This window comes from Rickettsia slovaca 13-B (assembly GCF_000237845.1).
Classification (GTDB): domain Bacteria; phylum Pseudomonadota; class Alphaproteobacteria; order Rickettsiales; family Rickettsiaceae; genus Rickettsia; species Rickettsia rickettsii.
Map to the genome: position 1 here is coordinate 895,001 of NC_016639.1, position 57,044 is coordinate 952,044.

The following is a 57,044-nucleotide window of genomic DNA, read 5'->3' on the forward strand; positions in this document are numbered from 1 at the left end:
TTCTAAATTTTCTTTAAGAACTGCATCCTCTAGTAAAATACTACATTTCCAAACGCTTAGCCTTTAAATCCAATTCTTTTAAATCAAATTTTATATCGATTATTGCTCCCTCTGCTTCTCTGTTTGCTATATCTAGAATGCCGCAATGTTCTTCGACTATTCTTTTAACTATAGCAAGCCCTACTCCCATACCTTTACTGCTGGTCGTAACATAGCTTTCGGTAGCTTTGCCTATTAGCTCAGGCGGGAATCCTTTACCGTTATCCGTTACAATAACGCTAATAAAATCATCTTTAACATCTATAGTAACTTCTATTTTCCCGGATTCTCGTCCTTCTATTGACTCTTCTGCGTTTTTCAATAAATTGATCATAACTTGATTTATTTGGGTAGCATCACACATAAAATCAAATTGTTCTACGTTAGACTCAAATTTATACAAAATATTATCATTAAGTAATTTACGTGCTTCAACAATATGTTTAACTAAATAAACTAAGTCACTCTTCGTAAATTTAGGAGCAGGAAGACGTGCAAAAAGAACAAATTCGGATACTATATTTTTAATATCGTTAGTATGGCGAATAATCATTTTTAAATAATTTTCAAATTCTACCCTTTCCTTAATTTCAGGGCTAAATTTCTTCAGCAATCTTTCAGAAGCAAGTAAAATAGGAGTTAACGGATTCTTGATTTCATGGGCTACTTTTTTTGCAACATCCGACCAAGCCATAGCCCTCTGTGCTATAACTAAATCACGCTGCTGGCGAGAAAGCTGCTTAATCATTCTATTAAATGCCACATAAAGCGTGCCTATTTCGTCTTTATCTACTTCATTTTCAGGCACTTGTACCGTTAAATCGCCGTCTTTAACGTTATCGGTTGCAGTAACTAATTTTTTAATAGGTTTTACTATTTTAGCAGTAAATATAACCCCGAAACTTATAGCTACAAAAAGAAGTAATAAGGCAATAAAGATAAACATTATAGAGAACTTAATCTGTATATTATCTATTTCATTTTTAAGGCTATTATACTCGGCAGCTGCTCCGTTAGTTGCATCTACATGGTCGATAATTTTATTATCTACTAATCTACCAACTAATAAATACACATCATTATACTCTTTTAATTTAATCAGCATTCTTATTTTGGTTGGATCGGATTTTACTTCCACCAGTTCACCTAAATCCGCTTTTTTTATTAAATGTGCAGGGATAGTTGCAAATGATAATGAAAAACTTAAATAACTATTAGCTACTATAGTATTAGTAGATTTGTTTAAAACTATAGCCTCATCAAGCGAACGCATCTCTGCTTCAGTATTAAGTGTTTTAGTAAATAAAGCGGGATTGTGAATTAAATCGTAATACATATCGCTTAAATCTTCAGCAACGGCTAAAGCCGTTTCTTTTAGCTGTAATTTATGCTCGGCAATATAAGATTCTGCAACTATCACGGATTGATCAAGAACCGTAGAAATCTTCTTATCAAACCAAGCTTGAACACTAAGATTAAAAAAATAAACAGAAAATACCGAAACAATTATAGTTGGAATAGCTGCAACTAAACTAAAGGCAATTACAATACGATTTTGTAATTTAGAACTATCGTTATTATTATTTTTAGTAAAAAATTTTTGAGTTAGTAAAACACCTAAAATTAAAAAAATTGCTAAATCAACTAATAAAAATCCAATAATCGTACTAAAATTCTTTGATTCTAAAGATATCACATAAAAAGTAGCACAAGCAAAAATAATAGCTGCTGTTGCTAAAGTAAAAATTAGTACTCTACTAGAAAAATAAGAATGTAAATTTTGTTTAAGATAACTAAGCATAGATACTGTTTATATGACTATAACAGTTCTTTATAACATAAAAAAAAAGCTAATTGAAAATATTTCAAGTTTTAAGTGCCTTATTGTCATTTCTGCAAAAGCGGGGTGTTGTTGCATTGATTGTTTTTATGTCATTTTCCCGCGGAAGCGGGAATCCAGTCAAACATATAAAAACTTGTTTTTTATTATATTTATTTCATCAAATACATAAAATTTTGTATGGCTATTTTTTGGATTCCTGCTTGCGCAGGAATGACATCTTGAACGTTCGTACAACACATGGTCAAGCAACTAGATGACAATAAAAAAAGCTAGAAATATTAATATTTCTAGCTTTATTATTTAGTATGAAAATTGTTTGAAATTTTATTCATCAAACATTTTTTTACGAGCAAATTTTCTCTGTCTTCTTGCTGCTTCTTGTACTTTACGAACACGCTTCGCTGAAGGTGTTTCATAATAACGCTGTTCTTTCATCTTACGAAAATAAAGCTCTCTTTGTAGCTTTTTCTTAAAATTCTTAAGCGTATTATCACAATTACCGGCGTGAACATTTACTAGTATCACTAAAATTACTCTCCTTAAAAGATATTGTGGTTTATTGAACTATACACTATAATTCAGTTATATGTCAAGGTTAAAAATATGAGCATTCAAGAAGAACACCATATCAAAAAAATAAGCTTCGTGCAATCTTTATTAGAATTATTACCGTTTAATGAATGGAATAATAAACTACTCGAAGAAGCAGAAGAAAAATGCGGTTTCGCAAAAGGCTATAGCTTAATAGTTTTTCCAGAAGGTTTATCCGAAATAGTAGGATTCTTGGAAGAGTATTTAGATAATATTATGCTAGAAAGCTTAAAGATAATAGCAGAACCATCAAAAATAAGAGAAAAAATATCTTTGGCCGTAAAGACTAGGGTCAAAACTGTACTTCCTATTATTCATAGTAAGAATGCCGCTTATTTTGCATTAAACCCAATACAAGGAACTGAAGTTGCATTCTGTAGTTGTGATGCTATTTGGCGTTATGCCGGTGATAAATCTCTTGATTTTAACTATTATACCAAAAGAAGCTTATTGCTCTCGGTTTATGTTTCATCTATTCTTTTTTATATCCAAGACGAATCGGAAAATTATATTGAAACCGATAAATTGATTGAGACTGCCGTAGAAAATATAGTAAAAACTTTCTCACAGATGAAAAAATTACTCGCCCCTTCAAAGATCCCCATAGTTAGAATGTTTACGTAGATATGCTTAATGGGTAATATTAACTCCATATCAAATATAAAAATGCTATTGAAACTTATAAATAAAGTTAATAATGAATTACATTTAATCACTTGTCATAAGACTGTAAAAGAAGCTCAAGCATTGTTTAAACAACATGGTTCTAAATCAGAATCATTTGTTGATGAATTTTTAAAACAGAAATATCCAGAAGCGAATAAAGAAAATTCTAAATTTTAACTTGTAACCCAATAATGTCTTCTCATAACAATAATTCTTGATTCTTCTTCCTTGATGGCTTTACTTGCGGAAGAAAAAGGACAGGAAAAAATTATCCGATATATACAGCAGACAAAGCTTGGGCTAGCTTACAATTAAGTTGCAATATTGTTTTGATTCGCTAATTCACATAATATGAAAACTCAATTTAAAAAAGAATGTTCTAATAAAGAACATGATAGAACATTAGTTAATAATCAAGTTATCCCTATAAGTTATTTCGGTGAAAATTCAAAAACACTAAAGATACTTTTCTCTGAATAATTTAGATCTTCAAGAGAAGATAAATGATGACAAATATTATTCTTATAAAACAGAAAAGAAATATGTAAAGAATTTAATATTTAAAATCTGTGATTTGCTAGCTCTTATGAAAACTATTAATTTAGAGCAAAAACAAAAGCTCCTACTAAATTTAAGTAATAAAGTAGAAAGTGATGCTAAAGCACAGGGCCTTAGCGATTTAACAAAACATACTAGAGTTGAAGTAATGTTTAAATATTTAAATGAAGAGTGGCAGTATTTAGGATACGAAGCACAAATATTATCCGGCTTATGAAGCTGAAACGATAGGTAGTAACTAATAGTGAAATGAATTGAGTTAGACAAAATTTCTATATCATCTTTTAATCTGTAATACACCTTATTACTGTCTTAAATACCTTAAAAATTCTTGTATTATGACCTCTCTTGCATATAATGAAGATATTTTTAAAAATAATTTCTAAAATAATGACAAATACTAAATATTATCCTGAAGTTAGCTCGAATGCTGATTTTGCAGGCTTAGAGCGAGAGATACTAAAATTTTGGCAAGACAATAATATATTCCAAAAATCTATTGATGATAGGAACGGAGAGTCAGAATTTATTTTTTATGACGGCCCGCCTTTTGCAAACGGTTTGCCGCATTACGGTCATTTGCTTACCGGCTTTATTAAAGACGTATATGCTAGATACCAAACCATAAAAGGTAAGAAAGTCGAGCGTCACTTTGGTTGGGACTGTCACGGTCTTCCTGCTGAAATGCAATCAGAGAAAGAACTTGGCATTTCAGGACGTCTTGCAATAGCTAATTTTGGTATAGAGAAGTTTAATGCACATTGCAGAGCTTCGGTAATGAAATATGCTAATGATTGGGAAGAATATGTAACTCGTCAAGCAAGATGGGTGGATTTTAAAAATTCTTATAAAACGATGGATAAGAATTTTATGGAATCCGTACTTTGGGCATTTAAGGAGTTATATAATAAGGGGTTATTGTATGAATCTATGCGGGTAATGCCTTATTCTTGGGCATGCGAAACACCGCTTTCTAATTTTGAAACAAGACTTGATAATTCTTATCGTGAGCGAGCCGATAAAGCTGTAACGGTGAGTTTTGTACTATCTCATCCCGTGGCTACGACCATAGGATCTTTTAAAGAATACCGTATACTCGCTTGGACGACAACACCTTGGACATTGCCGTCAAATTTAGCCTTAGCAGTCGGTAGTGATATAGATTATGCATTAGTCCCTAAAAATGATGTTTGTTATATAATAGCTGCCTATTCCGTCTCTAAATATGCTAAAGAATTAGGACTTAGCGGTGAAGAAAATTTTGAGATAATTAAAGGCTCAGCACTTCAAGGATTGAACTATAAATCTTTATTCGACTATTTCGAGAATCATCCAAACAGCTTCAAGATATTTGCAGGCGATTTCGTGGTTGAGGGTGACGGCACGGGAGTCGTACATATGGCTCCAGGCTTTGGTGAAGATGACCAAATACTTTGTGAATCGAAAGGTATTGAGCTTGTTTGTCCTGTTGATAATAGCGGTAAATTCACTAAAGAAATTCCTGATTTAGAGGGCTTACAAGTATTTGATGCAAATGACAAAATAATAATCAAACTGAAAGAGCAAGGAAATTGGCTAAAAACCGAGCAGTATATTCATAATTATCCTCATTGCTGGCGAACAGATACGCCTCTTATATATAAGGCTGTTCCGTCATGGTACGTAAAGGTTACGCAATTTAAAGATAGAATGGTAGAGTTAAATCAGCAAATTAACTGGATACCTTTCCATGTTAAAGATAATTTATTTGGTAAGTGGCTTGAAAATGCCCGTGATTGGTCGATAAGCCGTAATAGATTCTGGGGAACGCCGCTGCCTGTATGGAAGTCCGATGATCCAAAATATCCACGCATAGATGTTTACGGCTCTATAGAGGAATTAGAGAAAGATTTTGGTGTTAAAGTTACTGATTTACATCGTCCGTTTATCGATGAACTGACAAGACCAAATCCCGACGATCCAACCGGTAAATCAACAATGCGTAGAATAGAAGACGTATTTGATTGCTGGTTTGAAAGCGGTTCAATGCCATATGGGCAAGCCCATTACCCTTTTGAAAATAAAGAGTGGTTTGAGGATCATTTTCCGGCTGATTTTATAGTTGAGTATTCAGCTCAAACACGCGGATGGTTTTATACTTTAATGGTGCTATCTACCGCTTTATTTGATCGCCCACCGTTTTTAAATTGTATATGCCACGGCGTAATTTTAGACTCTACAGGTCAAAAACTTTCAAAGCGTCTTAATAACTACGCCGATCCGCTGGAGCTATTTGATAAATACGGCTCTGACGCTTTAAGAGTTACGATGTTATCTTCAAACGTTGTTAAAGGTCAGGAGCTATTAATTGATAAAGACGGCAAAATGGTATTTGATACGCTTCGTCTATTTATCAAACCTATATGGAATGCTTACCATTTCTTTACGATGTATGCTAATGCCGATTCGCTTAAAGGCAAGCTTAATTTTAGCTCTAAAAACGTACTTGATGTTTATATATTATCTAAGCTTAAAATAGCCGTACAAAAAATTGAAGAGAGCTTAGATAATTTCGATACGCAAACAGCTTATCATGTAGTTTCAGAATTTTTTGAAGTTTTGAATAACTGGTATATAAGACGAAGCCGAGCTAGATTTTGGAAAAGCGAAAAAGATACAGATAAGCAAAATGCTTATAATACTCTATATTCATGTTTAGACACCATGGCTATTGCGATGTCGGCACTAGTGCCTATGATTTCGGAAGCGATATATAAGGGATTACGTCATTGTGAGGAGCGTAACGACACGGCACTCTCAGGAAAATCAAACGTCATTGCGAGGAAAGACACAAGTCTTGACAAAGCAATTTCAGGAGTATCTCATAAGATTGCCACGGCACTTTCAGTGCCTCGCAATGACGCGATTAGCGTACATCTCTGCAACTACCCTACTCTCTCAGACTTTGAAATAAATCACGAGCTGGTTGCTACTATGGATAACGTGCTTGATATTTGCAGTAATAGCCTATTTATCCGAAGCACTGAAAATATCAGGGTAAGGCAGCCACTTGCTAGCATAGCTATTATCAGTAAACATAATAACAACCTCAAAGATTTTGAAGATTTAATTAAAGATGAAATTAATGTTAAGGCGGTAATTTATCGTGACGATCTAGAAAATTACGCAAGCAAAAAACTATCGATTAATTTCCCAATGCTTGGTAAACGTTTGCCGCATAAAATGAAAGAGATTATAGCCGCTTCTAAAAAAGGTGAGTGGAAAGCTATCGCAGGCGGTTTAGCTATATGCGGTGAAACCTTAAATAGTGACGAATATAAGCTAGTTTTAGAGCCGTATTCACATATCAAAGGAGCAGCAAGTTTTGAGAATAATAGTAGCTTGTTAATACTTGATTTAGAGCTAACACCTGAGTTAATAGAAGAAGGATACGCAAGAGACATTGTACGCTTTATACAACAGGCTCGAAAAGATGCCGATTTCTCTATCACTGACAGGATTTTAATTGAGATAATAAGCGAGTTTAATTTATCTAAGATAATTGATAATTATGGAGACTTTATTAAAGAACAAACTTTAGGCGAGTTTGCTAAAAATTTCACGCCTGATTATGTAAGTAAAGTAGAATTAGAGAACCATCAAATACAACTTAAAGTTAAGAAATCGTAAATTATTTTACTATCAATTAAGATGTTGATAATTTACTTAGATTAATCTATAGTACGCACGCTATAAATTAATTTAAGGTAAATTATCATGCACAACTCCTCCACAGCTCCAGGGGGTTCTCAAATTAAAAGAACTACTAAGCCGGAAACTACTACAACAGAAAATGTAATAACTCTAGGGTATTTAAAACAATATTTTGATGCGTTTCATCCTAAAGACGGGACAGCATTAAATATTATAGCTAGCTTAGATGATCCGAATTTAAATAAAATAAATCTCATGGAAGACCTTATATCGCAAGGTGTGAAATAAATACAAAGCATTAGAATTTGCACTTAAAAACAATAATGCACAAGCTGAATATTTACTTAATCATCTTACGTTTGAACCTAATCCCAGCCTAATACAAGCAATACACAATAAAAGTTTAATTTTAGTAAAGTATTTTGTAGAAAAAAAAGGAGTGAATGTAAATTTTAGTCATTATGGTTCTAATACACTAAATGTTACTGCCGGTTTGGAAGAACCTTACAAAATAGACATTACATGTGATCTTTTAATAAACTGAATATCGTTTAACACACCATTAAGTACCGCAAATTTAAAAAATAGAAAAGAAATTGCAAAGTATCTTTTATCTAAAAATGCTAATTTAGATGTAGCTCTAGAAGTAGCAATAATATACGGTAATTTAAATGCGGTAAAAACATTATTAGATGCAGGGGTAACGATTAACGGCAATACAGACGTATCACCTTTAATGCTTGCATCAGAGTATGGGCAGGTCACAATAGTAAAATATTTACTTAAACACGGTAACTATAATGTTAAAGGATGGGAAAAAGATAACTTACATAGCGATGTATCGTGTCAACTCACTCAAATCACTGAGATTTCTACATTGTGTGAAAAAGCTAATAATCCTAACCACCAATACATATTAGAGACGATATAAAAAACACGTATATCATCACATTATGACGGATATAAGAATTTATCATCAGAACAAATAAAGCAAAAATTTTCTAAATTCAAAAAACAACTATCTAAAGATTTACACAATTTCGCAGAAATTAAAGCACTGTTAGAAGATTATTCTAGCGGGAAGAAAATTCCAATAAATACAAATACTGTAGTAGAAGACGAGGGCTATGTTTCTGATTTTAAGGTTGAAACTGAAAAACCTAACACAGGCTCTAGGTTAGAACATACTCCTTCTAAATCAGGTATATTTCGCACTTTTGCCCTTGAGGGACTTGATGAAGAAACGTCTTTAGGCGGTGATATAAAAATATTTGATTCTGAGCTTTAATAATGTCATTCCTACGATAAGATTGCTTCATTGCCTGCTCTTATGTCATTCCTGCATAGACGTTGTTGCGTGGACCAGTTTCCTAATTGTTACCCTGTGGCTTGTCCATGGGGTCTAGTTAAAAATACTAATATTATTAGTATTTTTAACTAGATTGCTTAATCAAAACTTACAATTTTCCTCACAATGACGACAAAACCTCTTACACATTTATTAGATACATATATATTACCACGAAACATGAGAATCATATTTCATGGTAATATATACTTTTTTATAAAAATCTAATTAAAATACGGAGGAACCATGGCTCATCCAAATCTTACGGAAGGAAATAATTATTTTAGGAATGAGAAATTATAAAGAAGCTATAGACATGTATAGTAAAATACACAAAAGCTCTAATTATTATCAAGAAGCACAATATTATTTAGGAGAGTGTTACCTTAATCAAGAAGAATTTACAGAAGCTGTAGAGGCATATAATAAGGTAAACAAAAATCATTATCTATTTGAAACAGCTAGCTCAAATATTTCAGTTATTGAGCAAAATTTTGACTTAATTAATTCTAAATAAATGAATATAGTAAACTGATCTCCATTTTGTACTTCGTTGTTCGTTGTCTTGCCTATTAATATATAGGCTCTACCCTTACGCTTGTCATAAAATGGAGCTGAGTTTACTATAGTAGCGAATTATAAGCGAAAGACAATATATTAGGTTCTGTGAAGGAAAATTAAATTAATCTATTTTTGCTCTTCTTTGCTGCAAATTATAAGATTGTTTTGAAATAGGAACAACTATTACTGCAAACATCTTATTAATTTTCGCTAAAAAATATCTGAAAATATAAATAATGGAATTATCCTTTACAGAATCTAATATATCAAGCAAATTCTAATAATACCTGCCCTCTTATAACATTATCCTTTTCATTAACAAAAATTTTAGCTATTTTTCCATCTCTTTCGGCAAGAATCAGGTTTTCCATTTTCATAGCAGTTAAAATCATAATTTCTTGTCCTGCCGTCACTTCCTGCCCTTCTTTCACCTTTATCGCAGCAATCTGACCGCTTAGAGGAGCTTGTAGTTCGGAGCTTTCTTCCACCACTACTTTTGAGACCATCAACGCTTCAAGTTCTGAGATACGAGGAGAGCGTACAAAGGCTTTTACGCTAATACCGGCATGCGATAATAAATAACCGGTTCTGATATTCTCAATTTTCACATTTGTCTTTTTACCGTTAATTATAGCCGTAAAAAGTTCATTACCTAAATTCCAGTTACTACGAATATATATTCTATCGCTTTCGTGACGTATATTATAGCCGTTTTCAACAGGTGTAATTAATACGGGAAATAGTTTATCATCGATAGTTACTACCCACCTTGTACCTATTTTGTTAGCCTGATTGTTAATATTGCCGGAAATTAAAGAAGCACGTCTTTGCTCCGATATATAAATAAAAATAGCCGTTGCTAAAAATACGGTAGTTACTTCTGAAGTTAGACTAGCTCCGGAAAAACCGTCAGGATATTCTTCTTGAATAAAGGCAGTAGAAATATCGCCGCTAATAAAGCGTGGATGTAGCATTACCGCTTCTAAGAAACTGATATTATGAGCAATACCGTTAATTATATAAGAACTCAAAGCAGAATGCATTAGCTCAATTGCCTGCTCTCTTGTTTCACCGTAAGTACATAATTTTGCAATCATTGAGTCATAAAACATACTTACTTCGCCGCCAAGCCCAATCCCTGTATCTATACGGATATTAGGACTCTTTGCAGGTTCGGAATAAGCTATAATTCTACCGCTAGAAGGTAAGAAACCTCGGCTTGGGTTTTCGGCACAAATTCGTGATTCAAATGCCCAACCTTTTAATTTTACGTCATCTTGTGTAAATGATAATTTCTCGCCGGCTGCGATTTGTATCATCTCTTCAACGATATCTATACCGGTAATTAGCTCAGTAACAGGATGCTCGACTTGCAACCTAGTATTCATCTCTAAAAAATAGAAATTTTTATTGCTATCTACTATAAACTCAACGGTACCGGCCGAATAATATCCCACTTTTTGAGATAAGGATATTACCTGCCGATACATTTCTTGCCTTATATCTTCAGTAATAAAAGAACTTGGTGCTTCTTCGATTACTTTTTGATGGTGACGCTGTATTGAACATTCCCGCTCTCCGAGACATACACTATTGCCGTATTGATCGGCAATTAGCTGAATTTCGATATGACGGGGAGTTTGAATTAACTTCTCAATAAATAATCTATCGTCACTAAAACTATTGGCTGCTTCAAGCTTTGCCGACTCAAAAGCATTGGCCATTTCAGCGGGATTATTCACTACTCTCATACCACGCCCACCGCCGCCGGCAGCCGCTTTTACTATTACCGGAAAACCAATCTCTTTAGCAATATCTATAGCTTGTTTAACATCGTTTATAGTTCCCATATAACCTGGCACGGTGCTAACTCCGGCTTCTATCGCTATCTTTTTTGCTTCGATTTTATCGCCCATTTTTTTAATAGTTCCGGCACTCGGTCCTATTAAAACAACACCTTCTCTTTTAAGAATATTGGCAAAATTTGGATTTTCTGATAAAAAACCGTAACCTGGATGTACTGCACTTGCACCACTTTCACGAATCGCCGAAATAATATTTTTAATAGATAAATAACTTTCCGTTGCAGGGGAATCACCTATATAATAAGCCTCATCTGCATGCTGCACATACATTGAGTTTGTATCTGCTTCAGAATATACTGCAACCGACTTTATCCCCATCTTTTTTAAGGTACGTATTATCCTAACGGCGATCTCGCTACGATTAGCAATTAAAATTTTATCAAATAATGGTTTATTCATAGTTTTTTATATCCTAATGTCACCCCGTGGCTTGACCACGGGGTCTTGTGTCACAGACTGTATTCTGAGATCCCGTGGTCACGCCACGGGATGACAGCTAAAGCGGCAAATTATCATGCTTCTTCCAAGGCAGTTCTACTTTTTTAGTACGCAGGAAATTTAACGCCTTACATATTCGCCATCTGGTATTTTGCGGTCTTATAATATCATCCAAATATCCCCTAGATGCCGCAACAAAAGGCGAAGTTACTACTTTCCTATATTCATCGATTTTTTGTTTTTTAGCTTCAGGGTTTTTACATTCTTCCTTAAATATTATCTCGGCTGCTCCCTCTGCCCCCATAACAGCGATTTCCGAATTAAACCAAGCATAGTTTATATCGCCTCTAAGATGCTTGGAGTTCATAACTATATAAGCACCTCCATAAGCCTTACGGGTAATTACAGTAATCTTCGGCACTGTAGCTTCCGCATAAGCGTATAACAGCTTAGCCCCGTGTTTAATAATACCGTCATGCTCTTGGGATGTACCAGGCAGAAATCCAGGCACATCAACAAGACTTACTATAGGAATATTGAAAGCATCACAAAATCTAACAAATCTTGCTGCTTTTCTTGAGGCGTTTATATCTAAACATCCTGCTAAATGCAAAGGCTGATTAGCCACAAATCCTACCGGATAACCTTCCATATAACCAAAGCCAATAATGATATTCTTAGCAAAATCAGGTTGTAGTTCAAAAAATTCTCCCTCATCAACGATACGCTCAACAAGCTCTTTCATATCATAAGGCTTATTAGGAGTGTTAGGTATTAACGTGCTAAGAGACATATCAACTCTATCGGCAGGATCAACAGTCGAACGAACAGGAAGAGGACTACGATTGGATGACGGAAGGAAATTAAAGAATTTACGAATTTCAAGCAATGCTTCTATATCATTGTTAAATGCAAGATCGGCAACGCCGCTTTTAGTGGTATGCATCCTAGCACCGCCGAGCTTTTCTTGGCTTACTTCTTCACCCGTAACGGTTTTTACTACATCGGGACCAGTTACGAACATATAAGAACTATTCTTAACCATAAATATAAAATCGGTTAAGGCAGGAGAATATACCGCACCACCGGCACAAGGGCCCATAATTAGGGTAATTTGAGGGATGACACCCGACGCTAAAACATTACGCTGAAATAATTCACCGTATCCGGCCAGAGCATCAACCCCTTCTTGAATTCTTGCTCCCCCTGAGTCGTTAATACCGATTACGGGAGCACCGGTTTCTATAGCTTGATCGATAATATCACAGATTTTCTTAGCATGATATTCGCCGAGAGAGCCGCCGAGTACGGTAAAATCTTGGCTATAAATAAATACCAACCTACCGTTTATCGTACCGTGTCCCGTTACAACGCCGTCACCTAAAAACTTTTTATCCTGCATCCCAAAATTATCGCATCTATGGGATACAAACATACCTGTTTCGGTAAAGCTATTCGGATCTAATAATACTTCTATGCGTTCTCGTGCAGTTAACTTACCTTTTTGATGTTGTGCGTTGATCCTAGCTTCACCGCCCCCTTGCCTTGCAATATTTCTTCTCTCATCCAGTAACTCAGGAGAGATTATATTACTTTGATTCATAGATTATTTATAGTTTTATTTTCCAAAATATCCATAATATAATATAATAATGCTAATGTGAAAAGATAATTATTTATGTCATCTACCAACTATATCAAAGAAGCACCGAAAAAAGCCAAATCACCAGCTAAATTTGATAATTTATCAACTGCCTTAAAAAAGAATTTACAAAGAAGAAAGAAAGTTAAAACGAAAGATACTACAAGCCAAGCTTTATCTGCATTACAAACAATAGTCAAAAATTACACTGATTCTACGGACGAAAACATTTCTCTTGTAGATGAATTAATAAAATCAAGATGCTTAGAAACAGAAAGTAAATAAGCACCACATTTGACATATTAATATAAATTGCTAATATTTGGGGAGTTTAGGTTTTGTTGCATAGCTCGCTTATGTCATTCCCGCATAGGCGGGAATCCAGGGTAAAGCGAGATAAATCGAGTTTTTAGTTTTAAAAACTTACTGTATTTATATTTTTTAATTACTGGATTCCTGTTTTCACGGGAATGACATAAGAGTCACCCAATAAAATTGGTATTTAAAATATTTTATATCATGGACACAAACAAATTATATCTTTTCAAAGATAGACGATTTTTACCGAATTTTATAGTGCAGTTATGCGGTTGTCTTAATGATAATATATTAAAAAATGCTCTGGTAATCCTTATAACTTATGGTATTTCAGGAGCTTTAAGTAAATATAATAATCTACTTGTTTTAATTGCTAATGCTACTTTTGTATTACCTTTTATAATATTCGCAAGCATAGCAGGACAAATTGCCGATAAATACGAGCGTGCAAATCTTATTAAAATTATTAAGATTTGTGAAATCGGTATAATTGCCTTTGCAATTTACGGATTTCATCATAATAATCTGTTAATCCTGTTTTGTTCTATTTGCTTAATGGGTATACATTCTACTTTTTTCGGTCCAATCAAATATAGCGTATTACCTGATCACCTAAATAAAGACGAACTACTTGGAGCTAACGGCTTTGTTGAAGCCGGAACTTTTATCGGTATTTTTATCGGTACTATAATCGGCAGCTATTATACAATCAGCAATAATTTTATAATTTATTCCTTAATTACCATCGCTTTTCTTGGCTTTATTACAAGCCTTTTTTCCCCAAAATCTAAAAATGTAAATCGTGATATTAAAATAAATTTTAATATTATAGATGAAAGCATAAATATGATTAAATATGCCAAAGCAAAAAAACAGATATATTTAGCTATACTTGGTATTTCATGGTTTTGGTTTATCGGAGCTGCTATAATTTCTCAAATACCTTTACTTGCTAAGATAACTTTTAAAGCTGATGAGAATGTTGCTAATTTATTTTTAGCGGTTTTCTCGCTTGGTGTTGGGGTCGGTTCGTTTTTATGTAGCAAAATATTTGAAGATGAGATTACCGTTAAATATCTATTTATTTCAGCCCTAGGCATTAGTATTTTCGGTATTGATTTATTCTTTGCAAGTAGAATTAGCTCAGTTAACTACGAACCTACTCAGCTAAAAAGTATTTTAGTATTTTTATCGAAAAGACATAATTGGCGCATAGTTATAGATTTATTGTTCTTAGCGGCAATAGGCGGATTATATATCGTTCCGCTTTTTGCGATATTACAGCATTACGCAAACCCTGCTCATCGTAGTCGAATTATTGCCGTTAACAATCTTATCAATTCCATTTTCATGGTGGGATCCACAATAATTCTATCTTTATTATTTTACCTAAATTTCACTATACCCTGGATTATATTATTTATTAGCCTAGCTAATATAATCGTTACTATACATATTTACCGTTTAATACCTGAAGTTAAAATTATTCCATTTAAGCTATTGCGAAGAATATTCCAAATCTGTTTTGATCTTATGTATAAGGTTGAAGTTAAAGGATTTGAAAATTTTCAAAAAGCAGGTAAAAAAGTAGTAGTGGTCGCTAACCATATTTCATATCTAGATCCGCCGCTAATTGCTACTTACTTACGAGAAGAAATGACTTTTGCAATTAGTCCCGATATACAAAAAATATGGTGGATTAAACCATTTTTACGTATGGCAAGAACTTTGCCGGTTGATCCAAGTAACCCAATGGCAATAAAGACTTTAGTAAAAGAAGTACAAAAGGATCAGAAAGTAGCAATTTTCCCTGAAGGTAGAATAAGCGTTACCGGCTCTTTAATGAAAATATACGAAGGACCGGGAATGATTGCCGATAAAGCCGGTGCTACCGTCTTACCGGTTAGAATAGACGGTACTCAATTTACTCATTTATCAAAATTAAAAAACATATTAAAAAGAAAAATATTTCCTAAAATTACTATAACCGTTTTACCGCCGGTAAAATTCGCTAATATGGATGCCACAAGCAATCAAGAACGACGCAGTTATATATCTAGGACTCTTTATGATATCATGGCTGACATGATGTTTGAAAGTTCAGACTATCAAAATACTGTATTCTCATCTCTTATAGAAGCTGCTAAAATTCATGGATTTAAGAAAAAAATAGTTGATGATTTTGAAAATAATGCGGTTACTTATCGAGATTTAATATTAAAATCTTTTATCCTAGGTGATTTAATCAAAAAGAATAATATCTTTGGCAGAAATTTAGGCTTAATGTTGCCTAATACCACGAATACGTTAATTACTTTTTACGCTATGCAATCTAGCGGTTATGTTCCTGCTATAATTAACTGGAGCAGCGGCATAAGTACTATTATTAACTCCTGTAAACTTGCACAAATTAAAGTAGTTTACACTTCAAAACAATTTATTGAGAAAGCAAATTTACATGAATTAATAACTAACTTATTAGATTTCGGTATTAAAATAATATATTTAGAAGATTTTAAAAATCAGATTGGTACAGCCCTAAAACTAAAAGCAAAAATAGGAAGTTATTGTGCCCAAACTTATTACAATTATTTTTGTCATAATCGTGATGACGAAAAACCGGCAGTGATAATTTTTACTTCGGGTACTGAAGGTGAACCTAAAGCCGTATTATTATCTCACAGAAATTTACAAACTAATAGATATCAAATAACTGCTAAAGTACCTTTTAGCCCTGAAGATATAGTATTTAATGCGCTACCGCTATTTCATTGTTTTGGTTTTAGTGGTGCAATTATTACAACTTTAAACGGTATTAAGCTGTTTCTATATCCTTCTCCACTAAATTATCGTAGCATTCCTGAAGTTATATACGATATTGGAGCAACTATATTAATTTCTACCGATACTTTTTTAAACGGTTATGCTAATTACGCTCACCCATATGATTTTTACTCATTACGCTATATATTTGCCGGTAGCGAGAAATTAAAAGAATCTACACGACAATTTTGGCTTAATAAGTATGGCATACGTATTTTTGAAGGATATGGGATTACAGAAGCCTCACCTATTATAGCTTGCAATACCCCTATGCATAATAAAGCAGGCACGGTAGGAAGATTATTACCGAAAATTGATTATAAGCTTGAGAAAGTAGAGGGAATAAATGAAGGGGGACGTTTATTCATTAAGGGTCCTAACATCATGCTTGGTTACTTGGACTTAGAAGGTCACCGTACTTATAAAGAATGGTACGACACAGGCGATATAGTCAAAATCGATTCTGAAGGATATATAACAACTCTAGGACGTTTAAAACACTTTGCTAAAATAGCAGGGGAAATGATATCTCTTACAAAAATTGAAGAACTTGCAAGCGAAATTGATCCTGATTCCTTGCACGCTGCTATTTCTATTCCCGATAAAACGCACGAAGACAAGATTATTTTACTTACTACCGGTTCCAATATAAATAGAGAGAACTTTGCAGATGCTGTATCTAAAGCTCAAATTCCTTTACTACATTTACCGAAAGTAATTATTACCGATTCAGAAATACCTCTACTTACAAACGGCAAAATTGATTATCTTGAGATTATGAAAAACGTGGATAGATTTTAACGTCATTGCGACTGCAAGGAGCGTGGCAATCTCAGGAATCGTGCCTGAGATTTCTTTGTCGACGCCTATGGAGTCTTCTCGCAATGACGGAAAAAAACGCCACACACAACAACGCTGGTCAAACCACGGGACGACATTTATTTTTTCTTTTGACTATTAATAGCAGCATTCAAAACTAATTTAAACCACTTACCTAATAACTCTTGATCCTATATAATTTCAGGTAACACCTTCCAATATGATAGAGTTACAAGTTTACCTTTACTTTGATATACAAATGACTCAGAACCGAAAGATTGAAAATATTCATAAGTGCTTAGGTCTGACTTAAAATATAATTCATTGCTCTTAATAATTCCTATCATAAGAGCAATACACCACCCTTATATATACCATATCCACCAAACATTACACGAACGACTACTGAACCATATGGTTCTAACAATTCTTTGACATATTCAGTAAATGCATTTTGGTTCATAATAATCGCTTTAAATACAACAAACCATAAATAAACGTACCTAATATAATAAACAATGGAGTTAAAGGTAAATCAAAGTAGAAAGAGCTAAATGCAGCACAAAAATTAATAAATAAAGATATAAGAATTGATATTATAATCATCTGGGAGGGGCTATATGCTACAAACCGTGCAATCATTGCAGGAATAAGTAAAATAGCAGTTACCATAAGTACTCCGACAATCTTTATAGCAGAAAATACCGATAATGAGAGAAGAAGTAAAAATATTAGCTCAATAATATTAACCTTTAAGCCTTTTATGACGGCAATATCTCTATTGATAATAATAAGAAGAATTTGATTATAAAAATATACTATAAAGCCTATAATAGTTATTAGCACTATTGCAAGTATCATCAAATCATTAAAAGATACGGATAAAATATCCCCAAACAACAAATTCACTATATTATTCTGCAAAGAAGTAAAATAATTAATAACTAAAGCAACAGCTAGCATAAAGCTAGAAATCAAATTAATAACTGCGTTTTTTTCAGAATTATTTTTAAAAATAAACACAAAAAACGAAAAAAGAATTGCAACTATTATGCCTGAATATATTAATGGAACATGTGCTATAATACTTATACTAGCCACTAAAAAACTACTATGAGCAAGCCCGTCACCGAAATAAATATATCTCTTCCATAGGGCAATGCAGCCAAGCGGGGCAAATATGCAGCTAATTAAAATTAAGGCTAGTATTATTAAAGTCATCTGAGTATATTATATATGTTTGTTGTATGGCCTCTTGTTATCCCGTGGCTTGACCACGGGATCCACTAAAGTTCTTAGGCTGTACTTATGGAACCCGTGGTCAAGCCACGGGATGACATTGGAAAGAATCATAGACTATGTCTTCAATCGATAAAAAAGAATTAGAAAAATTTGAGAAAATTTCTCATAATTGGTGGAATAAGGACGGAGAATTCGGTATCTTACACCGAATAAACCCTATTCGCCTTGAATATATAATAGAGAAAATAACTACGCATTACAATAGACACCTTTCCAAACTCGCTTATAGAGAGGAATTGGTAGGAAACATGCAGCACAGCACCGCAGCGTACGCTTTGGTACGTGAGGATACGAGCAGCAGATTGACGCACAAATTACCTCTAGAAGTAGAGTTTGAAAAGATGTCTAACGATATTTCTAAATTAGAAATATTAGACGTCGGTTGCGGTGGAGGGTTAATTGCAACGCCTTTAGCGGCTCAAGGTTTTAACGTTACAGCCATTGATGCACTGCAAAGTAATATTGAAACGGCAACTGCTTATGCTAAGGAAAACGGTGTAAAGATAAATTATTTACAATCTACTATAGAAGAATTAGAAAGTGACAAGCTATATGATGTGGTAATTTGTCTTGAGGTTATTGAACACGTAGAAAACGTACAGCAATTTATACTAAATTTGGTAAAGCATATTAAGCCAAACGGTATGGCAATAATTTCTACGATTAACCGTACTAAAAAAGCTTATATACTTGGAATAATAGTTGCCGAATATATTTTAGGTTGGGTACCAAAAAACACTCATGATTATAGCAAATTCCTAAAACCGTTGGAAATTTACGAAATGCTTACGGATACCAAAATTGAAATTAAAGAGCTGAAAGGCTTGGTATATGATCCGGCTAAAAATGATTGGAAATTAAGCGATGATATAGACGTAAATTATTTTATGTGTTTGGGGAGAAAGAGTATGTGTTATCCTAGCTAACTTGATCAGCCTTGTTGCATGAATACCGAATCGTCATTGCGAGCGACTGTAAGGAGCGTGGCAATCCAGAAAAATAATAAAAAAATGCTAATTTTTAGCATTTTTTACTGGATTGCTTCGTCAATTGCTATGCACTTTCCTCGCAATGACGCAAAAACTGATCCATGCAACACAGCCAACTTGATCGCGGGATCCAGTTAAACATACTAATAATATTAGTATGTTTAGTTGTTTTCTGGATACCGTGGCAAGCCACGGTATGACACAGTTCTTAGTATATATTTAAAAAAGATAATAAATGAATAATAACGTAATTACTAGATTTGCTCCGTCACCGACGGGGTTTTTACATATAGGTTCGGCAAGAACCGCCCTTTTTAATTATTTGTTCGCAAGGCATCATAACGGTAAGTTCTTGCTTCGCATTGAAGACACTGATAAAGAAAGGTCAACTAAAGAAGCGGTAGAAGCTATATTCTCAGGTCTAAAATGGCTAGGGCTTGATTGGAACGGTGAGGTTATATTCCAGTCTAAACGTAATAATCTTTACAAAGAAGCTGCACTAAAATTACTGCAAAACGGTAAAGCATATTATTGTTTTACTCGCCAAGAAGAAATAGAAAGACAGCGACAACAAGCTTTAGAAAATAAACAGCATTTTATTTTTAATAGCGAGTGGCGTGACAAAGATCCATCTATCTATCCTACTGATATTAAGCCGGTAATACGTCTAAAAACTCCAAGAGAGGGTAGCATAACAATTCATGACACTTTACAAGGTGAGGTAGTAATTGAAAACTCTCATATAGACGATATGGTACTATTAAGAGCAGACGGCACTGCTACTTACATGCTAGCCGTTGTAGTAGACGATCATGATATGGGTATAACTCATATTATTAGAGGTGACGATCATTTAACCAATGCAGCAAGGCAACTCGCTATTTATCAGGCTTTCGGATATGCAGTACCGAGCATGACTCATATACCGTTAATTCATGGAGCAGACGGAGCAAAATTATCCAAAAGGCATGGAGCATTAGGCATTGAAGCTTATAAGGATATGGGGTATTTACCGGAAAGTTTGTGCAATTATTTACTGCGTCTTGGATGGAGTCACGGCGATGATGAAATTATCTCAATGACTCAGGCTATAGACTGGTTTAATCTTGATTCACTCGGTAAATCACCTTCTAAGCTTGATTTTGCTAAGATGAATAGCCTTAACGCTCATTACTTAAGAATGCTTGACAATGATAGCTTAACTTCAAAGACTGTAGAGATATTGGAACAAAATTATAATACACTTCTTCGGAAGCTCGCTTATAGGAAGGAATTTGGAGGAAACACGGAACGCAGCACCGCAGCGTATATAGACATACGTGAGGATGCGAGTACCAGATTGACGTACAAATTACCCCTAGCAGTAGAGTTGCCGAAGAAGTTTAAGATTAGTGAGCAGGAAATAGGCTATATCAAACAAGCAATGCCAAGCTTGTTAGTTAGAAGTGAAACATTACTAGAACTAACACGCCTTGCTCAAATTTATCTAGTAGATTCGCCTATCATCTACAGCCAAGATTCAAAAGAAATTATAGAAAATTGCGATAAGAATTTAATCAAACAAATTATAGAAAACTTAAGCGAACTTGAGCAGTTTGATAAGGAATCCGTACAGAATAAATTTAAAGAAATAGCAGCAGCAAACGACTTAAAGCTGAATGACATTATGAAACCGGTAAGAGCTTTAATAACAGGTATGACTGCATCACCTAGCGTATTTGAGATTGCAGAAATTTTAGGAAAAGAAAATATTTTAAAAAGGTTAAAAATTATATGAAAGATTGTATAAAAAAAATTGCTTTTATTTTTAGTGGATTATTTATAATAACCGGCACTTTTGTTTTGTATAGCATAGAAAACGTCAACGCATCAACAGCACCAAAAAAGTACGGAGCTTGGACTTTAAATTGTACTCTTAATAATGAGAAAAAACAACTTTGCTTCTTATCACAACAAATTAATAATCTAGAGAAAGATAAAGAAAAGGAAATATTAGCCATTTATCACATAGGTTATTTCAATGGGGAACAAGAAAAACAGGAATTAAAAATAATAGAAATAGTCCCGTCAAATGTTCAAATTCCGGCAGGTACAGTTATTAATAGCGGTGACAAACGAATAGCAGCCGGAAAATACGTAAATTGTACAGTAAACGGCTGTCAGGCTTTAGCTATTATTACAAAAGACGATCTAGACATGATTTTATCAAACGATAATTATATAGAACTAATTACCGCAGACGGCAAACAAGCTAAAATTTCATTTATAAAAGACGGCTTAAAGGAAGGCCTAAAAGCTTTAAGTAGATAGTAACGCAAAAATTTAAGCATTGTTGCGTGGATACTAAACCGTCATTGCGAGCAACTGAAAGGAGCGTGGCAATCTCAAGATTTTGGTCCGAGATTGCTTTGTCAAAATTTTCAATTTTTCCTCGCAATGACGACTTGGGTATCCGCACAACAAAGCTTTGAGTCGCTTAGCGCATAACCACTCGCTACTAAGTTGCTTTAAAGCTTAATTAAGCATCGTGATGATGGTGTCCATGTCCAGGCCCTTCACCGCCTAAACTTGCTTCATATTCAAGAACCCATGATTGATGAAATGCCATGCCGGTCAGCGACTATCCATCTCTCTAAAAGAACGCGAAATCGCGCTTCTCTTTCCAGAAGAATTATTAAGTGATCCGTAGAAGCAGGTAATGGATGGCTCCAAAATGGTTTTTCTTGGCTTATATTTTCAAAAAATGTCTTAAGCTCATTAAAAGTTAGTCTTTGAGAAAAATCATTAGGATGATCAGTGATCGCATATGTATAACCACGTGTTTTATGTGCCATGGTATAATCCCAATGTATGTCAAACTTGTCACCGACTTTTACTTTATGAAAATGATGGTACTTGCTTCTATCTCTCCAATCAAATGTTTTGTCAGATGAAAATTGTCACATTTCTGCATTAGTATAATTAACAGAATCTCTCTCATCTTCTTTTCCACCGCTAAGAAGATGTCCCTCTTTAATTTATACTAATTCAGTTAATAGTTATACTTACGAATAACTAAACACCAATTAAAGCAATAAACTTAATGAAGTTCTATTAATATTTCTAATTAATTTGCTATTTTTAGTAAATATTAATAAAACCCAGCTTTAGTTGATATTAATAGGAAAAATTAAGCTTGTGGCGAGCTTCGCACTACCCTACCCTATTATTTTAAATTAAACGAATATATACATTATAGATTAACCTTGCCTATAACTGCAACAAGAAATCTATTCTTAATAATTAAAGCGTAAAACCACTTAAAACCTTTTGATCATCCTATATAAGACTGTTAACAAAATAACTTTAATTGATAATTAAAGAGATTTTTACAGTAATAAATATCCCTATTTCAAAAAAATCTTATAATTTGCAGTTAAAAAGAATTTAATGAGCTTTAAAATTATTTTGTTAACAGTCTCATAGGATAAATACCAAAGGTTGAGCTATTATAATTAATTAAAAAATATTTCAGTCATTTATTGAAATAATTACAAGAAATTCTATATTTTATTTTTTGAGGAAGAGTTTTCTTAAAGAGTTTATTTTCAAATTAAGCAAAGAATCGCTTTAAAACCCATTTGTTGCATAAATCAGTTGTGTCCTACTGCGACTTTTAATAATGTGTTGTACAGCACGTTGTTAAAATTGTCATTGCGGAGCAGGCATTGCCTGCGTGGACTAGTTTCTCAATTGTCATCCTGCGAGCTTGTAGCAGGATCCAGTTTAAAATGCTAATATTATTAGTATTTTTTTCTGGATACCATGGTTAAGCCACGATATGACATTGAACAGGTTTTGCGGTCCATGCAACAATGCCTCCTTACAATGAGGAGAACGAGCAATACAACAAAACGGGTTTATTAGATCTATTGCATAACCTATCTTATAGAGATATAGACTTAGAAATCCATACCGCCCATGCTTCCCATACCGCCACGCATTGGCATTGGCTCTGCCTTATCAGAAGGTTCGTCAACAATTAAAGTTTCCGTGGTAATAATTAACGAAGCAACGGAAGCAGCATCTTGAAGTGCAGTACGCACTACTTTAGCCGGATCAATAATTCCTGCTTTAATCATATCGACATATTGCATATCTTGAGCATTAAAGCCATAATTTTTATCCTTATGTTCTAGTAATTTACCAACTACTACGCCACCGTTTTCACCGGCATTTTCAACAATCTGTTTTAACGGATCCTTTAAAGCTTCTATTACTATTTCAATACCTGCTTGTTGATCCTTATTCTCTACTTTAAGCTTTGTTAAAGGTTGTGATGCATGAAGTAATGTTACACCGCCACCGGCAACAACACCTTCCTCAACTGCCGCTCTTGTAGCAGCAAGTGCATCTTCAACACGATCTTTACGCTCTTTCACTTCAACTTCCGTAGCACCGCCAACCTTTAATACGGCAACACCGCCGGAAAGTTTAGCTAAACGCTCTTGCAGTTTTTCTTTATCATAATCAGAAGTAGTTTCAGCTATTTGAGATTTAATTTGTAATACTCTATCTTCAATATTTTTCTTATCACCGTTACCGTCAACAATTACGGTATTTTCTTTAGAAATTGTTACTCTTTTTGCTGTCCCTAGACTCTTAATACTCACATTTTCAAGCTTCATACCTAAATCTTCAGTAATAAGCTCACCTTTAGTTAGGATAGCAATATCTTCCATCATTGCTTTTCTTCTATCGCCAAAACCGGGAGCTTTTACTGCCGCAACTTTTAAACCACCACGTAATCTATTGACTACAAGCGTTGCAAGAGCTTCGCCCTCAACATCCTCAGCAATAATTAATAGCGGGCGTTGTGATTGTACTACAGCCTCAAGTATAGGTAACATCGGTTGTAAATTTGATAATTTTTTCTCAAATAGTAAGATGAAAGGATTTTCAAGCTCAGCAACCATTTTCTCAGAATTCGTTACAAAATACGGTGATAGATAACCTCTATCAAACATCATACCTTTAACTACTTCAACATCGAAGCTAAAATTCTTTGCTTCTTCAACGGTTATCACGCCTTCTTTACCGACTTCCTCCATTGCCTTAGCAATTTTCTCACCGATTTCCTTATCACCGTTTGAAGAGATAGTACCGACTTGTGCGATTTCCTCTTGGCTATTGATTTTTTTACTGGATTTTTTAATTTCTTCTACTACTGCGTTTACCGCTAAATCCATACCACGCTTTAAATCCATAGGATTATAACCGGCAGCTACTAGCTTATTACCCTCACGAGCCAAAGCTCTAGCAAGTACCGTAGCTGTAGTAGTACCATCACCGGCTACTTCTGCAGCTTTTGTAGCAGCTGATTTTAATAACTGAGCTCCCGCATTTCTAATTTTATCTTTTAACTCGATCGATTTTGCAACCGTCACACCATCTTTTGTAATTTTCGGTGAACCAAATGATTGCTCTATAAGTACATTTCTGCCTTTTGGACCTAAAGTAACTTTTACTGCATCTGCAAGTATATCAATGCCTTCTAACATTTGCTCACGAGCTTTTGAGCCGTGTTTAATAAGTTTTGTTGCCATATTTAATTTCTCCTTAAAAACAAATAATTAATTAATAATACCAAATACGTCGCTTTCTTTCATAACGATCAGTTTTGTGCCTTTAATTTCAATTTCGGTGCCTGCCCATTTACCGTATAAAACTTTATCGCCTACTTTTAGCTCTAAAGGATGAATTTCGCCTTTTTTATTACGAATACCATTACCTACGGCTACTATTTCACCTTGCATCGGCTTTTCTTTTACAGTATCCGGAATAATAATTCCACCTTTAGTTTTTTCTTCTTGTTCGATAGGCTTTATTGCAATTCTATCATGTAATGGTTTAAAAGACATTATTAACCTCCAATTATTAAATCTTTAAATGTACATACTATATATATTTTATTTTTGTTAGTTCAAGGGGCAAGAATAAATTTTTTTTTATTAGAGGTCTATTCTTTCTCAAAATCCTCTAAACTAGTGCCGTGTTTAGTTTTACTCCATTTCAAATTCAAAGGACAGAAAATTATTTCAAATACTGCTTTATATGAAGCTACAGTATGTAATATAAAATAACTAGCCCATCAGCTCAAAGCTACTATATCCTGAAATTTTACTTTTCCGCTTTTTAAAGAATTTTTTAATATATACAGAGCTGTACCATAAGATATAAAAGCGAAAAAATACTATTAATAAGCCATAAATAATTAATTATAGAATTTTTATTTATAACAATAGAAAATATTATAAAGGGTAAACTCCAAAAATTATAAGTAGATAAGCCGATGAAAATATAAATTGTTATTACTTGCAATAAAGTAAACTTTTGGCATTTATCTTTTTGTGCTTTAAATACCAAAAATGTTTGCAAAAAGCCTTGAATCCAATGTGATCTTTGATTTAGCCAATTACCTAAACTATTCGGAGCCTCTTCTAGAGTATAGGAATCACGAATAGCTACTTTATAGTTCTGTGAGTAAATTCTTATACCAAGCTCGGCATCTTCTGTTACATTATAAGAATCCTATCCGCCAAGCTTATTTAATAATCCGTTTTAAAATGATTACTAGTACCCCCGAGGTGTAGGAAGTTTTAGCAAACTTAATCCTTTCAAGATATATTCAAACCATAAACTATATTCTATATTAAACATTTTTGAGAATAGGTTAAAATATTCTCATTTTTATTATAAAAATTAAGCTTAACTTGAAGACAAGCATATTCTAGAGGTAAGTTTTTAAACATTGCTAGAGCTTTAAGTAGCTGTTCAGGTTTATCTTCAGCATCATATACTACTAGATACTCGCCACGTGAATATTCTAGAACATAATTAAGGGCTTTCGGCTTTTAGTTCTTGGTAGACTTTTCGGAACAGATATAACATGAAAATAAGACGGTAAATTATATAACACTATTTCTTTAATTATTAGATAATCGTCATCTTCGATAATAATTTTAACGCCTAGCTTATCTTTTGGATAATTAATTAATGAAATATTTTTAATTATTGACCTTAACTTACTGAATTCTTTATATAACGGTACTAAAACTGTATAAACCGGTAAAGCTTTCTCCTCATTTTGAAAAATTTGTGATTCCACCGAATGATTTTTAGTACTACTTGTTTTGTGAAGCGATTCCACCTCTGTCATCCCGCGACTTGATCGCGGGATCCAGTTAAAAATACTAATATTAGTATTTTTAATTATTTTCGGGATACCGTGGTCAAACCACGGTATGACACCGAATACGCTTTTCAATCCATGCAACCCTTACCGAAGGCGATTCTCTTACTGCCCTTATACATAACAGAGATTTTAAAATATTTTGCAAACAATAGCTTATATTATTAGCAACATGAAATAAAACCGGCAGATAAATCAATGTGGCTATAAACACGACGAAAAATATTATTATTTTATTGGTATACTTAATATTCTTAGCAATAATCAGTCCGACTTTAAATTCAAGAGCATATTTTGCTTTGATACTAGTTAAATAGGCGAAATTTTTTTCTAATAATTTATAAAAATAATATTTCTTGATCAGCATTATAGATCTAAAAATATTATTATTACTACACAATATTTTTAGATCATTTATAGCAGTTATTGTATTACCATGAACATCGTCATATATACAATAACCATTCACTACATAGGCTTGTATATAAGAATAATTATAAATTTTAATATAATATATCAATCATTATCTCATTATCGATAATTGCTTCTTCGATCATAGCTTTTAAACTATTAGCTTGTTTTTTACCTAATCAGTTTTTATCTCTGATTATCTGTAATATTATATCTTCATTTATACATCTAACCATGCTGAAAATTTATACCTGATATTTTATATTTCTTAATTTGAAAGACTGCGATCCCAAAAATGACCGATTTGAGCAGTTAACAAGTTTCTATTCTCTTTACCAAAATTAATTATCTTTGCAATTCCTAACTGCTCATAAACTGAACTATCATATACATAGCCGTAATTTTGCCGAGTATGGTATTTTGTAAAACTTGTAAGCATTATGCCGTTTTTAAATTTAATCCCTTCACAAGTAGAAAAATTATAATACATCTTCTTAGAACCAATATTAATTGAATGTCCAAAGCTAAATATATTTTGATTAAAAATAATAACAGGGCGGATATTTTTAGACATTCCCATTAGTAAAGATATCTCGCCTAAAAAATCTTCTTTAAGTTTTTTACTCTTACTCATTAAAATTTTAGGCTGAGCCACAATAACAAAATCTTTATCTTCAAATAGCTTCAATTTATAGTAAATAGAAGCATCCGTGCTTATGTTTTTTTCATTCAAAAATTTATCTTCTTTGTACAAAAAATGTACTCCAATATTTTGATTATCGGTAATACCGTATTCTACAGTACTACTTACAAATTGCTCATATTGATCAGAGGATAATTCTACTAATAAGGCATAATAGACGACAATAATATAATCTTAATACCATAGCCGCTTAAATTTAAAAAATACACTATAATAGCAATTATAAATTGAGTAAAGAGCTGGGTTAAAAAATTTTTAATTGAAGTAGTATATGGCATATTGTAGTAATGATTTTATAACTTAAAATTCATTCAAAGAGGAAAATATGAATGATCCAAAATATAGAACTATTACTTTTACCGAAGAAAGTAGAACAGCAAATATTAATATATCCCCCAATAAAATAACAATTGGAGCTAATCAGCGTGTTACGTTTGAAAGCCTAGGCAATGTTGCGGAATTAATCTTAGGACCACATAGTAGTGTTAAAGTAACAGATCTTAATCATAAGGTATTTATAAATAATACCAATCGAGATAAGATAATTATATTATCAGGTGAACATATTGCTTTTGATGATAATCCATACGCTTAATAAATACGTTCTTCTCGTGGAAGATTGGTTGCGTGGATACATGCACCGTCATTGCGAGGAGCAAAGCGATGCGGCAATCCAGAGCAATAATAAAAAAATGCTATAAATTAGCATTTTTTGCAATGACGGGAACACTGATCCACGTAGCAACTTTCTAAGACCCAAGCAGTACCTGATTTTGTAGTTTAAATAATTCCGCAGCTCCACCTTTAGCAAGTTTTAACATTGCTAAAAACTGCTCTTCGGAAAAAGGATTTTTCTCTGCCGTGCCTTGTACTTCGATTAAATTACCGTTACCTGCAAACACAAAATTACTATCCACGTCCGCATCACTATCTTCTAAATAATCCAAATCTAGTATCGCCTCACCTTTATATATACCGCAAGAAATAGCTGCAATTTGACTAATTAACGGGTTCACCTTTAAAACTCTCTTTTTCATCAAGGACCTAATAGCTAGGTGCAATGCTACGTAGCTCCCTGTTATTGCTGCAGTTCTAGTACCGCCGTCAGCATTAATAACATCACAATCTATGATAATTTGCCTCTCGCCGAGTTTCCTCACGTCAATTACACATCGCATCGCCCTACCTATTAAACGCTGTATCTCTTGCGTTCTTCCGCCTTGTTTCCCAAGTGCCGCTTCTCTTTTAATACGCTGTGATGTAGAACCGGGAAGCATACCGTACTCGGCAGTAATCCAGCCTTGATTTTGTCCCCTCAAGAATGGCGGTACGGTAGTTTCACAAGTAGCACTACACATGACATGTGTATTACCGATTTTAATAAGACATGAACCTTCCGCATTAATAAGCGGGGATAATTCTAATGAAATAGGACGTAATTGGTTGCTTTTTCTTCCTGACTGTCTCATAATACAATTTGTACTCCATAAGTAAAAATAAATAGTAAAGTTTAATTTGGAAAAGAGTAAGGCGTTTCATATTTTTTGACCGCAGCATACATACTAGTACGTGAGAATAAAAAAATACGAAACAACGACGCAAATTTTTCAAATTAAACGAGTATACCATTGAAAAAATTTTTATTATATCTATATATATCTCAAAAAAGAACATAAATATAAAGTAAATAATATGATAGACGATAATATAGAAAATAATGAACAAACAATAAATGATATTGCTGAAGAGATAGTTGAAACAGCAAATCCGGAGGTAACAGCGTTAAAAGCCGAGATTGAAGAGCTAAAAGATAAGCTAATAAGAACTACTGCTGAAATAGACAATACAAGAAAGCGTTTAGAAAAAGCACGTGACGAAGCAAAAGATTATGCAATTGCTACATTTGCTAAAGAACTACTAAATGTTAGTGATAATCTTTCAAGAGCATTAGCACATAAACCGGCAAATTCTGATGTAGAAGTCACAAATATTATTGCAGGCGTTCAGATGACTAAAGACGAGCTAGACAAAGTCTTTCATAAACATCATATTGAAGAAATAAAGCCGGAAATAGGATCAATGTTCGACTATAATTTACATAATGCAATTGCGCAGATAGAACATCCTGATCATGCACCGAATAGTATTATTACTTTAATGCAATCAGGATATAAAATTAGAGATAGACTACTTCGTCCTGCTACCGTACAAGTAGTTAAAAAACCTTAATACTCGATCAACTTCAAAAATTGGCGTCGTCGTTTTACAAGAGCTTCAATTCTCACGTATTAAGTATACGCTGTGATCTTCGCCTTGTGAACTCCTAGCTCTTTTTGAAGTTGATCTTCGTATAGAAAATGAGGAAAATAATAATGAATAGAACCGTTATATTTTGGCTAGTTTTTTTAGGGCTTTTTATCAGCGGTTTTATGCTAATTTCAGACGCAGTAAAACCATTTTTTATCGCATTTATAATATCTTACTTACTACAACCTGCTATAGGTTTTATCGCATCAAAATTTAAAATATCAAATAAATTTGCATCAAGCATAATTTATCTGATATTTTTGAGCATATTTTTCTTAAGCTTAACTATTTTAGTGCCGATAATTTATGGACAAATTTTTACTTTTATAAATAATATTCCAAAATATAACAATTATTTACAGGCAGAAATATTACCGCCTATAATGGTAAAAATTTATTCGATAGAACCTGATATTGCCGATAAAATCAAGAATTCTTTAAGCAATTTTATAAATAGTATATTTACTATACTTGGCAGTATTGCTAATAATTTTTGGCGTTATACTATTATAACTATTAACATATTTGTTTTATTTTTACTTATACCTATAATATTATTCTATTTCCTACGTGATTGGGCTAAAATTATTGCAAACATGAAATCATTATTACCTATAAAAACCCGACCGAAAATCCTTGAAATATTATCGGCAATTAATAATCTGTTATCTGCTTACATAAGAGGACAGCTAAATATTTGCTTATTATTATCTACTTATTATAGTATTGCATTTACCGTAATAGGTATTGATCTCGCTCTTTTACTTGGCATTTTAACAGGATTTTTAGTTATTATTCCTTTCCTTGGTACTTTTATATCGTTTCTTTTAACTCTAATTATCGGCTATTTAACTTTTGGTGTAACTACTAAATTACTATATATAATAATAATTTATCTAGTTGGAAATATTTGCGAGTCTTATATTTTCACCCCTAAAATTATCGGTGATAAAATAGGGTTGCATCCTCTTTGGATTATATTCTCAATTTTTGCCTGCGGCAGTTTATTTGGAATTATTGGAATATTTTTTGCTATACCCATTGCAGGGATTACAAAAATTTTACTTTTGAATCTAATTAAATTTTATAAATCTAGCAAATTCTATCGAATAGACGACTAAAAAATTCTTATAACAGTGCAGCAATATATATTTCGTTTTACTACTTCTAGTAAATATCATCCTGATGAATTTATTGTTTCTAGTTCTAACGATCAAGCTTATAATATTATAAAAAATTGGCAGTGCGGCTTTGGCGTTAACCCTTATAAATTTACTTTATTAATTAAAGGACCTTCTTCGTCAGGCAAAACTTATTTAACCAAAATATGGCAAAATTTAAGCAATGCCTATATTATTAAAGATATTTTTTTTAATGAAGAAATTTCAGAAAAATATAATGCTTTCATCATTGAAGATATTGAAAACTGGCAAGAGCCGACATTACTTCATATATTTAATATTATTAACGAAAAACAAAAATATCTTTTACTTACCGCATCTGATAAAAGCAGAAATTTTACTTTACCCGATTTATCTTCACGTATTAAATCAGTACTTAGTATTCTATTAAACTCACCTGACGATGAATTAATCAAAATTCTAATATTTAAGCATTTTGCTATTTCTTCGGTAACAATATCCCGACAAATAATAGATTTTCTTTTAGTAAATTTGCCTAGGGAATATTCGAAAATTATAGAAATATTAGACAATATTAACTATTTTGCTTTAATTTCCAAAAGAAAAATAACAACTTCATTAGTCCAAGAAGTTTTAAATAAGTATAATCATAAAACATTGTAACTTTTGCCTTGAATTTATAGACTTGAAATCTGCTCAATATAACATTTCTATAAATTAACTTTTTAGAAAAAATTGTGTTGGGATACGAAAAAAAACAAAAAAGTTTAAACAGAGAACAAAAACGGGCTATAGGCATAGGCTTACTATCTATAGGTACTTTTTGAGAATATTTTGATCTTATGCTATATGTTCATATGGCAGTACTAATTGATGAGCTTTTCTTTCCGCAATATGATACTCACGTTAATCGACTTCTTGCAGTTTTTTCTTTTTGTTCTACTTTTATTTTTAGACCCTTAGGAGCTTTATTATTTGGCTGATAATATAGGTCGGAAATCCACAGTCATTATTACCACTATTTTAATGTCATTTTCTTGCATCGTTATGGTTAATCTTCCTACTTATGCCCAAGTAGGTGCTAGTGCCGCCTGCATAGTAACAATATGCCGTATAGTGCAAGGTATGTCATCCATGGGAGCAAGAGTAGGAGCAGAATTATATTTAACGGAATCTGTTGGAGTTCCTAAACGCTTTCCTGCCGTAGCATTTGTAGGGGTGTGTGCTAGCTTAGGATTAACTGTGGTCCTTGGCGTAGAAACCTTAGTTACATCCTATGACTTTAATTAGCGTATCGCATTTTGGGTAGGTACAGGAATTGCATTAATAGGTAGTGCTGCTAGGACTACTTTGCGAGAAACACCGGATTTTGTTGATGCTAAGCGTAGAATACAAGAAACGATAAAAGATAGTAATATAATTGATGTAGCAAAGATAAAAAATAATCCTGTATGGCAGGAAAAAGTTAATAAGAAGACTGCAATTTATTATTTTTTAATACAAATTTCTATAGTAGAATTTTTTGTAGCACTAGCACTTACGTGTTTATGCTATAAATGCAATTAGTAATATTTTTAACTTTTCTTCTATCTAATCCATTAATATTAGATAATATAACGCAAGGTTAGCAAATTCTCTTAATTCCACTAATTGTAGTGACTTTTTCTCCAAGTGAATCCCCGGCAATTCCAATATTTTATAAAAGTTTTCCGGTTTTAAAACGATTTACCTATGCTAGCTTTATATATGCTTATTCAAGAGCCGCTATGTTATGTAATTAATTCTTTTGGGCTTGTTTATTTAACAGAACGTTTTAATAATTTAGGATTGTTGATGATAGTAATTCCTATTATTATAGGGTATAGCCTCGGTATATCACCTTTTAAAAAGCTAGAAGTTGAAGCAGGAAATTATTATTGAATATAAAAGGCGAAATGCGGCTTGCACCTTTTATATAAATTAAATTAGTTATATACTTTATCTTCTTAAGCTAATTCGGTTTTAATTCTTTCAAGCAGAGCAAAAACCTTACAATATTCTTCAAGCTTTGCGTTTATTTTTTGCAGCTCATCTAAAGTACTACTAAAATCTTCTTGTATTAAATAGGTTTCTACAATTTGATTCTGCTCTAATGTTTTAAGCATAATATCTTGTAACAATTTATTATAGTGATTTTCTAACTTAGGTGTATTTGACATAATGATTAATAAATAACTTTGTATTTTAATTAATATATGAATTTTTTAATAATACAATCACTTTTAGTTAGTTTATGTTATTATTTATCTCTCTTTGCTCTATTAACACTAATTCATGATAAAGATTTACCTTAAATTTGCATTTTAAGTAATTTAATTATAGATAACTATTAACAAATTTTAATAATTATCTACAATGCACCCTAAAACAGATTAAAGGCATACAAATGGAGCGAATAGAATGGCAAGACCTATAAAAGAAGAAAAGAAATATGCCACACTCACTAGAAAAGGATTTAGATATTGTAAAGGCATCATCCAATAATATAGACACAGTACCTAAAAAGCAGCCTCCAATATTTAGCAGTATGGATTATATAGAAGTTATACAAAGGCGTAACTTGGAGCGTATAATTTCTCAAGAAACAGTAAAAAGTAAAGATGATTTATATATAATAGAGCAAGAACGGATACAGCAATTAATGAGTAGAGGCACACACGCCTTAACAACCCATGAACAACACCCCAATACTAATTTATAAAAGTGAGTATAAAGCACAAAATAACTCAAGAATATCCAGTATTATAAATAGTATTAAGACCTCAAAAATAGGGTAATATAAAGAAAATAAGCAACGTAACAGGAAAGATTCTTTTTAATAAAACCACAGCTAGCGTACTCGGATTAATAGCAAGTAGTATTATGCTGGCAACTATAGCACCTGCCACAGCTCCATTTATGTTTGTATCAGCGCTGCCATGGCAACATCTATAGTAGGTAAAGCCATAATAGATGTAGTACATACTCGCAAGATACGTCTTCTTACACAAGAAAATAAATTATTAGAAAAACATCGTGATGATTTGAGTAAACAACAAGCTCTTCTAAAAATTGATCCAAAGTTAAAAGATATTTTAAAAGATGATTTATATATACATAATGAGCAGCAACAAACGAAAGACAAAAGTAATAAAGGTACTAAATCATTATTTATAGCATCGGTTATAACAAATGTAATAAATAATATAGTAAACGTGGCGGGGATATCAGCAGCTATAGTCGGTAATAATGTAGTACAAATAATTTCATCAATAAATATAGGATTACAATCATTAAAAGGTTCTAAAGATTCGGTCAATCAGATCCAAGATAGGATAAAGTTAATTAAGGAGCTAAACCATAATATTAATCAAGAAACACAAAAAGCAGATATAGGTAATTATAAAAATATACAAGCATTAGCAGAGATAGGATATAAACACACTATTCAAACTGTAGCATTAAACGCATTACTACAAGATAAGAATTACTTTAGATTTACCGATCAAGAAAAACAACAGCGATTTAATCAGCTTAGTGAAGAAATAATCCAGTATAAAAATGCTAAAATTTAGTATTTTTATACTGGATTATTTCTTCAATTACTTTGTAATTTTCTAGCAATGGCATTAAATTATTAACTAATATATACTTAGTTAGAAATGCCCTTTCACAAAGATACTGTTTTTCTTGATAGGTTTAACTATTGTAACATTTAAAACTGAAAAACTTGAGTTTAAGCTTCATTCATTGTTTGATCGTTGAAATACTAAAAACTTTTGATTGGTGGGCGATGACGGACTCGAACCGCCGACACTCTCGGTGTAAACGAGATACTCTACCAGCTGAGCTAATCGCCCATATTTTTTATTAATTAGTAAAATAACATCATTTATAATTCATAAGAAGTATATAAATAATTTAGCAAAATTTTATTAGTTTTTGCTTTTAAATTACTATAAAGTGTTATTTACTTTCAAACTTTTTATTTGCCTTGATAATCTGCTGATTTTTCTTGAGGCGGTATTTAATTTAATTATATTTTTTTTCACACCTTGCATTATCTTAGACTGAGCAACAGATAAAGCTATGTTAGCATTTTCTTTATTACCAAGACTGATTTCATGTACAACTTTCTTTATAAAAGTTTTTATTGCACTAGATCGTTTTTTATTGATTAGAGTTCTTTTTACTGTTTGTCTAGCAGCTTTTTTTGCTGAAGAATGATTAGCCATCACCGAATCCCTTATATTTTAATTTTTAATTTCTTCATTAGCATCTTGCTGTATATTTCCTTTAGCATTAATATCTCTATCTACAAATTCAATATATGCTATCGGTGCTAAATCACCATAACGGAATCCGGCTTTTATTATTCTAGTATAACCGCCAGGTCTATCTTTATATCTGGTACCTAAAATATTTATAAGCTTTTCTACTGCTGTTTTATCTTTTATTTTTGATAAAACGCTTCTTCTTACCATTAAATCAGCTTTTTTAGCTTTAGTAATTAGAGTTTCAATATAAGGTCTTAATTCCTTAGCTTTTGGTAAAGTAGTTTTAATTTGTTCATGGGTTACAAGTGCTACAGCCATATTAGCGAGCATTGCTTGCCGATGACTACTTGTTACATTTAACTTTCTGCCTTTAATTTTATGTCGCATTTTTTAGTCCTTAATTATAAGAATCTTCATAACGTTTAGATAATTCCTGAATATTTTCCGGTGGCCAATCCGGTACATCCATACCGAATCTTAAATTAAATTTTGCCAATATTTCTTTAATCTCATTTAAAGATTTTCTACCGAAATTTGGAGTTCTTAGCATATCGGATTCCGTTCTTTTTACTAGATCCCCTATATATATTATATTATCATTTTTCAAACAATTTGCCGATCTAACCGATAATTCCAATTCATCAACTCTCTTAAGTAAATAAGGTGAAAATGGTAAAGCATCAGTTTTAACTTGCTTATCTTCTTCCTGTTCTTCAAAAGAAATAAATAATTGTAATTGCTCCTGTAAAATACGTGCAGCTAAACCTACAGCCATTTCAGGTAATACATCACCGTTAGTTTCTACAAACATAATTAATTTATCATAATCGGTAACCTGACCTACCCTAGTATTTTCTACCTTATAAGTAACACTCTTTACCGGATTAAATAAAGCATCTATAGCTATTTCACCAATAGGTAAATTATCCTCATAACTATTTGTGCTAAGTACATATCCTTTACCAACCTTGCAAGTTAATTCCATTTCAAGCTGCTTGTCCTTAGCTAGATCACAAATTACATGATCCGGATTCAGTATTTCTACATCATGACCTGTTTCAATCATACCGGCCGTTACAACACAAGGTCCTGTTGCTTTTAATTTCATGATACGTTTTTCTGCAACATGCATTTTTACTTCAATACCTTTAATGTTTAGAATCACTTCCGATACATCTTCTTTTACACCGGGTATAGAAGAAAATTCATGTTCTATAGCAGGGATCTTTATAGACGTGATAGCTGCTCCTTGTAAAGAAGAAAGTAATACTCTTCTCATAGCATTACCGAGTGTTAAACCAAAACCTCTTTCTAAAGGTTCAACTACAATTTTAGCTTTATTATTGGTTTCAGGAAAATTTTCATAAGCAACTTTATTCGGCTTTATTAAAGTATTCCAATTTTTACTTAACGATAACATTTAATACCTATGATTCTCTTATACTCTTCTTCTTTTTGGCGGTCTTACTCCATTATGAGCAATTGACGATACATCTAAAATTGATGTAACCACAAAATTTTGTCCGAATAAAGCTCTCATTGCTGATTCACGCTGAGCCCCCGGTCCTCCAATCCTAATAGAAATAGTTTTTAGACCATATTCTTTTGCTTTTTCCGATGCTCTATCAATTGTTACTTGAGCTGCATAAGGTGTTGCTTTTCTTGCCCCTTTAAACCCATTACCTCCTGCCGATGCAGAAGCAATAGTATTACCTTGGATATCAGTAAATGTTACTATAGTATTATTAAATGATGCTCGGATATGCACAACACCAAGAGTGATAGTTTTTTTCTTTTTCTTAACTTTAACCGTCTGATTCATTATTTATACTCTATACTTAAACTATTATTTTACAGCTTTTTTCTTTCCGGCTATCGCAATAGCTTTACCTTTTCTAGTTCGAGCATTAGAATGCGTGTTCTGTCCTCTCACCGGCAACTTACGTATATGTCTAAGTCCTTGATAACATCTTATATCTTTCTTTTTCTTAATATTAAGCGTAACTTCTCGTCTTAAATCACCCTCAACTTTATACTCACTTTCAATAATATTACGTAAGCCTATTAACTCTTGATCTGTCAGTTCTTTCACTTTTTTATCTTTCGATATTTTTGCTTTATTACAGATCTCTGCTGCCATAGTAGGCCCAAGACCGTAAATGTAAGTTAAACTCACAACTAAACGTTTATTATCAGGAATATTAACACTTGCAATTCTTGCCACAAATAATCTCCAAAATTTTACTGGTAACTAAAAAATAATATAAAAATCTTTGATAAAGTCAATTTATTTTTAGTATTTTCTGTATATCAATTTCTATTTCTTGTTCATTTTTACTTCCATTAACTATATAAAAATTACCACTATTTTTATAATAATCTATTAACGGATATGTTTCTGTTTTATATACTTCAATTCTTTTTTTTATTACTTCTTCATTATCGTCTTTTCTATAATCAAATGTACTTGAACCGCAAACATCACATACATTATCAGTTTTAGGCTGCAAGAAGTACCTATTATATATTTTACCGCAATTTTTACAACTATATCTTCCTAAAATTCTTTTAATTAATAATTCATCTGAAACATCAAAATATATTATTTTAATTTTTTCTTTAATAAATGATTCAAAAAATTTCGCTTGCTCTAAATTACGCGGATATCCATCTAATATGTAGCCGTTTTTATATTCAGAGGATAATAAAAAATTTTTGATTACTTGATTAACTATTTCATTAGGGATAAGCTCCCCTTGCTTAACATAATTATTAATTAACTCTGCTTCACTAGTTGATGTTTTAATAATTGTTCTAAATATATCACCGATTGCTATATGTGGTAAATCAATTTTTTTAGCTATCTTTTTTCCTTGTGTGCCCTTTCCCGCTCCTGGAGGACCTAAAAAAATTACTATCACTATTTAAGCTCATTTTTAATTTTTTAATTTTACTTTCTTCATTAAACCTTCATACTTACTACTAAATAAGTAAGTTTGAATCTGAGTCATAGTATCAAGTACCACGTTCACTACAATTAAAAAACTTGTACCTCCTAAAGAAAGAGAGATTACATATTTATTCATTAATAGCTCCGGAATTACACATATTACACTTAAATATATCCCACCTATAACCGTAAGCCTTGTAAGTATATAATCAAAATAATCAGACGTATTTTTTCCTGGTCTTTTACCTGGAATATAAGCACCGTATTTTCTTAAATTATTAGCAGTTTCTTCAGAATTAAATACTATTGCAGTATAAAAAAAACTAAAAAACATAATTAATGCTACATATAATAAAATATATACAGGTTTTCCATGCCCTAAGTAATAAGTAAGCATGCCCATAGTTTCTGAATTACTATTAGAAAAATTAGCAAGCGTAGCAGGAAATAGTAAAATTGAACTAGCAAATATTGGAGGTATTACACCAGAAGTATTTAACTTGAGAGGCATATGGGTTGCTTCGCCTCCATAAATTTTATTTCCTACTTGTCTTTTAGGATACTGCACCAATAATTTTCTTTGGGCTCTTTCAAAAAATATAATTATAGCTATTAATACAACTACTCCAATACAAACAGCTATCGCTATTAAAGGCGATAATGCTCCTTTTCTTGATAATTCAAACATACTAATAATAGCACTAGGTACTCCTGAAATTATACCTATAAATATAATTAAAGACGTACCATTACCTATTCCGCGTTGTGTAATTTGTTCTCCTAACCACATTAATAGCATCGTGCCTACAACTAAAGTAATTACGGTTGTAACTCTAAAGAAAAAACCCGCTAAGATTACTACAGGACCAGTATTTGTTACAATCGACTCTAAACTTATAGCAACTCCATAAGCCTGAAAAGAAGCAAGCAGAACCGTTAAATATCTCGATAGCTGATTTACTTTTCTTTTGCCGACTTCCCCTTCTTTTTTTAAATTTTCCAAAGGTTTATATGCAACTGACATTAATTGGATAATAATTGAGGCAGTAATATACGGCATAATTGCTAAAGCAAAAATGGACATTCTACCTAGCGATCCTCCGGATAGCATATTAAACATTCCGAGTATTCCGGATTGATTCTTTGCAGCCACACTACTTAAAGCAATTGAATCTATACCAGGTATAGGTATAAAAGACCCAAATCTACATACTATAAGAATGAGAATAGTAAAAACAATGCGACTAACTAAATCATTACCGGATTTTTTAGAAAAATTCTGCCCCATATACTATAATAATTTTCCACCTGCTTTCTCGATTAAATCCTTAGCTTTAGAAGAATAAGCATCTAATTTTAATGATAGAGGAGCAGCGAAATCATCACTACAAATAGATAATAATTTCACTAATTTCTTATTATTTTTATTATTCACTACTCTGGCTTCTACCAATTTTTCTTTCGTAATATTATCATCAGCACTTAAACGCCCATCGGCTAATGCTTCTTCAATATTATAAATATTTATTATATTGTATTTTTTAGTTGAAATACAATTAAACCCTCTTTTAGGTAGTCTTTTGATCATAGGTGTTTGACCACCTTCAAAACCTTTTATTGCAACGCCGGATCTAGATTTTTGACCTTTAATTCCTCTACCGCCGGTTTTTCCTTTACCACTACCAATACCGCGTGCTATTCTTTTCTTATTTTTTTTAGCACCTATATTATTATATAATTCATTTAATTTCATTTAAAAACTCTAATTACATATTTTCTATTTTTAACAAATGCTTTACTTTGTTAACCATCCCTTTGATTGAATTAGTATTTGCAAGAATAACGCTCTTATTAATTTTGTTTAAACCAAGCCCAACTAATATCAACCTTTGATCATACTTACGACCTATAGCACTGTGAACTTGAGTAATTTTTATATTATTGATCTTATTATTCATAACTTCACCTTACTTATACAACATTATTCATTAACTTGAATGTCAGCAGATTTTACAGATATTTCATTTACTTTTTTATCTCTTCTCATAGCAATAGATTTTGGTGATGCAAGTTTATTTAATGCATCAAATGTTGCAGAAATCATTGCGTAAACATTCGTTGAACCTATTGATTTAGCAACAATATCATGAACGCCTAAAGAGTCAAAAATTGCTCTCATAGATCCTCCGGCTATAACGCCTGTACCTGCTTTAGCTCTTCTTAAAATCACTTTAGCAGCTCCACTTTTACCGACAACGTCATGGTGAATAGTCCTATTTTGATATAACGGTACTTTCATCATTCTCTTTTTAGCGGCTTGTTTTGCCTTTCCTCGAGCTTCATTTACTTCTTTAGCTTTTCCGTGTCCCGCTCCGACTCTGCCGGCTTTATCACCGACCACTACATAAGCAGAAAAAGCAAAGCTTCTACCGCCTTTTACTACTTTTGTAACTCTATTTACATCAACTAAAACTTCACTTAAAGTCTCGTCATTTTTTTTAACTTTAGACATTACTACAACCTTATAACCTAAAATTTTATTTTCTCTCTAGCTGCATCAGCTAGCGCTTTTACAACACCGTGATACTTATATCCGCCTCTATCAAACACTACGTCTTTTATCCCTGCAGAATCAGCTTTTTTTGCTATTTCTTCGCCTACTTTGATAGCATTTTCAATATTACAATGAGATTTTTTTAATTTTTTTATTTTCTCATCTAAAGTTGAAGCAGCAGCAATCGTTATAGACTTAGAATCATCAATAATTTGTGCATATATATGTCTACCTGACTTAAATATTGATAATCTAACTCTATTAGATGTTTTAGATATTTTATGTCTTATTCTACTTCTTCTTTTTTCAAATTTTAGCTTAGCACTACGCATATTTAACTCTTAAATTTAATTTTTCTTACCTTCTTTACGCGGTATAAATTGATTTTCAAATTTAATTCCTTTTCCTTTATAAGGCTCAGGTGGTCTCTGTTTTATAATAATTGAAGCAAATTGTCCTAATTTTTCTTTATCTGTTCCCTCAAGAATAATAATATTTTGCTTAGGCATCTCTATTTTAATATCTGAAGGTATTTCAATTTTTGTATTATGGCTTTTAGCAAGCATTAAATTTAAATATTTACCTTTTACCATCGCCCTGTAACCGACTCCGTTAATTTCGAGTTTAAGCTTAAAACCTTCTTTAACGCCGGTAACCATATTTGATATTATGCTTCTTGCAGTACCCCACATAGCACGTGCATTTTTATTTGCGGCTAAAGGTTTTACTAAAAGCTTATTTTCTGCCAATGAAATTGCTATATTACCTTTAAAAGTTTTTGATAATTCGCCTTTAGGTCCGGATATTTTTACTTCTAAATCATTTAAACCAATTTTTACACCTTCAGGTATAGTAATTGGCAATTTTCCAACACGTGACATTTTTTACCTTAAAATACTTTACAAATTACTTCGCCGCCGACATTTTTAATATGAGCTTCTCTATCAGACATAACACCGTAAGGAGTAGAAAGAATATATATACCCATATTATTATAATATCCTTTCAAATCTTTAATAGCAGAATATACTCTTTTTCCAGGCTTTGATACTCTATGAATTTCGCATATAGAAGCATCGCCATTAACAGAGTATTTTAAAGCTACCTCAGTATAACTAATATTATTTTTTTGAGTAGTTATATAATCTTTTATATAACCTTCTTTTTGCAAAACATCTAAAATTGAAGTTTTAATTTTAGAACTAGGAAAAGAAACATTTATCAATTTGCTTTTATAAGCATTTCTAATTCTAGTTAACATATCTGCTACATTATCCGTCATTGACATATGATTTACCTATCGACTTTTACCAACTTGACTTAACTACACCGGGAACTAAGCCTCTGCCTATTAATTCTCTAAGCTTATTCCTCGATATACCAAACTTTCTTGTAACACCTCTTGGTCTACCTGTAAGCTCACATCTATTTCTTATTCTAGTAGATGATGAATTTCTAGGTAATTGTGCAAGTGACATTACCAAAGAAAAACGCTCTTCTAATGAAATATTTTTATCATAAATTTTACTTTTTAGTGCTAAACGTTTATTATGTAAACTTTGTGATTTTTTTTTCCTACTTTCGTTCTTTTTTATAGAACTTACTTTTGCCATTATATATATCCTAAAAATTAATTATAAAAAGGTAAATTAAACCCTGATAACAAAAATTTACTTTCTTGATCTGTTTTAGCAGATGTAACGATTGTAATATCCATACCTCTTATTGTATCGATTTTATCGTAATTAATTTCAGGAAAAACTATCTGCTCTTTTAACCCAAAAGTAAAATTCCCTTTACCATCAAAACTTTTATAAGAAAAACCGCGAAATTCCTTAACACGGGGTAATGCAACAATTACTAACCTCTCTAAAAAATCATACATTCTATCTTTACGTAATGTAACCTTGCAACCTATTTTCATATTTTCGCGTAACTTAAAAGTTGCAATAGATTTTCTTGCTAACGTTACAACCGGCTTCTGACCGGAAATCAAAGTAAGATCATTTACTGCATTATTAATTACTTTGGAATCGGCTGTTGCTTCCCCTACTCCCATATTTATCACAATTTTCTTAATTTGCGGTATTTCGTGTTTATTTTTATAAGAAAATTTTTTTTGTAAGTTTTCAATAATTTTTTGCTGATATAATTCTTTAAATCTTAACATTATTTACCTTCCTTACCAATAATTTCCCCTGATTTCTTTGCTACTCTAACCTTAGAACCGTCTTCTAAGAATTTAAAAGCTACCTTGGTAGGGTTACCGGTTTTTGGATCGATGTGTGCAATATTTGAGATATGTATAGGTAATTCTTTAGTTATTATCCCGCCTTCACTCATTTGATTAGATTTAGTATGCTTTTTTACTACATTTACTCCAGAAACAATTACTTTACTGTCCTCCGGGAAAACTTTTAATATTTTACCTTTTTTTCCTTTGTGCTTTCCGGTAATAACAACAACTTCATCACCTTTTTTTACTTTTAATTTAATCATTTATAACACTTCCTCTGCAAGCGACATTATTCTAACATATTTTTTCGCTCTAAGTTCTCTTGTAACAGGACCAAAAACTCTAGTACCGATAGGTTCATCTTGTTTATTCAAAAGCACTAATGCGTTTTGATCAAATTTTATTGTACTACCGTCAGGTCTTACTACTCCAGTCTTTGTACGAACAATCACGCCTTTATAAACATCACCCTTTTTAACCTTACCGCCGGGTATAGCGTCTTTAACAGATACAACTATAACATCACCCAGCTTTGCCACCATATGGTGAGAGCCACCTAAAACTTTAATACACATAACTTTTTTAGCACCGGAATTATCTGCAACTTCCAAGATGCTCTGCATTTGAATCATAAACTACTTCCAATTTTTTATACACGAGAAATAAAATAAACAATCTACCTTATAAAGTCAAAGATTAAAAAACTTTATTCCCCATTTACCACTACCCATGTTTTGGTTTTTGAGATAGGCCGACTTTCAATTATACTAACTTTATCTCCTTCTTGATATTTATTTTCTGAATCATGAGCAGCATATTTTTTAGATACTTTCACAAATTTTTTATAAATAGGATGCTTAAACTTTCTTTCTACTTTTACTGTAACCGTCTTATCAGCTTTTGAACTTATAACCACGCCTTGTAACACTCTTTTCGGCATTTTAATATTCCTCACTATTAGCTCTTTTTGTTAATTCAGTTTTAATACGTGCTATAGACTTTTTGACTAACGAAAACCTACTAGTATTTTTTAAATCACCTAAAGCTTGTTGAAATCTTAAATTAAACAATTCTTTTTTTAAAAGATTAAGGTTTTTATAAAGCTCTTCTATTGTTTCAGTAGATAACTTACTTCTTAATAATTTTAAATCATTCATAACGTCTCACTATCCTTGTTCTAACAGGTAATTTTGCACTTGCAAGCTCCAAAGCTCTAAGTGCAACATTTTCTTCTACCCCTTCAATTTCAAACATAATTCTTCCAGGCGAAACTCTAACTGCAAAAAATTCAGGAGAACCTTTACCTTTACCCATTCTTACTTCGGCAGGCTTTTTAGAAACGGGAACATCCGGAAAAATGCGAATCCATAATCTTCCTTGCCTTTTCATACATCTAGTAGCAGCTTTTCTTCCTGCTTCTATTTGTCTTGCAGTAACACGCCAACCATCTATAGATTTTAGACCAAATGATCCAAAAGCAAGCGTCGTACCTGCTTTTGCTGTTGAAGCAACCCTACCCTTATGAGCTTTTCTAAATTTTTGTTTTTTCGGAGCTAACATTTTAATACTTAAAATTAATTATATCTTTTATTTTCTGTATATTCACCTTTATAAATCCACACTTTAACCCCTATAACTCCATAAGTAGTTATAGCCTCAGCTGTTGAATAATCAATATCAGCTCTTAAAGTATGTAACGGCATTCTTCCTTCTATATACCATTCGGTTCTAGCAATTTCAGCACCTCCAAGTCGTCCTGAACAACTAACCCTGATACCTTGTCCACCTTGTTTAAATGACGCCTGAATTGCTGTTTTCATGGCTTTTCTAAAAGAAACTCTTTTTTCAAGCTGTAGTGCTATAGTTTGAGCTACTATAGCAGCATCTATATTAAATTTTCGAACTTCGTGAATATTTATATAAACTTCTTTTAAAGAAGTCATTTTCTCGATAGCTTTTTTTAGCTTATCAATTTCACTACCGTTTCTACCGATAATGATATTTGGTTTTTTGGCATTAATATTAATTATAATACTTTTATTAGAAGGGCGTTCAATTAAAACTCTACTAATTTGGGCTTGATTAAAACCCTTATTTATTAAATCCCTAATTTTTAAATCTTGTATAAAAAGAGTTTTATAATGTTTTTCTGCATATAATATGGAATCCCAACCTTTAATTAAAGTCGGTCCAACTCTAAAACCATGTGCACAAACTTTCTGCCCCATTTTAATTATCCTCTTTTTCTGTAACAGTTATATAAAGATTACTAAAAAACTTATTTATTCTAGTTGCTCTTCCTTTTGCTCTTGGCATAACTCTTTTCATTACTAAAGCCTTACCTACAGTCGCTTTAGTAATAACCAATCTATCTATATCTAGACCTAAATTATTTTCAGCATTTGCAACAGCAGATTGTAAACAATCTTTTACAACTTTTGCAATTCTTTTAGGAGAAAAAGTTAATTGTACCAATGCTTCAGATACTTTCATATTTCTAATAAAGGCTGCAACTAAATTGAGCTTCCTTGAACTTACTCTAATAGATTTAGCTTGTGCCGTAGCAAAATTTTTATTTTCCTGTACCATATAAATCTTTATTTTCTTTTGATTTTTTTATCTGCTCCATGACCGTGAAATGTTCTAGTAGGAGCAAACTCACCTAATTTTCTTCCAACCATTTCTTCATTTACAGAAACCGGAATAAATTTATTTCCATTATGCACAGAAAAGGTAAACCCTACAAAAATAGGTAAAATCGTTGATCTTCTAGACCAAGTTTTAATCATTTCAGATTTACCTGATTCCATTAATTTTTGAACTTTCTTTATTAAATAACCGTCTACAAAAGGCCCTTTCCATATTGAACGTGCCATACTAATACCTAATTAATTTAAAATCTATTTTCTTTTCTTTACGATAAATTTTGAAGTACGTTTATTTTTACGTGTCTTCTTACCCTTTGTTGGGAAGCCCCAAGGAGTAACAGGATGGCGACCTCCTGAAGTTTTACCTTCACCACCACCATGAGGGTGATCTACAGGATTCATTGCTACACCTCTAACATGCGGTCTCCAACCTAGCCATCTATTTCTACCGGCTTTGCCTAAATTAATATTTTTTTGATCCGGGTTAGATATACTACCTATAGTAGCTTTACAATCTAAAGGTACTAACCTAAATTCACCTGATCTTAATTTAATCTGAGCATATCCTGAATCTTTACCCACTAGATCTACTGAAGTACCTGCAGACCTTGCAATTTGACCGCCCTTACCGACTTTCATTTCAACATTATGTAAAGTAGTACCGATAGGAATGCATTTTAAAGGTAAACAATTTCCTATTTTTATATCAGCATCTTGACTTGATATTACTCTATCACCTACAGATAATTTTTGTGGTGCTAGAATATAAGAATATTCCCCATCTTCATATTTTATTAAAGCAATAAAAGCAGTTCTATTAGGGTCATACTCTATTCTTTCAACAATAGCAGAAATATCAATTTTATTTCTTTTAAAATCAATAATACGATATAATTTTTTGTGTCCTCCACCTCTGTGCCAAGAAGTAATTCTACCTTGATTATTTCGTCCACCGGTTTTAGATATACCTTTGGTCAAAGATTTTAAAGGTCTGCCTTTCCATAAACTAGTTTTATCAACTTGAACTAACTCTCTAAGAGAAGGAGTAATTGGATTAAAGTTTTTTAAAGCCATTTATTTAATTCCTCCGGCAAAATCGATATTATGGTCTTTTTCTAATGTAACAATAGCTTTCTTTCTATTGATTTGAGTCCCTATAATTCCTTTAAATCTTTTCTTCTTACCTTTAACGTTTAAAATATTCACTTTTTTTACTTTTACTTTAAATATTTCTTCTATAGCCTTTTTAAGGGTAAGTTTTTTAGCAAATTTATCTACATAAAAAGCGTATTTATTTTGTTCCGAAAGGGTTGTAGTTTTTTCTGTAATAATAGGTTTTCTAATTAAATCGTAGTATTTATAAGAACTCATCTTAACCTCTCTTCTAAAACACTCACTGCTTCTTGTGATAATAGGACATATTCATGTCGTATTATATCATAAACATTGGCTCCTATTTGTGGAACAATCACAGTATTATAAATATTTTTTGCAGCTAAAGAAAAATTAATATCTACTTCATTTCCGTCTATTACAAAGAAACTTTTCCCTTGAAATTTGTTTAATATATTTACAAGAGCAGAAGTTTTAGGCTTATCTAGCTTTAAAGAATCTATTACTAATAATTTTCCTTCAGCGCATTTCTCGGATAAAGCATGAATTAAACCAAGTTTTCGTACTTTTTTAGGTAATTTCGTTGCATGACTACGTACTCTAGGTCCATGAGCTACACCACCACCACGCATCTGTACCGATCTAAGGGAGCCTTGTCTTGCATTACCTGTACCTTTTTGCTTAAACGGTTTTTTTGTGGTTCCTAATACTTCTGATACTGTTTTAGTTTTGTGGTTACCGGACATTGCCTTAGCTCTCTGCCAATCAATAACCTGCTTTATTATATCATCTCTGATAAATTCAACAGCAAATATATCTTCATTTAAGCTAATCTCACCAACTTCTTCATTAGCAAGACTTAATATTTTAGTTTTCATCTTTATTTTAACCTTATACAGTCTTATATAAAACTTTTATATAAATAATATTGCATGGTTGCATGGCGTTTTGTTAATGTGATAATCTTTAACCTCAACAAACATGTCTAAATATCTATTATACAGTTATTGAAATCTTTTTTATTGCATCTTTTACTGAAAGATACGAATTTTTGTGACCGGGTATACTACCCTGAATCATAATAAGCTTACGCTCTTTATCAATGGCAAATATTTTCAAATTTTGAATAGTAACTTGGTTACATCCCATATGACCGGCCATTTTTTTGCCTTTGAAAACCTTTCCTGGATCTTGTCTTTGTCCTGTAGAACCATGCGAACGATGGGATATCGAAACACCGTGAGAAGCTTCAAGACCTCTAAAATTATGTCTTTTCATACTACCGGCAAATCCTTTACCTATAGTAGTTGCCGTTATATCCACAAATTGTCCTGCCGTAAAATGGTCTACTTCTAGACTTGCTGCTATATCAATAAAATTCTCTTCAGAAATTCTAAATTCTTTTAATTTAGTTTTAGGAGATATTTTAGCATTAGCAAAAACTTGTCTCATAGGTTTGGTTACTCTAGATATTTTTTTATCTTTTACACCTATAACCAAAGCATTATATCCATGTTTTTCTAGAGTTTTATGTCCTACTACTTGACAATCATCAACTTTTACTAATGTTAAAGAAATTCTTTCGCCTTTATCATTAAAAACACTAGTCATCCCAATTTTTTGAGCAATTATACCGGTTCTCATTTATTCCCCACTCTCTAATTCAATCACTACATCAACACCTGCTGCTAAATCAACTTTACTTAAAGCATCGACAACCGCCGGATTCGGATCACATATAACTAATAATCTTTTATGCTTTCTAATTTCAAATTGCTCTCTTGACTTCTTATGTACATGAGGAGACCTATTTACGGTAAATCTTCCAATTTTTTTAGGTAACGGAATAGGACCATTAATGTTAGCAAACGTTCTTTTAACAGCACTCACTATCTCTTTTGTAGCTTGATCAAGACTACGGTGATCAAATGATTTTAAACGAATTTTGATTTTATTTTTCATTCAGTAAACCTAATATTTAAACAGCAAGATGTTTTTTTAGACATCTTTCCAAACTGTACTTCTAGAGGTAATTTGTACGTCGATCCGGCACTCGAATCCTCACGTCCGTTATATACGCTGCGGTTCTGCATTCCGTACCTCCTTCAAATTCTTCTCTATAAGCCGGTTCGGAAAAATGTCTATTACATCTTAAAATATAAATACCTATTATTAAAAAATAATAGGTATTTATAAAATCAATTAATTATTTATTTTAGTTACTACGCCGGCACCCACTGTTCTACCACCTTCACGTATAGAGAATTTCAACCCTTCCTGCATCGCAATCGGTTTAATTAATTCCACTGTAAAAGTAGCATTATCTCCAGGCATAACCATCTGCTTATCAGCAGGCAATTTTATTGTACCGGTAACATCTGTTGTTCTAAAATAGAACTGCGGACGATAGTCATTAGTAAATGGGGTATGACGTCCACCTTCTTCTTTACTAAGCACATATACTTCAGCCTCAAACTTATCATGCGGTTTTATGCTACCAGGTTTTGCGAGAACTTGTCCTCTTTCAACTTCTTCTCTTTTTGTACCGCGTAGTAATATGCCAACATTATCTCCGGCTTGTCCTTCATCAAGTAATTTTCTGAACATTTCTACACCGGTACAGGTAGTTTTTTGCGTATCTTTTAGACCGACTATTTCAATTTCCTCACCTACCTTAATTATTCCTGACTCTACTCTACCAGTTACAACAGTACCTCTTCCTGAAATAGAGAATACATCTTCTATTGGCATTAAGAAAGGTTTATCCGTAGCTCTTACAGGCTGCGGTATATAGCTATCTACTGCATCCATTAGCTCATTAATAGCTTTTTCACCTTCAGGCTTTCCTTCTAAAGCTTGAAGTGCAGAACCTTTAATAATAGGTATTTCATCACCCGGGAAACCATATTTTGATAATAATTCCCTTACTTCCATCTCTACTAGTTCTAATAGATCAGGATCATCCACCATATCTATTTTATTTAAGAATACTACCATAGCAGGCACACCTACCTGTTTTGCTAGTAATATATGCTCTCTAGTTTGCGGCATAGGACCATCAGCAGCAGAAACTACTAATATTGCACCGTCCATCTGAGCGGCACCGGTTATCATGTTCTTTACATAGTCAGCGTGTCCCGGACAATCTACGTGTGCATAGTGTCTATTTTTAGTCTCATATTCTACGTGTGCAGTAGAAATAGTTATACCTCTTTCTTTTTCTTCAGGAGCAGCATCAATTTGATCATACGCTGTAGCTTGTGCTCCACCTGTCTTAGCAAGTACTATAGTTATTGCTGCCGTTAAGGAAGTTTTACCGTGATCTACGTGACCGATCGTACCTATATTAACGTGCGGTTTAGTTCGTTCAAATTTTGCTTTTGCCATATTATTACTCTCTACAATTTTTTAGGTTTAATACAAGTTATTTTTTTATAAGTGCATTTTTTTGCTAAATTTATTTGTTACCACTATCTCTGGAGCGGGTGATGGGAATCGAACCCACACAGCCAGCTTGGAAGGCTGGAACTCTACCATTGAGCTACACCCGCATTGTGGCACTATTAATAAAATAATTTCAAAGTTATTTTGTTAACAGTGCTATATCAATTTTATTCAGATTTATAAATATACACAATTATGTTTTATTTTTAAATAAAATGATATGCTTCCCTGAACCATTTAAGTGGTGGAGGGAGAAGGATTTGAACCTTCGAACGCTTACGCGGGCAGATTTACAGTCTGCTGCCATTGACCACTCGGCCATCCCTCCTAAAGAACTTTACTGTATTAAATAGACTAATTCACTGTAAAATACAATATATAATTAGTATTAGGACTTATACAACTTCTTGCCGAATCATCAAATAAACAAATAGCAGCTTGCACATTTATTTAGTTGTAACTTTTTATAATAAATAGTAGTTTCTGTCAAGAACAAATTACTGACGGTGTTCAATAAGATGCAAAATAAAAAACTTGATTCTAAACATTGTTATTATATGTATGGGAAACATCCTGTATTTTCTGCTCTAAATAATCCAAAACGTCAAATTGACAATATTTTATGCACTAGGGAAATTTTTGAGACAAATAAAAAATTAATAGGTACTAGAGCTTATGAAATTGTTAATAACGATATTTTATCTAAATTACTGGAAAACCAAACACATCAAGGAATAGCTGCAAAAATTAGACCAATTTTTTCTTACAATTTAGAGGACATAGATATAACAAATCCAAAATGTAAAATTGCGATTCTTGATCAAATAACAGACACACAAAATATTGGCGCAATTATTCGTAGTGCCGCTGCTTTTGATATAAATGCTATAATATTACCTCAAGATAATTCTCCAAATGAAAGCGGCAGCATTGCTAAAGCGGCTTGCGGTACTTTAGAATTAATACCTATAATTAAAGTTACTAACTTACGCTCATGTATGAATTATCTTAAAAAACACGGCTTTTGGATTATAGGTCTAACAGGTTCTGCAAATGACTACTTTACCGATAAATTAATTTCCGACAAAATAGTATTGGTATTTGGCTCAGAAGATAAAGGCATACGAAGATTAGTTGCAGAAACATGTGATTATTTAGCCAAAATCCCTATTTCTCAGAGAGTAGAAAGTCTTAATGTATCAAATGCCGCTTCTATAATTTTTCATTCATTACATAAATAATATTTTAATCAAATATTGTTTTTTATTTACTTCGATATAAATATTTAGTCTACTAAAATTAAAGTCATAAACTTTTATTATATCAATTAATTTGAGAGAAAAGCAATGAAAAGGGAACCAAATGAACAAATTATCGAGAGTTTTGAAAAACAATTAGACATATTTATAAATGCACTTACAGAAAAAGAGATAACAACAGCTATATTAAACAATTTTTTTGATAAAGTGATCAATAACCTCAAGAATGAAAGATTAATTAATGATATTATATTTGATATATATCAAGGTAAAGCAGTAATTACTAAACCTATATATTCCGATTATATAACATCTTCCGAACCTAAATATAACGAACATTGGCAAAAATTTTATAGTTTTAATCGTAATCTTATGATAGAAAGCACATTAATATTTATTGCTAAGAATCTAAAAAAAGCTTCTTTAACAGACAAATTATATTATAGCTTTGCTAAATTAGCCCAGCAATTAGACTTGAATGCAGTAAGTGATCATTTTATGAAAAAAATAGATAATTATATAACATTTAACAATTTATGAAAAATTACAGAACCGAAAGTGATTCTTTTGGAGAAATTCAAATAGAAGAAAAATTTTATTGGGGGGCTCAAACTCAAAGATCTTTAGAAAATTTTAAAATAGGCAAGCAAAAAATGCCTGAAATTTTAATTCGTGCTCTTGCTATTTTAAAAAAATGTGCAGCACAGGTTAATCATGAGTTTGGTGATTTAGAAGCTAAAATCGCTATAAGTATAGATAAAGCCACGGATAGAATCTTAGAAGGCGAATTTGAGGATAATTTTCCTTTAGTAGTTTGGCAAACAGGTTCAGGAACGCAAACAAACATGAATATGAACGAGGTTATTGCCTCTATTGCCAACGAAGAATTAACAGGCAAGAAAGGCGGCAAATCTCCGGTACATCCTAACGATCATGTTAATAAAGGACAATCATCCAACGACTCTTTTCCAACCGCTATGCATATAGCAACCGTACTTGCAACTAAACAGCAACTGATACCAGCTTTGAATAATATACTGACCTCTTTGCAGGATAAGTCAAAAGATTGGGACAAAATCATAAAAATAGGACGTACCCACTTGCAGGATGCAACTCCTTTAACTCTTAAACAGGAATTCTCCGGATATATTACACAAATAGAGTATGCTTTAGAACGCATAGAAAATGCACTACAAAAAGTTTATCTACTTGCCCAAGGAGGCACAGCAGTCGGTACAGGTATTAACTCAAAAATAGGCTTTGATATAAAATTTGCCGAGAAAGTGGCAGAGTTTACTAAACAACCCTTTAAGACGGCTCCTAATAAATTTGAAAGTCTAGCTGCTCACGACGCACTAGTAGAATTTTCAGGAACTCTTAATACTATAGCAGTTAGCTTAATGAAAATAGCAAATGATATAAGACTGCTCGGCTCCGGTCCAAGATGCGGTCTTGGTGAGCTACATTTACCTGAAAATGAACCTGGTTCTTCTATTATGCCCGGTAAAGTAAACCCTACACAAGTCGAAGCTTTAACAATGGTGTGCAGTCAGGTGATGGGGAATCATGTTACGGTTACTATTGCCGGCTCAAACGGACATCTTGAACTTAACGTATTTAAACCCGTAATAATATACAATATCCTACAATCTATAGAGCTGTTATCCGATAGCGTAAATAGCTTTGTTACTCACTGTGTTAAAGGATTAGAACCCAATATAGCACGCATTAATGATTTACGTGATAAATCTCTAATGCTTATTACAGCTCTTAATCCGCATATAGGCTATGATAATGCTGCAAAAATTGCTAAAGAAGCACATAAACACGGGATCACTTTAAAAGAAGCAGCTAAAAAACTCAATCTTCTATCGGAAGCAAAATTTGATAAAATAGTAGTACCTGAAAAAATGGTTAGTCAATCTTAGGTTTTATACAAAGATATTAATTTAAACTATTAATATTACTGTATAAAATCTTATAAATAGGATAATATTAAATTAGTCTATTATTATATTACCTATGTGAAACAAAATTTATCTAATCAAATTAACCTACTCGAAGCAAAAACTCATTTTTCTGATCTAATACAGCGTGTACAAGACGGAGAGCAAATTACCATTTGTAAGCATAATACGCTGGTTGCAAAAATTATAACTCAAAAACCTAAAATGGATAATATAGTAGAGCAAATAAGAGAATTCCGCAAAGGCAAAACATTAGAGCTCCTTATACTAATTAAAGAGCTTAGAGATGAAGGTAGAAAATGGTGAATTCTAAACCGTTTATAGCCGATTGCTCCATAACTGTCTCATGGTTCTTGTATGATGAACGTGATAAATATTCAGATTTTACATTAGATTATTGTTATAAGTTTAGAGTGATAGTACCGCCTCTTTGGAGACTTGAAGTAACTAACGTAATATTAATAGCAGAAAAACGTGCTAGAATAAAATCAGTAGAGGTTATTAAAATTATAGATTTTTTAAACTCTCTCCCCCTTAATATATCAAATTTAAATTTTTCCATACATGAAATTAAACTGCAAGAGCCAACAATCTTACTACATATGATACAACTTATTTATTAACTGCCATGCATGAAGTACTTCCTATGGCCACTAACGATAAAGCATTAATCAAAGCATGTCATAATAACGGCATTCCACTATTTTATAGTGAATTAGCTTGAATTAGGGATGATTTATAAGAAATATTTTATTTTTTTAAGGGCATAGCGAATACCGTTAATACTAATCCATTTACGGTATGAGATATGTTCTTAAAAAAATAAAATATTTCTTATAAATCATCCCTAATTCAAGCTAATTCACTATAAAATACAATAATCCATATTTTTCATAAAAAGTTTATGGAAATTTCTAAATCTTTTATTATACTTAAACATTAATTATATAAAATAAAAGAGTATCATGGTTTTAAATATCAAAGCTCCTGAAAATATAGTATTAAAACCGACCATTACAGTTTTTGGCGTTGGGGGTGCAGGTAGTAATGCAGTAAATAATATGATTAGTGCTAATCTGCAAGGTGCTAATTTTGTAGTAGCTAATACTGATGCACAATCGCTTGAACATTCTTTATGCACTAACAAAATACAACTCGGTGTTTCTACGACTAGAGGTCTTGGGGCAGGAGCTTCTCCTGAGGTTGGAGCACTTGCTGCTCAAGAATCAGAAAGCGAAATTCGTAATTACCTAGAAAATAGCAATATGGTATTTATTACGGCAGGTATGGGCGGTGGTACAGGTACCGGTGCTGCACCGGTTATTGCACGCATTGCTAAAGAACTAGGCATCCTTACGGTTGGGGTAGTAACTAAACCTTTCCATTTTGAAGGCGGTCATCGTATGAAAACTGCCGATAAAGGACTTATTGAATTACAGCAATTCGTTGATACTTTAATTGTAATACCGAACCAAAATCTATTCCGTATTGCTAATGAACAAACGACGTTTGCCGATGCTTTCAAAATGGCAGATGACGTATTACATGCAGGCGTTAGAGGAGTAACGGATTTAATGATTATGCCGGGACTTATTAATCTTGATTTTGCCGATATTAAAGCAGTAATGAGTGAAATGGGTAAAGCAATGATGGGTACAGGTGAAGCTAGTGGCGAAGATAGAGCTATTAAAGCGGCAGAATCTGCAATTTCAAATCCACTGCTAGATCATAGCTCAATGTGCGGTGCAAGAGGTGTATTAATCAATATTACCGGCGGTTCCGACATGACCTTATTTGAAGTTGACAACGCTGCTAATAGAATTAGAGAAGAAGTAGACAACCTTGATGCTAATATTATTTTCGGTTCAACATTTAATCCGGAATTAAAAGGAATGATCAGAGTATCAGTTGTTGCTACCGGTATTGATGCCGATAAAGTACCGACATATAAACCCGCAATAGCTGAAACTACCAATATAGTTCCTGAAGAAACTTATAATAAAGCTATAGCACAACCTACACAAATAGAAGAAATGCCTGATTTTAACAGCTACAGTACCGAAAATATTGAAATTACCGACTCTCCAATAAATCAAAATTTTATCGGAAATGAAAAAGAGCTAGGGTTACATGCCAATACTTTCAACAAATCTGAAGATGACTCACCCAAACCATCATTTTTAGGAAAAATATGGGGTTCTCTGCGTGCTTCAAATAATCAAACTTTAGAACGCAAAAACGTTGTTGTTAGTACTCTAGATCAAGATAATAAAGAGTCTGATATTCATGACATACCGGCTTTTTTAAGAAAGAAACGGGATTAGATTAGAAAATGAATATAATTTCAGAATAGCATAAAAAAAGAATTATTAGAAATAACTAAAAATTTTCCTGCAGATACTGCATCACTAATAAATTATGTAGATAAAACATTTAAATGTCACATTCATGATTTATCTTTATCGGATCAAAAAGATTTAAAGTTTTTTATAGCAAAAAGCTTTGCAAATCAAATTGATGTTTGTAAAACTAAAGAACATGTTCAAAATTTTTTACAAGAGTTACACGAGCTATGGGAAGATTTATTTGAAGAGATATTGGAAGATAAGCCTGTATATAGTTTAGACATTGACGGAGCAACATACTATGCCGCATTAGATTTTACCGAATTAAATCAAAATAATATGCTGAATACAAGATTTAGCGCAACCTCCCTTGATTTTCATTTAATAGAAACGCTACCTAACTTTTCTAGTGACAAACAAAAATATAAGGCTGAACTAACCTTTACAGAATTAAAACAAAATAATTTTGCAAAAATATATTTGGAAAAACAACAATGTAATTTTTTTGAATCCAATAACGGATCAGAAATATATTGTAGATTACCTAATAATGAAAGGCTTGCCATGAAAGTTTTTAGTTTAAATAATCAGCCTATATTAAAAGAAAATAAATTTGAAAATTCTATATTATTTTTAAGTACAAAAATAAACGAAAATGGTGATGTTGACTATAGTGAAGGCTTTAGTACTGATATTATAGCCAATGGTAAAATAAATGCTTCTTATATAACTCCTCTAGGCGAGATAATGGATTCTAATTAAAAAAATAATCATATGCCAAATAAAATTATACTATTTTATCATGTTTTTTAAATACTGATTTATTAGCCGATACCGATAAGCGGTTAAAAGATATTGCACCCTATCCTACACCACTTGAAAATCAAAAGTGTTATGTAATTCATTTACCTACAGAGTCCAATGAAGAAAAGCTAAAAGTAGAA

General features: G+C 32.4%; 73 protein-coding genes, 3 tRNA genes and 4 pseudogenes (1 of these 80 cut by a window edge). 31 read left to right on the plus strand and 49 right to left on the minus strand.

Features of this window, described 5'->3' with window-relative positions; genetic code table 11:
* Positions 1–40: 40 nt before the first annotated feature.
* Together RSL_RS04870 and rpsU are read right to left on the minus strand one after the other, a co-directional pair.
* On the minus strand, positions 41–1,840 hold the full coding sequence (locus tag RSL_RS04870) for a sensor histidine kinase NtrY-like (protein ID WP_014273667.1): 1,800 nt from the start codon (positions 1,838–1,840) through the stop codon (positions 41–43).
* Between the two features lie 366 nt (positions 1,841–2,206).
* Entirely contained in the window at positions 2,207–2,407 is a 201-nt protein-coding gene (gene rpsU / locus RSL_RS04875) for a 30S ribosomal protein S21 (protein WP_004997902.1), read from the minus strand.
* Between the two features lie 78 nt (positions 2,408–2,485).
* Between rpsU and RSL_RS04880 the strand changes: the two genes are divergently transcribed.
* The 9 genes and pseudogenes from RSL_RS04880 (at position 2,486) to RSL_RS04920 (ending at position 9,255) form a co-directional block, all read left to right on the plus strand.
* Complete coding sequence (locus tag RSL_RS04880) at positions 2,486–3,097, plus strand: COQ9 family protein (RefSeq protein ID WP_014273668.1); 612 nt, start codon at positions 2,486–2,488, stop codon at positions 3,095–3,097.
* 9 nt (positions 3,098–3,106) lie between these two features.
* Complete coding sequence (locus RSL_RS04885; RefSeq protein WP_014273669.1) at positions 3,107–3,316, plus strand: hypothetical protein; 210 nt, start codon at positions 3,107–3,109, stop codon at positions 3,314–3,316.
* Between the two features lie 174 nt (positions 3,317–3,490).
* On the plus strand, positions 3,491–3,619 hold the full coding sequence (locus tag RSL_RS10525; RefSeq protein WP_014362393.1) for a hypothetical protein: 129 nt from the start codon (positions 3,491–3,493) through the stop codon (positions 3,617–3,619).
* A gap of 106 nt (positions 3,620–3,725) precedes the next feature.
* Positions 3,726–3,914 (plus strand): hypothetical protein, encoded by a 189-nt coding sequence (locus RSL_RS08865; RefSeq protein ID WP_014419890.1) that lies wholly within the window; start codon positions 3,726–3,728, stop codon positions 3,912–3,914.
* 173 nt (positions 3,915–4,087) lie between these two features.
* Complete coding sequence (gene ileS, locus RSL_RS04900) at positions 4,088–7,366, plus strand: isoleucine--tRNA ligase (protein ID WP_014419891.1); 3,279 nt, start codon at positions 4,088–4,090, stop codon at positions 7,364–7,366.
* 87 nt (positions 7,367–7,453) lie between these two features.
* Positions 7,454–7,678: a hypothetical protein gene (locus tag RSL_RS04905; protein ID WP_014273671.1), complete on the plus strand. Its 225-nt coding sequence runs from the start codon at positions 7,454–7,456 to the stop codon at positions 7,676–7,678.
* Positions 7,679–7,934: 256 nt separating this feature from the next.
* Positions 7,935–8,042 (plus strand): annotated as a pseudogene (locus RSL_RS10695) (ankyrin repeat domain-containing protein); the annotation flags it as partial.
* A gap of 54 nt (positions 8,043–8,096) precedes the next feature.
* Positions 8,097–8,321 carry a hypothetical protein gene (locus RSL_RS04915; protein WP_324602884.1) on the plus strand — a complete coding sequence of 75 codons (225 nt, stop codon included), beginning with the start codon at positions 8,097–8,099 and terminating at the stop codon, positions 8,319–8,321.
* Between the two features lie 706 nt (positions 8,322–9,027).
* Positions 9,028–9,255 carry a tetratricopeptide repeat protein gene (locus RSL_RS04920; RefSeq protein ID WP_014273672.1) on the plus strand — a complete coding sequence of 76 codons (228 nt, stop codon included), beginning with the start codon at positions 9,028–9,030 and terminating at the stop codon, positions 9,253–9,255.
* Positions 9,256–9,565: 310 nt separating this feature from the next.
* Here RSL_RS04920 and RSL_RS04925 read toward each other — a convergent pair whose 3' ends face one another.
* Positions 9,566–11,563: an acetyl-CoA carboxylase biotin carboxylase subunit gene (locus RSL_RS04925; protein WP_014273673.1), complete on the minus strand. Its 1,998-nt coding sequence runs from the start codon at positions 11,561–11,563 to the stop codon at positions 9,566–9,568.
* A gap of 97 nt (positions 11,564–11,660) precedes the next feature.
* Positions 11,661–13,205 carry an acyl-CoA carboxylase subunit beta gene (locus RSL_RS04930; RefSeq protein WP_004997890.1) on the minus strand — a complete coding sequence of 515 codons (1,545 nt, stop codon included), beginning with the start codon at positions 13,203–13,205 and terminating at the stop codon, positions 11,661–11,663.
* 75 nt (positions 13,206–13,280) lie between these two features.
* Between RSL_RS04930 and RSL_RS04935 the strand changes: the two genes are divergently transcribed.
* On the plus strand, positions 13,281–13,529 hold the full coding sequence (locus RSL_RS04935; protein WP_004997887.1) for a hypothetical protein: 249 nt from the start codon (positions 13,281–13,283) through the stop codon (positions 13,527–13,529).
* A gap of 234 nt (positions 13,530–13,763) precedes the next feature.
* Positions 13,764–17,186: an acyl-[ACP]--phospholipid O-acyltransferase gene (locus RSL_RS04940; protein WP_014273674.1), complete on the plus strand. Its 3,423-nt coding sequence runs from the start codon at positions 13,764–13,766 to the stop codon at positions 17,184–17,186.
* Positions 17,187–17,323: 137 nt separating this feature from the next.
* Here the strand turns inward: RSL_RS04940 and RSL_RS10700 are convergent.
* Positions 17,324–17,667 (minus strand): annotated as a pseudogene (locus RSL_RS10700) (TfoX/Sxy family protein).
* Positions 17,664–18,425 (minus strand): metal ABC transporter permease, encoded by a 762-nt coding sequence (locus tag RSL_RS04950; RefSeq protein ID WP_004997884.1) that lies wholly within the window; start codon positions 18,423–18,425, stop codon positions 17,664–17,666. Before RSL_RS04950 ends, RSL_RS10700 begins: the two are co-directional and overlap by 4 nt.
* A gap of 137 nt (positions 18,426–18,562) precedes the next feature.
* Between RSL_RS04950 and ubiG the strand changes: the two genes are divergently transcribed.
* The 3 genes from ubiG (at position 18,563) to RSL_RS04965 (ending at position 21,805) form a co-directional block, all read left to right on the plus strand.
* Positions 18,563–19,432 carry a bifunctional 2-polyprenyl-6-hydroxyphenol methylase/3-demethylubiquinol 3-O-methyltransferase UbiG gene (ubiG, locus tag RSL_RS04955; protein ID WP_014273676.1) on the plus strand — a complete coding sequence of 290 codons (870 nt, stop codon included), beginning with the start codon at positions 18,563–18,565 and terminating at the stop codon, positions 19,430–19,432.
* 298 nt (positions 19,433–19,730) lie between these two features.
* Complete coding sequence (gene gltX / locus RSL_RS04960; protein ID WP_014273677.1) at positions 19,731–21,272, plus strand: glutamate--tRNA ligase; 1,542 nt, start codon at positions 19,731–19,733, stop codon at positions 21,270–21,272.
* Complete coding sequence (locus tag RSL_RS04965) at positions 21,269–21,805, plus strand: invasion associated locus B family protein (protein WP_004997873.1); 537 nt, start codon at positions 21,269–21,271, stop codon at positions 21,803–21,805. Before gltX ends, RSL_RS04965 begins: the two co-directional genes overlap by 4 nt.
* A 36-nt stretch (positions 21,806–21,841) precedes the next feature.
* On the opposite strand, the pseudogene RSL_RS10705 reads toward RSL_RS04965, so the two are convergent.
* From RSL_RS10705 to RSL_RS05000, 8 genes and pseudogenes are all read right to left on the minus strand, one after another.
* Positions 21,842–21,958 (minus strand): annotated as a pseudogene (locus RSL_RS10705) (zinc ABC transporter substrate-binding protein); the annotation flags it as partial.
* A gap of 116 nt (positions 21,959–22,074) precedes the next feature.
* On the minus strand, positions 22,075–22,347 hold the full coding sequence (locus tag RSL_RS10115; protein WP_231287786.1) for a lytic polysaccharide monooxygenase: 273 nt from the start codon (positions 22,345–22,347) through the stop codon (positions 22,075–22,077).
* Positions 22,348–23,436: 1,089 nt separating this feature from the next.
* Complete coding sequence (gene groL, locus RSL_RS04975; protein WP_014273678.1) at positions 23,437–25,080, minus strand: chaperonin GroEL; 1,644 nt, start codon at positions 25,078–25,080, stop codon at positions 23,437–23,439.
* Between the two features lie 27 nt (positions 25,081–25,107).
* Positions 25,108–25,395, minus strand: a complete 288-nt coding sequence (locus tag RSL_RS04980) for a co-chaperone GroES (RefSeq protein WP_012737041.1) — start codon at positions 25,393–25,395, stop codon at positions 25,108–25,110.
* Between the two features lie 286 nt (positions 25,396–25,681).
* A complete protein-coding gene (locus RSL_RS10120; RefSeq protein WP_324602885.1) occupies positions 25,682–26,029 on the minus strand; it encodes a glycosyltransferase family 2 protein in 348 nt (115 codons plus the stop codon).
* A gap of 331 nt (positions 26,030–26,360) precedes the next feature.
* Positions 26,361–26,810 carry a glycosyltransferase family protein gene (locus tag RSL_RS10125; RefSeq protein WP_231287671.1) on the minus strand — a complete coding sequence of 150 codons (450 nt, stop codon included), beginning with the start codon at positions 26,808–26,810 and terminating at the stop codon, positions 26,361–26,363.
* On the minus strand, positions 26,767–27,195 hold the full coding sequence (locus RSL_RS10965) for a hypothetical protein (protein ID WP_231287673.1): 429 nt from the start codon (positions 27,193–27,195) through the stop codon (positions 26,767–26,769). The genes RSL_RS10125 and RSL_RS10965 overlap by 44 nt, the downstream gene beginning before the upstream one ends.
* Positions 27,196–27,405: 210 nt before the next feature.
* The gene (locus tag RSL_RS05000) at positions 27,406–27,891 is read right to left on the minus strand and encodes a hypothetical protein (protein ID WP_014273679.1); all 486 of its coding nucleotides are present in this window, start codon (positions 27,889–27,891) and stop codon (positions 27,406–27,408) included.
* Between the two features lie 274 nt (positions 27,892–28,165).
* Between RSL_RS05000 and RSL_RS05005 the strand changes: the two genes are divergently transcribed.
* Positions 28,166–28,435 carry a hypothetical protein gene (locus tag RSL_RS05005; protein ID WP_004997861.1) on the plus strand — a complete coding sequence of 90 codons (270 nt, stop codon included), beginning with the start codon at positions 28,166–28,168 and terminating at the stop codon, positions 28,433–28,435.
* Between the two features lie 154 nt (positions 28,436–28,589).
* Here RSL_RS05005 and rph read toward each other — a convergent pair whose 3' ends face one another.
* A complete protein-coding gene (gene rph, locus RSL_RS05010) occupies positions 28,590–29,309 on the minus strand; it encodes a ribonuclease PH (protein ID WP_010977568.1) in 720 nt (239 codons plus the stop codon).
* 223 nt (positions 29,310–29,532) lie between these two features.
* Here rph and grpE point away from each other — a divergent pair, with 223 nt between their 5' ends.
* The 6 genes from grpE to RSL_RS05045 all read left to right on the plus strand — a co-directional run bounded on the left by grpE (position 29,533) and on the right by RSL_RS05045 (position 33,209).
* On the plus strand, positions 29,533–30,069 hold the full coding sequence (gene grpE, locus RSL_RS05015) for a nucleotide exchange factor GrpE (protein ID WP_010977570.1): 537 nt from the start codon (positions 29,533–29,535) through the stop codon (positions 30,067–30,069).
* Positions 30,070–30,212: 143 nt separating this feature from the next.
* Positions 30,213–31,268: an AI-2E family transporter gene (locus RSL_RS05020; RefSeq protein ID WP_014273680.1), complete on the plus strand. Its 1,056-nt coding sequence runs from the start codon at positions 30,213–30,215 to the stop codon at positions 31,266–31,268.
* Positions 31,269–31,283: 15 nt separating this feature from the next.
* Positions 31,284–31,952: an HdaA/DnaA family protein gene (locus tag RSL_RS05025; protein ID WP_014273681.1), complete on the plus strand. Its 669-nt coding sequence runs from the start codon at positions 31,284–31,286 to the stop codon at positions 31,950–31,952.
* A gap of 312 nt (positions 31,953–32,264) precedes the next feature.
* The gene (locus tag RSL_RS05035; protein WP_014419897.1) at positions 32,265–32,579 is read left to right on the plus strand and encodes an MFS transporter; all 315 of its coding nucleotides are present in this window, start codon (positions 32,265–32,267) and stop codon (positions 32,577–32,579) included.
* Between the two features lie 60 nt (positions 32,580–32,639).
* A complete protein-coding gene (locus RSL_RS05040) occupies positions 32,640–32,855 on the plus strand; it encodes an MFS sugar transporter (protein ID WP_231287676.1) in 216 nt (71 codons plus the stop codon).
* Between the two features lie 180 nt (positions 32,856–33,035).
* Positions 33,036–33,209: a hypothetical protein gene (locus RSL_RS05045; protein WP_041472171.1), complete on the plus strand. Its 174-nt coding sequence runs from the start codon at positions 33,036–33,038 to the stop codon at positions 33,207–33,209.
* Between the two features lie 65 nt (positions 33,210–33,274).
* Here the strand turns inward: RSL_RS05045 and RSL_RS05050 are convergent, their stop codons facing one another.
* A complete protein-coding gene (locus RSL_RS05050) occupies positions 33,275–33,487 on the minus strand; it encodes a hypothetical protein (RefSeq protein WP_014419898.1) in 213 nt (70 codons plus the stop codon).
* Between the two features lie 272 nt (positions 33,488–33,759).
* On the opposite strand from RSL_RS05050, the gene RSL_RS05055 reads away from it, so the two are divergent.
* Both RSL_RS05055 and RSL_RS09590 read left to right on the plus strand, forming a co-directional pair.
* Positions 33,760–34,029, plus strand: a complete 270-nt coding sequence (locus RSL_RS05055; RefSeq protein WP_014419899.1) for a hypothetical protein — start codon at positions 33,760–33,762, stop codon at positions 34,027–34,029.
* A 217-nt stretch (positions 34,030–34,246) separates the two neighbouring features.
* The gene (locus RSL_RS09590) at positions 34,247–34,882 is read left to right on the plus strand and encodes a hypothetical protein (RefSeq protein WP_014419900.1); all 636 of its coding nucleotides are present in this window, start codon (positions 34,247–34,249) and stop codon (positions 34,880–34,882) included.
* Between the two features lie 209 nt (positions 34,883–35,091).
* Here RSL_RS09590 and RSL_RS05065 read toward each other — a convergent pair.
* The 33 genes and pseudogenes from RSL_RS05065 to RSL_RS05220 form a co-directional block, all read right to left on the minus strand.
* Positions 35,092–35,167: transfer RNA gene (locus RSL_RS05065), tRNA-Val, on the minus strand.
* Between the two features lie 96 nt (positions 35,168–35,263).
* A complete protein-coding gene (gene rpsT / locus RSL_RS05070; RefSeq protein WP_004997845.1) occupies positions 35,264–35,542 on the minus strand; it encodes a 30S ribosomal protein S20 in 279 nt (92 codons plus the stop codon).
* Positions 35,543–35,560: 18 nt separating this feature from the next.
* The gene (gene rplQ, locus RSL_RS05075) at positions 35,561–35,971 is read right to left on the minus strand and encodes a 50S ribosomal protein L17 (protein ID WP_004997844.1); all 411 of its coding nucleotides are present in this window, start codon (positions 35,969–35,971) and stop codon (positions 35,561–35,563) included.
* Between the two features lie 10 nt (positions 35,972–35,981).
* Positions 35,982–37,004, minus strand: a complete 1,023-nt coding sequence (locus tag RSL_RS05080; protein WP_014273682.1) for a DNA-directed RNA polymerase subunit alpha — start codon at positions 37,002–37,004, stop codon at positions 35,982–35,984.
* Between the two features lie 18 nt (positions 37,005–37,022).
* Positions 37,023–37,406 (minus strand): 30S ribosomal protein S11, encoded by a 384-nt coding sequence (gene rpsK / locus RSL_RS05085; RefSeq protein ID WP_004997839.1) that lies wholly within the window; start codon positions 37,404–37,406, stop codon positions 37,023–37,025.
* A 24-nt stretch (positions 37,407–37,430) separates the two neighbouring features.
* Positions 37,431–37,808, minus strand: coding sequence for a 30S ribosomal protein S13 (gene rpsM, locus RSL_RS05090; protein WP_004997837.1), 378 nt, complete (start codon positions 37,806–37,808; stop codon positions 37,431–37,433).
* A gap of 58 nt (positions 37,809–37,866) precedes the next feature.
* On the minus strand, positions 37,867–38,505 hold the full coding sequence (locus RSL_RS05095) for an adenylate kinase (protein ID WP_014273683.1): 639 nt from the start codon (positions 38,503–38,505) through the stop codon (positions 37,867–37,869).
* 15 nt (positions 38,506–38,520) lie between these two features.
* Positions 38,521–39,822 (minus strand): preprotein translocase subunit SecY, encoded by a 1,302-nt coding sequence (gene secY, locus RSL_RS05100; protein ID WP_014273684.1) that lies wholly within the window; start codon positions 39,820–39,822, stop codon positions 38,521–38,523.
* 3 nt (positions 39,823–39,825) lie between these two features.
* Positions 39,826–40,287, minus strand: a complete 462-nt coding sequence (rplO, locus tag RSL_RS05105; protein ID WP_014273685.1) for a 50S ribosomal protein L15 — start codon at positions 40,285–40,287, stop codon at positions 39,826–39,828.
* Between the two features lie 13 nt (positions 40,288–40,300).
* Positions 40,301–40,492, minus strand: a complete 192-nt coding sequence (rpmD, locus tag RSL_RS05110; RefSeq protein WP_004997827.1) for a 50S ribosomal protein L30 — start codon at positions 40,490–40,492, stop codon at positions 40,301–40,303.
* A gap of 23 nt (positions 40,493–40,515) precedes the next feature.
* Positions 40,516–41,046, minus strand: a complete 531-nt coding sequence (gene rpsE, locus RSL_RS05115) for a 30S ribosomal protein S5 (RefSeq protein WP_014014625.1) — start codon at positions 41,044–41,046, stop codon at positions 40,516–40,518.
* Positions 41,047–41,063: 17 nt separating this feature from the next.
* Complete coding sequence (gene rplR, locus RSL_RS05120; protein WP_004997824.1) at positions 41,064–41,420, minus strand: 50S ribosomal protein L18; 357 nt, start codon at positions 41,418–41,420, stop codon at positions 41,064–41,066.
* Positions 41,421–41,435: 15 nt separating this feature from the next.
* Complete coding sequence (rplF, locus tag RSL_RS05125; protein ID WP_014273686.1) at positions 41,436–41,969, minus strand: 50S ribosomal protein L6; 534 nt, start codon at positions 41,967–41,969, stop codon at positions 41,436–41,438.
* Between the two features lie 8 nt (positions 41,970–41,977).
* Complete coding sequence (rpsH, locus tag RSL_RS05130) at positions 41,978–42,376, minus strand: 30S ribosomal protein S8 (RefSeq protein WP_010977581.1); 399 nt, start codon at positions 42,374–42,376, stop codon at positions 41,978–41,980.
* 19 nt (positions 42,377–42,395) lie between these two features.
* Positions 42,396–42,701 carry a 30S ribosomal protein S14 gene (gene rpsN / locus RSL_RS05135; RefSeq protein WP_008580947.1) on the minus strand — a complete coding sequence of 102 codons (306 nt, stop codon included), beginning with the start codon at positions 42,699–42,701 and terminating at the stop codon, positions 42,396–42,398.
* Positions 42,702–42,718: 17 nt separating this feature from the next.
* Entirely contained in the window at positions 42,719–43,258 is a 540-nt protein-coding gene (rplE, locus tag RSL_RS05140) for a 50S ribosomal protein L5 (RefSeq protein WP_010977582.1), read from the minus strand.
* Positions 43,258–43,587: a 50S ribosomal protein L24 gene (gene rplX, locus RSL_RS05145; RefSeq protein WP_004997814.1), complete on the minus strand. Its 330-nt coding sequence runs from the start codon at positions 43,585–43,587 to the stop codon at positions 43,258–43,260. The genes rplE and rplX overlap by 1 nt, the downstream gene beginning before the upstream one ends.
* Positions 43,588–43,956, minus strand: a complete 369-nt coding sequence (gene rplN, locus RSL_RS05150) for a 50S ribosomal protein L14 (RefSeq protein WP_004997813.1) — start codon at positions 43,954–43,956, stop codon at positions 43,588–43,590.
* 74 nt (positions 43,957–44,030) lie between these two features.
* A complete protein-coding gene (rpsQ, locus tag RSL_RS05155; RefSeq protein ID WP_004997812.1) occupies positions 44,031–44,264 on the minus strand; it encodes a 30S ribosomal protein S17 in 234 nt (77 codons plus the stop codon).
* Between the two features lies 1 nt (position 44,265).
* The gene (rpmC, locus tag RSL_RS05160; protein WP_004997809.1) at positions 44,266–44,481 is read right to left on the minus strand and encodes a 50S ribosomal protein L29; all 216 of its coding nucleotides are present in this window, start codon (positions 44,479–44,481) and stop codon (positions 44,266–44,268) included.
* Positions 44,474–44,884, minus strand: a complete 411-nt coding sequence (gene rplP, locus RSL_RS05165; protein WP_004997806.1) for a 50S ribosomal protein L16 — start codon at positions 44,882–44,884, stop codon at positions 44,474–44,476. The genes rpmC and rplP overlap by 8 nt, the downstream gene beginning before the upstream one ends.
* Positions 44,885–44,898: 14 nt before the next feature.
* Positions 44,899–45,552 (minus strand): 30S ribosomal protein S3, encoded by a 654-nt coding sequence (rpsC, locus tag RSL_RS05170; RefSeq protein WP_010977584.1) that lies wholly within the window; start codon positions 45,550–45,552, stop codon positions 44,899–44,901.
* A 1-nt stretch (position 45,553) separates the two neighbouring features.
* A complete protein-coding gene (rplV, locus tag RSL_RS05175) occupies positions 45,554–45,913 on the minus strand; it encodes a 50S ribosomal protein L22 (RefSeq protein ID WP_004997796.1) in 360 nt (119 codons plus the stop codon).
* 8 nt (positions 45,914–45,921) lie between these two features.
* Complete coding sequence (rpsS, locus tag RSL_RS05180; protein WP_004997794.1) at positions 45,922–46,200, minus strand: 30S ribosomal protein S19; 279 nt, start codon at positions 46,198–46,200, stop codon at positions 45,922–45,924.
* Positions 46,201–46,224: 24 nt separating this feature from the next.
* Positions 46,225–47,046, minus strand: a complete 822-nt coding sequence (rplB, locus tag RSL_RS05185; RefSeq protein ID WP_004997791.1) for a 50S ribosomal protein L2 — start codon at positions 47,044–47,046, stop codon at positions 46,225–46,227.
* Positions 47,047–47,343, minus strand: coding sequence for a 50S ribosomal protein L23 (gene rplW, locus RSL_RS05190; RefSeq protein ID WP_010977586.1), 297 nt, complete (start codon positions 47,341–47,343; stop codon positions 47,047–47,049).
* Positions 47,340–47,963 (minus strand): 50S ribosomal protein L4, encoded by a 624-nt coding sequence (gene rplD / locus RSL_RS05195; protein ID WP_004997785.1) that lies wholly within the window; start codon positions 47,961–47,963, stop codon positions 47,340–47,342. The genes rplW and rplD overlap by 4 nt, the downstream gene beginning before the upstream one ends.
* Before the next feature lie 118 nt (positions 47,964–48,081).
* On the minus strand, positions 48,082–48,729 hold the full coding sequence (gene rplC, locus RSL_RS05200; protein WP_014273687.1) for a 50S ribosomal protein L3: 648 nt from the start codon (positions 48,727–48,729) through the stop codon (positions 48,082–48,084).
* Positions 48,730–49,047 carry a 30S ribosomal protein S10 gene (rpsJ, locus tag RSL_RS05205; protein WP_014273688.1) on the minus strand — a complete coding sequence of 106 codons (318 nt, stop codon included), beginning with the start codon at positions 49,045–49,047 and terminating at the stop codon, positions 48,730–48,732.
* 17 nt (positions 49,048–49,064) lie between these two features.
* Positions 49,065–49,243, minus strand: a pseudogene (locus RSL_RS08095) (palindromic element RPE1 domain-containing protein); the annotation flags it as partial.
* A gap of 44 nt (positions 49,244–49,287) precedes the next feature.
* Positions 49,288–50,472, minus strand: coding sequence for an elongation factor Tu (gene tuf, locus RSL_RS05210; RefSeq protein WP_004997779.1), 1,185 nt, complete (start codon positions 50,470–50,472; stop codon positions 49,288–49,290).
* 90 nt (positions 50,473–50,562) lie between these two features.
* Positions 50,563–50,636: transfer RNA gene (locus RSL_RS05215), tRNA-Gly, on the minus strand.
* Between the two features lie 135 nt (positions 50,637–50,771).
* Positions 50,772–50,857: transfer RNA gene (locus tag RSL_RS05220), tRNA-Tyr, on the minus strand.
* Positions 50,858–51,047: 190 nt separating this feature from the next.
* Here RSL_RS05220 and rlmB point away from each other — a divergent pair.
* The 8 genes from rlmB to eco all read left to right on the plus strand — a co-directional run.
* On the plus strand, positions 51,048–51,770 hold the full coding sequence (rlmB, locus tag RSL_RS05225; RefSeq protein WP_014273689.1) for a 23S rRNA (guanosine(2251)-2'-O)-methyltransferase RlmB: 723 nt from the start codon (positions 51,048–51,050) through the stop codon (positions 51,768–51,770).
* A gap of 105 nt (positions 51,771–51,875) precedes the next feature.
* Positions 51,876–52,328 carry a hypothetical protein gene (locus RSL_RS05230; RefSeq protein WP_014273690.1) on the plus strand — a complete coding sequence of 151 codons (453 nt, stop codon included), beginning with the start codon at positions 51,876–51,878 and terminating at the stop codon, positions 52,326–52,328.
* Positions 52,325–53,716 carry a class II fumarate hydratase gene (fumC, locus tag RSL_RS05235; RefSeq protein WP_014273691.1) on the plus strand — a complete coding sequence of 464 codons (1,392 nt, stop codon included), beginning with the start codon at positions 52,325–52,327 and terminating at the stop codon, positions 53,714–53,716. The genes RSL_RS05230 and fumC overlap by 4 nt, the downstream gene beginning before the upstream one ends.
* A gap of 96 nt (positions 53,717–53,812) precedes the next feature.
* Entirely contained in the window at positions 53,813–54,061 is a 249-nt protein-coding gene (locus tag RSL_RS05240) for a type II toxin-antitoxin system Phd/YefM family antitoxin (RefSeq protein ID WP_014273692.1), read from the plus strand.
* A complete protein-coding gene (locus RSL_RS05245; RefSeq protein WP_014273693.1) occupies positions 54,055–54,378 on the plus strand; it encodes a type II toxin-antitoxin system VapC family toxin in 324 nt (107 codons plus the stop codon). Before RSL_RS05240 ends, RSL_RS05245 begins: the two co-directional genes overlap by 7 nt.
* Positions 54,379–54,720: 342 nt before the next feature.
* Complete coding sequence (gene ftsZ, locus RSL_RS05250) at positions 54,721–56,079, plus strand: cell division protein FtsZ (RefSeq protein WP_014273694.1); 1,359 nt, start codon at positions 54,721–54,723, stop codon at positions 56,077–56,079.
* 273 nt (positions 56,080–56,352) lie between these two features.
* Positions 56,353–56,862 (plus strand): hypothetical protein, encoded by a 510-nt coding sequence (locus RSL_RS05255; RefSeq protein ID WP_014273695.1) that lies wholly within the window; start codon positions 56,353–56,355, stop codon positions 56,860–56,862.
* Between the two features lie 92 nt (positions 56,863–56,954).
* Positions 56,955–57,044, plus strand: partial view of a serine protease inhibitor ecotin gene (gene eco, locus RSL_RS08110; protein ID WP_231287790.1) — the 5' portion only. Its footprint extends 396 nt past the window's final position; 90 of the gene's 486 nt are visible here — the first part of the coding sequence; its start codon is at positions 56,955–56,957; its stop codon lies off the right edge, out of view.

Coding starts and splice junctions, on each gene's coding strand:
- RSL_RS04925 (WP_014273673.1), bottom strand. CDS start 11,563: ATGAATAAACCATTATTTGATAAAATTTTAATTGCTAATCGTAGCGAG.
- rplX (WP_004997814.1), bottom strand. CDS start 43,587: ATGATTAAATTAAAAGTAAAAAAAGGTGATGAAGTTGTTGTTATTACC.
- rph (WP_010977568.1), bottom strand. CDS start 29,309: ATGAGACAGTCAGGAAGAAAAAGCAACCAATTACGTCCTATTTCATTA.
- rpsN (WP_008580947.1), bottom strand. CDS start 42,701: ATGGCAAAAGTAAGTTCTATAAAAAAGAACGAAAGTAGGAAAAAAAAA.
- RSL_RS05045 (WP_041472171.1), top strand. CDS start 33,036: ATGCTTATTCAAGAGCCGCTATGTTATGTAATTAATTCTTTTGGGCTT.
- RSL_RS05230 (WP_014273690.1), top strand. CDS start 51,876: ATGAAAAGGGAACCAAATGAACAAATTATCGAGAGTTTTGAAAAACAA.
- tuf (WP_004997779.1), bottom strand. CDS start 50,472: ATGGCAAAAGCAAAATTTGAACGAACTAAACCGCACGTTAATATAGGT.
- RSL_RS04880 (WP_014273668.1), top strand. CDS start 2,486: ATGAGCATTCAAGAAGAACACCATATCAAAAAAATAAGCTTCGTGCAA.
- rpsC (WP_010977584.1), bottom strand. CDS start 45,552: ATGGGGCAGAAAGTTTGTGCACATGGTTTTAGAGTTGGACCGACTTTA.
- ftsZ (WP_014273694.1), top strand. CDS start 54,721: ATGGTTTTAAATATCAAAGCTCCTGAAAATATAGTATTAAAACCGACC.
- RSL_RS04950 (WP_004997884.1), bottom strand. CDS start 18,425: ATGACTTTAATAATACTAGCCTTAATTTTAATTAGCTGCATATTTGCC.
- RSL_RS04930 (WP_004997890.1), bottom strand. CDS start 13,205: ATGAATCAAAGTAATATAATCTCTCCTGAGTTACTGGATGAGAGAAGA.
- grpE (WP_010977570.1), top strand. CDS start 29,533: ATGATAGACGATAATATAGAAAATAATGAACAAACAATAAATGATATT.
- rplB (WP_004997791.1), bottom strand. CDS start 47,046: ATGGCTTTAAAAAACTTTAATCCAATTACTCCTTCTCTTAGAGAGTTA.
- rplQ (WP_004997844.1), bottom strand. CDS start 35,971: ATGCGACATAAAATTAAAGGCAGAAAGTTAAATGTAACAAGTAGTCAT.
- rplW (WP_010977586.1), bottom strand. CDS start 47,343: ATGAGTTCTTATAAATACTACGATTTAATTAGAAAACCTATTATTACA.
- RSL_RS10525 (WP_014362393.1), top strand. CDS start 3,491: ATGAAAACTCAATTTAAAAAAGAATGTTCTAATAAAGAACATGATAGA.
- fumC (WP_014273691.1), top strand. CDS start 52,325: ATGAAAAATTACAGAACCGAAAGTGATTCTTTTGGAGAAATTCAAATA.
- RSL_RS04935 (WP_004997887.1), top strand. CDS start 13,281: ATGTCATCTACCAACTATATCAAAGAAGCACCGAAAAAAGCCAAATCA.
- rplE (WP_010977582.1), bottom strand. CDS start 43,258: ATGTTAAGATTTAAAGAATTATATCAGCAAAAAATTATTGAAAACTTA.
- rpsS (WP_004997794.1), bottom strand. CDS start 46,200: ATGGCACGTTCAATATGGAAAGGGCCTTTTGTAGACGGTTATTTAATA.
- secY (WP_014273684.1), bottom strand. CDS start 39,822: ATGGGGCAGAATTTTTCTAAAAAATCCGGTAATGATTTAGTTAGTCGC.
- rpsK (WP_004997839.1), bottom strand. CDS start 37,406: ATGAATCAGACGGTTAAAGTTAAGAAAAAGAAAAAAACTATCACTCTT.
- groL (WP_014273678.1), bottom strand. CDS start 25,080: ATGGCAACAAAACTTATTAAACACGGCTCAAAAGCTCGTGAGCAAATG.
- RSL_RS04870 (WP_014273667.1), bottom strand. CDS start 1,840: ATGCTTAGTTATCTTAAACAAAATTTACATTCTTATTTTTCTAGTAGA.
- ubiG (WP_014273676.1), top strand. CDS start 18,563: ATGTCTTCAATCGATAAAAAAGAATTAGAAAAATTTGAGAAAATTTCT.
- RSL_RS05005 (WP_004997861.1), top strand. CDS start 28,166: ATGAATGATCCAAAATATAGAACTATTACTTTTACCGAAGAAAGTAGA.
- RSL_RS09590 (WP_014419900.1), top strand. CDS start 34,247: ATGGCAACATCTATAGTAGGTAAAGCCATAATAGATGTAGTACATACT.
- rplC (WP_014273687.1), bottom strand. CDS start 48,729: ATGAGAACCGGTATAATTGCTCAAAAAATTGGGATGACTAGTGTTTTT.
- rplR (WP_004997824.1), bottom strand. CDS start 41,420: ATGCGTAGTGCTAAGCTAAAATTTGAAAAAAGAAGAAGTAGAATAAGA.
- RSL_RS04980 (WP_012737041.1), bottom strand. CDS start 25,395: ATGTCTTTTAAACCATTACATGATAGAATTGCAATAAAGCCTATCGAA.
- rpsH (WP_010977581.1), bottom strand. CDS start 42,376: ATGTCAATGACGGATAATGTAGCAGATATGTTAACTAGAATTAGAAAT.
- rplP (WP_004997806.1), bottom strand. CDS start 44,884: ATGTTAGCTCCGAAAAAACAAAAATTTAGAAAAGCTCATAAGGGTAGG.
- RSL_RS05050 (WP_014419898.1), bottom strand. CDS start 33,487: ATGTCAAATACACCTAAGTTAGAAAATCACTATAATAAATTGTTACAA.
- rplD (WP_004997785.1), bottom strand. CDS start 47,963: ATGAAAACTAAAATATTAAGTCTTGCTAATGAAGAAGTTGGTGAGATT.
- RSL_RS04940 (WP_014273674.1), top strand. CDS start 13,764: ATGGACACAAACAAATTATATCTTTTCAAAGATAGACGATTTTTACCG.
- rpsQ (WP_004997812.1), bottom strand. CDS start 44,264: ATGCCGAAAAGAGTGTTACAAGGCGTGGTTATAAGTTCAAAAGCTGAT.
- rplV (WP_004997796.1), bottom strand. CDS start 45,913: ATGGTACAGGAAAATAAAAATTTTGCTACGGCACAAGCTAAATCTATT.
- rpmD (WP_004997827.1), bottom strand. CDS start 40,492: ATGAATAATAAGATCAATAATATAAAAATTACTCAAGTTCACAGTGCT.
- RSL_RS05245 (WP_014273693.1), top strand. CDS start 54,055: ATGGTGAATTCTAAACCGTTTATAGCCGATTGCTCCATAACTGTCTCA.
- rpsT (WP_004997845.1), bottom strand. CDS start 35,542: ATGGCTAATCATTCTTCAGCAAAAAAAGCTGCTAGACAAACAGTAAAA.
- rpmC (WP_004997809.1), bottom strand. CDS start 44,481: ATGAATGATTTAAAATTATTAAGAAGTAAGTTATCTACTGAAACAATA.
- rplF (WP_014273686.1), bottom strand. CDS start 41,969: ATGTCACGTGTTGGAAAATTGCCAATTACTATACCTGAAGGTGTAAAA.
- rpsJ (WP_014273688.1), bottom strand. CDS start 49,047: ATGAAAAATAAAATCAAAATTCGTTTAAAATCATTTGATCACCGTAGT.
- RSL_RS08865 (WP_014419890.1), top strand. CDS start 3,726: ATGAAAACTATTAATTTAGAGCAAAAACAAAAGCTCCTACTAAATTTA.
- RSL_RS05080 (WP_014273682.1), bottom strand. CDS start 37,004: ATGTTATCGTTAAGTAAAAATTGGAATACTTTAATAAAGCCGAATAAA.
- gltX (WP_014273677.1), top strand. CDS start 19,731: ATGAATAATAACGTAATTACTAGATTTGCTCCGTCACCGACGGGGTTT.
- RSL_RS04965 (WP_004997873.1), top strand. CDS start 21,269: ATGAAAGATTGTATAAAAAAAATTGCTTTTATTTTTAGTGGATTATTT.
- rlmB (WP_014273689.1), top strand. CDS start 51,048: ATGCAAAATAAAAAACTTGATTCTAAACATTGTTATTATATGTATGGG.
- ileS (WP_014419891.1), top strand. CDS start 4,088: ATGACAAATACTAAATATTATCCTGAAGTTAGCTCGAATGCTGATTTT.
- rplN (WP_004997813.1), bottom strand. CDS start 43,956: ATGATTCAAATGCAGAGCATCTTGGAAGTTGCAGATAATTCCGGTGCT.
- RSL_RS05020 (WP_014273680.1), top strand. CDS start 30,213: ATGAATAGAACCGTTATATTTTGGCTAGTTTTTTTAGGGCTTTTTATC.
- rpsE (WP_014014625.1), bottom strand. CDS start 41,046: ATGTCTAAAGTTAAAAAAAATGACGAGACTTTAAGTGAAGTTTTAGTT.
- RSL_RS04885 (WP_014273669.1), top strand. CDS start 3,107: ATGGGTAATATTAACTCCATATCAAATATAAAAATGCTATTGAAACTT.
- RSL_RS04920 (WP_014273672.1), top strand. CDS start 9,028: ATGAGAAATTATAAAGAAGCTATAGACATGTATAGTAAAATACACAAA.
- rplO (WP_014273685.1), bottom strand. CDS start 40,287: ATGAAATTAAATGAATTATATAATAATATAGGTGCTAAAAAAAATAAG.
- RSL_RS05055 (WP_014419899.1), top strand. CDS start 33,760: ATGCCACACTCACTAGAAAAGGATTTAGATATTGTAAAGGCATCATCC.
- RSL_RS04905 (WP_014273671.1), top strand. CDS start 7,454: ATGCACAACTCCTCCACAGCTCCAGGGGGTTCTCAAATTAAAAGAACT.